Genomic DNA, 57,671 nt, shown 5'->3' on the forward strand with positions numbered 1-57,671 from the left:
CTTCAAGCACTTGACATTCTGCTGTAACATCTGCAAGTGTAGCCGCATCTGGAGTTGGCGCTATACTGTCATTGATGATAATATTCTGAGTTTGCGTATTGCTATTTCCGTTAGCATCAGTATAAGTCCAAGTAATGGTTGTTGATGCGTTAATTGGGAATACACCATCGTTGGTTACAGTTACAACACCTGAACAATTGTCTGTAGCAGTTGGTGCGATAACATCGGCTTCAAGCACTTCACATTGTGCAGTAATATCCGAAAGAACAGCTGCATCAGGAGTTGGTGCTATAGTATCATTAATAATGATATTCTGAGTTTGTGTAACACTATTTCCGTTAGCATCGGTATAAGTCCACGTAATTGTAGTTGATGCTGTGATTGGAAAAATTCCATCATTGGTTACTGTTACGATACCTAAACAATTATCGGTAGCAGTTGGTATAGCAACATCGGCTTCAAGCACTTCACAGGTTCCGGTAACATCTGCTAGTATAGCATTATCAGGCGTTGGCGCTGTCGTGTCATTGATGATTACATTCTGAGTTTGCGTGTTGCTGTTTCCGTTGGCATCGGTATAAGTCCAAGTAATTGTTGTTGATGCAGTAATTGGGAAAACGCCATCATTAGTTACGGTAACAATACCTGAACAGTTGTCGGTTGCCGTTGGAGCAATGACATCAGCTTCAAGCACTTCGCATTGCGCAGTAATATCTGAAAGAACAGCAGCATCCGGAGTTGGTGCTATCGTATCATTAATAATAATATTTTGAGTTTGTGTAACACTATTTCCATTAGCATCGGTGTAAGTCCAAGTAATTGTTGTTGATGCAGTAATTGGGAAAACGCCATCATTGTTTACTGTTACAACACCTGAACAATTGTCGGTGGCCGTTGGAGCAATAACATCAGCTTCAAGCACTTCACATTGCGCAGTGATATCTGTAAGCACAGCAGCATCCGGAGTTGGTGCCGTAGTATCATTGATAATTACATTTTGAGTTTGCGTATTACTGTTTCCGTTCCCATCGTTATAAGTCCAAGTAATTGTAGTTGATGCCGTGATTGGGAAAACGCCATCGTTAGTTACGGTAACAATACCTGAACAATTATCCGTAGCAGTTGGTGCGATAACATCGGCTTCGAGTACTTCGCATTGTGCAGTAACATCTGCAAGTATAGCATTATCAGGAGTTGGCGCTATGGTATCATTAACCACAACATTCTGAGTTTGCGTATTGCTATTCCCGTTGGCATCGGTATATGTCCAAGTGATTGTAGTTGATGCTGTGATTGGAAAAATTCCATCATTGGTTACTGTTACAACACCTGAACAATTGTCTGTAGCTGTTGGCGCGGTAACATCGGCTTGTTGCACTTCACATTGTGCAGTAATATTTGCAAGTATGGCGGCATCAGGCGTTGGCGCTGTCGTATCATTAATGATAATATTTTGACTTTGCGTTTCGCTGTTCCCGTTTGCATCTGTGTAAGTCCAAATAATGGTTGTTGATACAGTAATTGGATACACACCATCGTTGGTGATCGATGCAATTGAACAGTTGTCTGTAGCAGTTGGCACAGGAACATCAATAGCCAATACAGCACATTGCGAGGTAAAATCTGCAAGCGACGCTAGATCAGGAACCGGTTTTATAGCATCCGTGATAATGGCATTCTGCGTTTGCGTTTCAAAGTTGCCATTGGCATCGGTATATATCCATGTAATTACCGTTGAAGTTCTGATTGGAAATACAACACTAGTGGTTGCTGTTACAACACCCGAACAATTGTCGAAAGCTGTTGGTGCAGGAACATCGGCTTCAAGAATTTCACATAATGCGGAAACATCAGCAAGGCTGGCAGCATCAGGAACCGGTTTCGTGAGGTCATCGATGTAGATGTCTTGTGTTTGGTAGCTCGTGTTTCCATGTTCATCGGTATAATACCATGTAATCAGGGTTGATCTTACAATTGGAAAAACGGCATCGTTGGTTACCGTTACAACACCAGAACAATTGTCTGTGGCTGTTGGTACCGGAACATCGGCTTGTTGCACTTCACACAATCCGTGAATATTCGGAAGAATAGCTACATCAGCTACCGGCTCTGTAAAATCGAGAATATAAATATCTTGGTTTTGGAACGTAGTATTTCCGGTAGCATCGGTATAGGTCCATGTAATCAAGGTTGATACTGTAATCGGAAATACACCATTATTAGTCACCGTTACAACACCAAAACAATTGTCTGTTGCTGTTGGTACCGGAAGATCGGCTGCCTGCACTGCACATTGTGAGTGAAAATTAGGCAGTGTCGCAACATCTGGAATTGGGCGAGTAAAATCGAGGATGTTGATATTTTGCGTTTGGATTTCAGTACCGCCTAATTCGTTTAAATACGCCCAAAAAATGGTAGTCGTACCGGTTGCGGTAACAGGAAAAATACTGCCGTCTGTAGTTGGCGTTACCGTATTGCCACAACTGTCGGTGATTACTGGAATGACCAAGTCGGAGAATTCTACTGAGCATTGGGCATTAACACTGGGCAGATTGTTGGGTAAATTCAGGTCGCAAGCTACAACTTGTGCGGTGTTCCTGACATGAGTAGCAATCGACTGTCCGTGCGATCGCTGCGCCAAAACCAAAATGGCAATGACAAGAAAGTGTAACGTTTTTTTCATAATCTTAAAATTGTTTGTTTGAAGTTATCAGCGTAAAAATAGGCAAAAATCAGGGGTAGGTTTTTTGGTTTTTTAAGGGTTATGAACAAATGTATTGACAATAGGAAAGGTTGGGTTTTCAGGAGCTAATCCGGCTGTACCCTACAAAAAAACCGCGTCTTGCTCACAATGGTAAAGTCCGGCAAGAGCTTCCGTTGGTCGCTTTGCCAGACTAACCAAAGTAACTAGCAAGACGCGGTTTTGTTTTCCAGTGCCATCCGGGCTAGGCATTCGATTTTAGATTACTATCATTACCCAAACAAATCTAAAATCTAAAATCAGAAATCTAAAATCCCTATTTGTGGGGATTTTTTTTTTGTAGGGATTGAGGAGTTTTGATTTATAAAACAGTACTAACTAAAAAATAGATTACGATGTTAAATAAAAATGATATTACCAACAACGATATGTTCTCCAAACTTCAGGGAAATATTCTCAAAGGGCATGGTAGAAATTTCACCACTAACATTTTTATCAGATTTGATAAAAACAGAGACAAAAGCGCTAAAAAATGGATTGCCGAATTTTCAGAAAGTAAGTTAACCAGCTGTAAAAAACAACTAAAAGAAAATGAACTTTTTAAAAGAAATAAAATATCTGGAGGCGTTTTTTATGGGATTCTATTGACAGCTCCGGGTTATCAATACTTAGGTAAAGACATTTCAAAATTTGAAAAAACATTTCAAAACGGGATGAAAAAAGCAGATTTACAAGATCCGGACACTAAAAAATGGGAAGAAGGTTTCAGAAAGGAAATTCATGCTATGATTTTGATTGGAGATGACAATCAAGAAAAATTAGGAATTGCTTCAGATGAGATTATTGCAGCGTTAAACAAATTCTCATCCATTGTAACTATTGAATATGGAAATGCCATCCGAAATGCTAACGGTGATGGAATAGAACATTTTGGTTATGTAGATGGCATCAGTCAACCTTTATTTTTTGATGATGAATTGAAAGAATATGAGCAGCAAAATGCCGGAAAAGAAATATTTAATCCATCTGCTGAGAAAGAATTGGTTTTAGTAAAAGATCCATTTGCAGACAGTGACAATACTTACGGAAGTTATTTTGTTTTCAGAAAATTAGAACAAAATGTACAAAAGTTCAAAAAGAACGAGGAAGAACTGGCAAAAAAATTAAACCTTAAAGAAGAAGACGAAGAACGTGCCGGAGCCTCTATTGTAGGTCGGTATGAAGATGGAACTCCCGTAGAAATGAGCAAAGACGATGGCATTATTGGCAGCGGAGCATATAATAATTTTGATTATAAGATTGCTTCTAATTCTAGATGCCCTTATCATGCGCACATCCGGAAAACAAATCCAAGAACTGAAGCACATAAGGAACACATTATGGCCAGACGTGGTATTCCATACGGATACAGAAATGTACCTGCATCGATTGAGCAGGATTTTCTTCAAATGCCTGAAAGTGGTGTAGGGTTGTTGTTTATGAGCTTTCAAGCGAGTATAAAAAATCAATTTGAGCATATTCAAGGATTAGCCAATCAGGTTAATCCTGCGAATGATAAAGTAAATAATCTGGACCCAGTTATTGGTCAAGATGGATTACAAAATAAAAGTACCGGTGATTTTCCGGTCACATATAACAATGCAGGTTCGGTGCAATTCGGTGCTTTTGAATCAGCAGTAACCTTAAAAGGCGGTGAATATTTTTTCGCTCCGAGTATTCCTTTTTTAAAAAACATTTAAATATTATATTATGAAAAAACTTACGCTACTAGTGACATTATTTTTATGCACACTATCCTATTCACAAGGAGAAAAAACAATTGATTGGCAAAATCTTGACAAGATTAATGAAGTAAAACATTTACTTTCTCCTGTAAAAAATAAAACTTTTACAGTTTTCAAAATTAAAAACATCAATAAGTTTCTTTATAAAGTTGAGATTGCAGGTAAAAATTTTGACTTACAAACTCCGGTTCCAACTGAATTGCAAACCTTGTTCAGACTTTCATCAGAACAATTGGAAACTAAAGTCGAAACAAAGGCAACTTCAGACGCAATAAAGAAAACAGAAGATCAAATAACCAAAATTGAAGAAGTACAAAATACTCCAGGTAATCCGGCTGCTTTAAATGCAAAACTTGATGAAATGATTGCTACTTGCAATGATTATAAGAAAATCTTAGAAGATATAAAAGATTTTGAATTTGATTTGAAATTAAAGCAAAACAAACTAATCAATATTGCAAAATTGGATATCGATTACAGCAGCATGCAGGATAAATTGCAGGAGATTGACAGTCCTGTAGATCCTGCTGATATTTTGAAATCGTTAAGAGATAAGTATGAAGCTATTGAAGCATTATACAAAGAAGCGGTGAAATTATCCACCAATGTTGCACAGAAGCAAAACATTGAGAAAGCATCAGACAGTATTGATGATGCTTTTGAAACCATTAGAGATGAAAAAATAATCACGCTTTATGAAAGTGTTGATTATTTATATAAAGAATTGGGATTAGAACAAAACTTTACCGCTCAAGCTCCTCCGGTTCAAATGAATGGTGATTTTGTAGAGTATAAATGCAAAGTTACACCGTCAAAAGTAAATACGTTGGGTGCGTATAAAAGTCCGATACAATTTGATTTTATATTGCCTAATTATGGAGGCATAAAAGCGGATTTTAGTGTAGGCCCAACTATTTCGTTTGGTAAAAACTCCAAAGACGAGAAATTTTATCTTGAAGAAAGTACCACTACCGGAAAATCGTATCTGCGAGAAAGAAACAACAACAATGCAGGAACTCCTGGCCTTGCCGCGATGATGCATGTATATGACCGGGTAGCTACAGAAACCGCTATTGGAGGATTGTTTGGCGTTGGCGCCGGCTTTCAAACTATTGATGATGTAGATTTAAGTTTCTATTTGGGAGCCAGCGTTATTCTTGGTATGAAACAAAAAGTAATGATCAATGCTGGCTTAAGTTTTTTGCGTGTTGATCGCTTAAAAGACAAAGAGTTTGAAGTTGGAAAAGAATATACTACTCAAGATTTTGACTTAAATAATGTCGTTGAAAAAGTTTTTAAATCCTCTTTCTTTATATCATTGTCTTATAATTTAGCCAAGCGCGTAGATAATTAACCCAAATCACATAGCTGTTAGCATAAAAACCCCGAAGTATTTCGGGGTTTTTCTATTGCTAAACTTCATTCGTGATGGTATTGATTATCAATTTTAAAATACATGATGATTGACAATACGATATATTCTTAGGTTTTTTAGTTGCTATTGACAATTTGGTGAACGTATTAAAACTAAAAATAGGGTTAAGAATATTGGCTGAGTAATGCATCTACTTCTGTTGAGAAATCTTTATACTTTGTTAATTCATCTTCCAAATTCTTCTTTTTAAATTCTTTAAGACTATCATCATCAATTTCAGCCAGCCTTTCTTCTAAAAACCCAAAGCAGTGCTCATCCGGTTTATCTAATTTAAAAGGATTTCTCTTACTTTCATCCAAACACTTTTTGGCTTTTTTAATTATCCAACAAATTCGGGAATTGAGTAAAAAAAATCTTGTTTTAGAAATTAATCTTAAAATTTTATACTGCTGATTCAAATTTATTTTTTTTTATCTATCGATGAGTTTTTTAATCTTTTCAACTTTAATCCTTGCTTTTTTATAATTGGCAAGTTTTCGCGCCGCAACTTCATCCTGAAAGCCCAGCGAACGGCGGCGCAAAAGCATTAAGATTGCCCAAGTGGTCCAAACCATCATAAAACAAAAATGAAATCGAACCGGTAATTGATCTACATTTTTATAGAAAAAAAAATAAAAATTTAGCCTAATCAAAGCACATGAAATGAGCGTTCCAATAAATAGTGTTACATAATAATTAACCCATTGTTCAAAATCAGACTTCACTCTTATAAAGAAATCTATTTTAAGAAATTCAGAAATTACCAATGCGACCGACATTACAATTGCGCTGGACAATAATGCAAAAATCCTGATTTCACTACCTTTACCACTATTGAAATCTGTGATATGCAATGAGATAAAACCAAATAAAAGACATGCCACCAGAAAAAGATCGAGCAGCATATCACTAAAACCGTAATTTTCGGTTGTTGAAGCCAGATAGGAAAATAAGAAATCGATGCTAAAATAGCATACAAAAGCAAATCCCAAAAGAAAATGTTGCTCGGTTAACACCAAAATCAAAAGTTGTCTAACACCTTCCCATTGATGTGCATCATTCACTGTACTATATAGCCCTATAATAGGTGAAAATGCCGTCATCATCTGCTCTAAAAACGCTCCAAGAACTGCGGGATAAACCAACATATGCATCCATTCTTTTTTTATATTCATAGTAGAATGGTGCGCTGTATTTTTAAGGGCTAATTTTGATGAAGACTTTTTCCTGGTACGAAAACACAATACCACGAATACTACAAAAAGGCATAAAAAAACTATTTCCGGCCAATCCAATTTTAAACAAATGGCACTATCTTCTTCACCTTCAACATGCTTTGAAGTTTGACATTTTGTGTGATTCGTAGGTTTAGAATGCCTATAATTGTTCAGCGTATTTTTTACACAATCACGAACAGAAATGCTCTTTATGGTATCGGCATCATTAGTATTTTCCTTGGTCTTTATAACATTCGGCACTTTTTGGTTTTTGCCTATCGGTTGCGCCTCACTCACAACAGGATTACTCAAAATTATAAATAGAAGCAATAGTGACCTTCCGACAATTAAATTAGGCTTAATAGTCATCATAAGAAAATTGTAAATTACTAATGTAATAAAATAGTATTTAATTTAAAAACAGCCGTTTAAAGTTTTTACTCATCGGCATTTTTAGTTCTTTCTATGATTTGAAACCCTAACATCACCAATGCAATAATGGAGATAATAAAAGTAAGGAAAGTAAGCGAAAAAGCAATTCTGGTGTTTAAAGACCGAACGATGTAATCAGAAGTTGAAGTGGCTGTGATATCATCATAAATAAACACTGATGAAACAAACCCACCGACAATTGTCAAAATCAAACAAACCCATAATAAAATGATTGTTGATTTCACTTTATCATCATTCAGATTTAAACCAATTTTGTCTATAAAACTTATCGATAATGTGAGTATACCTATGCTAGATGGAATCAGTAATTTTAAAATGTCGAATAATATAGTAAGCACTTCCATAGTTATTTAGCCTTCGGTTTTTTGATATAATTGTCTTCAAAATCAAACCAATTCTTTTTTTCATTTTTTGGTTTGAGCATATAGTCTAAATAAAAACTTACTTTTTTCTTCAATTCATTTTCTGAAATACGTAAAGACTGAGGTTGCTGTTTATATTGATCATATAACTTAATAAGCTCATCTTTAATAAAATTAACTCGCTCATCATCAATCTCAATTTTTTTAAATTGATAAACTCGTTTGGAAATGATTTCTAATAGAAAGGTAAAATCACAATCCGTAATCATTTTACTATCCATCATTTTGTTGTGCAATTCGTCTTTTATTTCATCTGATATCCTTGCGTTCGACTTGACATTTGTTGCCATTATTTCCTTGTATTCCGATTTTTTCAGTACAACACAGGACGTTACGCTGAATGCGAGTAATGCAATGATTATTTTTTTCATGATGCTTGAGATTAATTGTTCATGTATCTTAAAATTTGTGTATTGGTTAACCATACTACAATTTCATTCTTATGATTAATCACAAAAATGTCTTTGTAATTTTTATTCTCCATAATGCTTTTAGCATCTTCTACTTTTTTGTTTTTATCAATGAATTATAACTTTACTTATCCACCGTTTTGTTTTCATTTAATTTTATTCCAACATAAGCTGCCGAGCTAATTCCCATCAAAGCAAGTTCAGTTGGTGTAAACGAAATAAATACCTTACCTGCACTTGAAATAAATTCAGTTATAAAAATGACCCCAAATAAGATATTAAAAATTAATGCTTGAAAACGATGCACGCTGATTCCGTTTTCATCAGAAAGAATGTTTGTCCAGAAAAGTTTCTCATCATTGCTGTCTTGATGTCTTACTTTATCAGTATTAATATCAGTATTATCAATAATTCTAGAAGCAGTAGTAGTTCCTAAACTAATTCCTAATAAAATCAATAGCGATTTATTGATTTCTGGCAATCCATTATTATAGCCATAATAAGCAGAAAATGAGCTAACAATAATTAAAGTCCACCACATAAGTTGAGCCCGTGCAAAACTATAAGGTTTATTTTCACAATTACTGATATCCTTTAATATAGGCGTCCAAAAAGATAGGTATATTCCATAAACAATTATTGCAAAAGGGATGACATTAATAAAGAGAATTTTAAAAGTTTGAGTAGATTCCATGATATTAATTTTTAAAAGTTATACATTTCAAAATTCCTCATTCTTACCCATAAAAAAATCCCTAACAATAGGGATTTTAATGTTTCATAACAGACATGCTTTTTCTAAAAATCATATTTTCGTTCTACGGCAAACCTTATTAAATCGGTTTTTCCATGAATATTCATTTTCTTTAAGATGTTTTTTCTATGTGTATCTACGGTGCTTTTCCCAATAAAAAGCTGTTCCGCAATTTCGTTCGACGTTTTGCCTTCTCCGATGAGCCGCAGAATTTCCTTTTCACGAGAACTCAGAATGATTTCTTCTTTTGAAGTGGTATCTAATGATGTAATCGAATCATCAAAAAAAGTTTCACCTTTAGCGACCATTCGAATGGCTTCAACCAGTTTTTTCAATGGCGAATTTTTCATAATATAACCTGTCGCACCGGCAAGTTTCATTTGGTTTACCGCCTCACTTTGATCGAACATGCTAAAAGCAATAACTTTAATATGTGGAAATTCTTTTTTGATGATTCTAGTAGCCGATATGCCGTCACATTTGGGCATTCGAATATCAGTAATGACTACTTGTGGTTGTTTTCTACGCACTAAATCAACCAACAATTCGCCGTCGTTGGCTTCACCCACAACCGAAATATCGTCTTCATATTCTAACGAAAGTTTAATCCCATCAATTAAAGATTGGTGGTCTTCTGCAATTACAATTGTTGTCATATCGGTAAATCAATAATGATGGTCGTTCCTTTTGAAATAATAGAATCGATTGTAAAAGTACCGTTCATTTGCTCGACTTTTTTCTCAATACTTTTAAGTCCGATTCCTGATTTTTGAACAATACTTTTCGGATCAAATCCCTTTCCGTTGTCTTCAATAATAATGTTGAGTTCATTGCTATTGTGTTGGGTTAAATAAATATTAACCTCCGTAGCTTCTGAATGTTTCATAATGTTCGTACACAATTCTTGTATGATTCTGAAAAGCATCACTTCTAAAGTGTTTTCCAAACGTTCGTTTAGCCCATGTGGAATCACATTAATCTGCAATTTTTCAAGCACGCTCATTTTCTCTGCCATCTTTTTAACAGCTACGACTAAGCCTTCACTGCCAATGACTCCGAGGTTTTTTAAGTGCGAAATGTTGCGTACTTTTTGGTAAGCTTCCTCAATAAGCGAATCTGTTTTTTCAAACAATTGGAATTCTTTTTCGCTTGAACCGGTATCGTGGCGTTTCAAATTTTCGAAATTCAATTTCAAAGTCGCCAGCATACTTCCCAGATTATCGTGCAGTTCGTTGGCAATGCGTTGGCGCTCTTTTTCCTGGCTTTCAAGCATCACATCAATTTCGTGTAATTCTTGTTCTTTAAGTTTGGTTTCGAGTTTTTGGGTTTCGAGTTGTTTTTCCTGCTCTACAATTTTTTTCTTTTTGGAGAGATTTTTATAGGCGAGAACCGAAATAATTCCTATAACAAATAGCAATCCTATTACGGAATAGATTATGGTTTTTAGGTTTTTATTTTCGAGATCTTTTTCTTTGGTTTCGTATTTAGTTTGTAATTCATTTATAGCCAGTTCTTGATCTATTTGATTTAAGTCATCATTAAGAATATTATACTTTTCTAAATATTCTAATGCCTTTGGGGTATTTTTTATTTCTTTATAATTTTTATACAGAAAATAATTGATAATGCATTTATTGTTTAAGGCATTTTCATCAACATCTAGCTCCAAAGCCTTATTTAGTAATACAATAGCTTCAGCGTATTTTTTTTTACGATTATAACTTCCAGCTTGATTAATGTAGATGTCATTTATTGATTTAATATCATTCTTTTTTAAAGCAATAGGCAAACATCTATTTAAATATTTTAAAGCAGAATCAGGTAATTTTTCTGCTTCATTGAAATAAGCAGCCAAATTTTTATTGATTTTCAACGTTAAATTTTCGTTTTTAATTTCATTATTAATTTTGATTGCATTTCTAAAATTTGTCAGCACTTCAGGATCTTTCTTGGCACAAATTTTAATAGACGCAATTTCATAATAAGCAAAAGCTATTTTAGTCTTATTATTCGTTTTTAAGGCATAGTCAAGATATTCCTGAATTAATTTTTTTTCGCTAATATTTTTTGGTTTGTTTTTCATAGTTGAAACCAAATAAGCAATATCCAAGTTGAGTTTTAATGCTTTTTCAATACTATCAATTTTTATGTATATCTCTTTTGCTTCTATTAGTTTTTTAAAATATTGGTCTTCTTTATTTTCCTGTTGATATATTTTACTATAGGCTATATAATAATTAGCTCTTTCATAATCCGTGTAATTCGCTAAATCAATTTTATCTAATTCTTTTTTTGCGGATTCAAATTTTCCTTTACTAATATTTTCATTTATAAATTTCAAATTATTTTGTGCAAAAAGAAACCCGTTCATAAGAATAATACTTACGAACAGGATTCTTTGCATTTTATTGACATATAGTAGCATACTATCTTGAAACAATACTCATTCCGACAACTCTTGGTCTTAATTGAAGAGGAATTATGTATACATACGGCTGACCATTCAAATTTAAAGCATTAATATCATCTTCCAATGTATCGAATAATGACTCAACATAAATCAAAGGATTAATGCCTTCTTGATCATCATGTATTACGGTAACAAACACGTCTTTCGCCTTATCATCAAATGCAATTACACCGGGTTTTTCTACTTTAATTAAATCATCATAAGCTATTCTATGAGGGTATAGCGTATTTCCGTTAAACAATTGAACGCCTGGTTCATCAAAAATTCTCATGTAATAACAAATCGCATAAGTCTTTTTTCCTTTTATTTTTTTCGAAATATTATAAGCAAATCCAAAATCATAAGGCTTACCTTCTTCATGTTCTGGCAATACAACATCAATATCAATAATGCTTGCTTCTAATTTTCCAATTGTTAAATAAGTTCTGTCCATGATAAATAATTTTTTAAAGTTATATACTTCAAATCTCCGTCGAAAAATTACAAAAAAAATCCCTACAAATAGGTAAAAAACCAATTTGATGTTGTATTTGAAATCAATCATAGCACCACTCACTAATAATAAAAATTGACACTAGTAAATCATGCAACACTTTCCCATAATTTCATAACCTTTTGATGGCGGAGGTTGGTATCTTTATAATGCGTCTAAAAATGATATTCTTATGATACAATTGCTTTTATTCTCAGTCGGTTTCATCCTTTTCGTCTACTTCATCACATTGACCATAAAAAAAGACAACAAAAAAATAATTTTACATCGATTGGCGGTCAACCATGCCCGAATGGTTAGGCTTTATGACAAACTCGAAGAACTTATTTTCTTAAGAGATTATTCGACTTATACCAAACGCGACAATACCATGAGTTATGATTTGTATCGCGCCGGAATTAAAAAACAAAACGATATTTTTGATAAGGAAATGCATGAATTACGCACTTCGAAATTCAATCGTGACATTGAACAATATTACCTTAAAATGCTCCATATCCATGACAACGAATTGATGCGTTTGAAATCAGAAATTAAACGTGCTGAAAATATACGGTTACTGCATTTGCATGTTGAGAAGCATTGGAGTGCTTAACGTCATTACTAATTTAACTGCTGATTATAGCCATGAACCAACATACTTCAATGCTGGTTCATGGCTAAATTATTTAATCTAAAATCTCAAATCCGAAATCAAAAATTCTCCCAAACTTTCGCTACTTTTGCGGCATGTCTAGAAAAAATACCGATAAAATTATATTCGATCACATCAAAGTTTTGGATGCCGGAGCCAAAGGCGTTTCTGTTGCCAAAGCGCCTGACGGAAAGGTAATCTTCATTCCCAATGTGGTTCCCGGCGATGTCGTTGATGTGCAAACTTTCAAAAAACGCAAAGCCTATTACGAAGGAAAAGCCATTCGTTTTCATGAATTTTCCGAACACCGCATCGAACCGATTTGCCAACATTTTGGTGTTTGTGGCGGTTGCAAATGGCAGAACATGAATTATGCGCAACAGTTGTTTTATAAACAAAATGAAGTCAAAAATCACTTGCAACGCATAGGCAAAATCGAGCTTCCTGAGTTTGAACCCATATTAGGTTCCGAAAAGCAATTCTTCTACAGAAACAAAATGGAATTCGGATTCTCCAATTCGCGTTGGTTAACTGAAAAAGAAATCGACAGCACTGAAGATTTGGGCAATCGCAATGCACTCGGTTTTCACATTCCGAAAATGTGGGATAAGATTCTCGACATCACCAAATGTCATTTGCAAGAAGATCCATCGAATGCGATTCGAAACGAAATCCGTGACTTCGCTAACGAACACAATCTCGCTTTTTTTGATCCGAGAAATCATGAAGGTTTGCTCAGAACATTAATGATCCGAACCGCATCAACAGGTGAAATTATGGTGCTCGTTCAATTCTTTAAAGAAGACAAAACAGCGCGCGAATTGCTGCTCAATCACCTGTTCGAAAAGTTTCCCAATATCACTTCATTGCAGTATGTAATCAATGGAAAACCCAACGATACGATCTACGATCAAGACATCAAATTATACCAAGGCCGCGATTATATCTTAGAAGAAATGGAAGGTTTGCAGTTTAGCATCAACGCCAAATCGTTCTACCAAACCAACTCAGAACAAGCGTACGAATTATACAAAATCACCAGAGAATTTGCAGGATTAACTGGCGATGAAATCGTTTATGATTTATATACCGGCACCGGAACCATTGCGCAATTCGTTTCCAAAAAAGCGAAAACAGTGATTGGCGTAGAAAGTGTTCCTGAAGCCATTCTCGACGCCAAAGAAAATGCCAAGCGCAACAACATTACGAATTGTGAGTTTTATGTTGGTGATATGAAAGTGGTTTTCAATGAAAGTTTCATCGCCAAACACGGTCAACCCGATGTGATTATTACCGATCCGCCTCGAGACGGCATGCACAAAGATGTAGTCGAGCAAATTTTGAAAATTGCTCCTCAAAAAATTGTTTATGTAAGTTGCAATTCCGCTACACAAGCGCGCGACTTGGCTTTGATGGACGAACAATATCAAGTGACACGCGTGCGTCCGGTGGATATGTTTCCGCAAACGCATCATGTGGAAAATGTTGTACTTTTGGAAAAGAGAAAAAAATAAGCGCCTGAGTTTCTAAGTTACTCAGCAACTCAGGCACTCAGCAACTCAGTTACTCAGCATATGAAGAAAATAGTTTTATTAATTATCGTAATAGCCGTTGCTTTTTCAAGTTGTGAAAAGGATGACATTTGCGATGAAAATACCGGAACCACACCGCGATTGATTATCGTTTTTTACGATTTTACGAATCCAACTTTAACGAAAAATGTGACGAATCTTGCTATTATTAAAAATGGTGATACGACGCCATATGCGGTTTATAATGGTGTGAGTAAAGTTCAAGTGCCTCTTGATATTGCTGCTGATTTGTCGCAATATCAATTCATATTAAATTATGCCAATGCCAATCCGGCTTTAATCAATATCGACAATTTAGAATTCGATTATACGCGCAACAACGTTTACGTTTCTCGTGCTTGTGGTTACAAAACGGTTTTTAAATTAAACGATATTAATCCCTTTACGCAAACCGACAACACCGTTCCAGATGGTTTATGGATGCGTAACATTACAGTAATTCAATCTGATATTCTGACCGAAAATGAAACACACCTTAACATTTCTCTTTAGCCTTGTCTTGGTGTTGTCTTCATGGTTCATCGAAGCACAAACCAAAAAAACCGACAGCATTCCTGTAAAAACCAATCGTTACGGAATCCGCGTCGGCTTTGATTTATTCAAACTCGCGCGTACTTTTTACGAAGAGGATTATAAAGGACTTGAAGTTGTAGGCGATTACAGACTTACTAAAAAATATTATCTCGCGGGTGAATTGGGGAATGAAAACAAAACCGTAAATGACGACCAATTGAACTTCACCACAAAAGGTACTTACTTCAAAGCCGGTGCTGATTATAATCTTTATGAAAATTGGCTCGACATGGAAAACATGGTCTATATCGGCGCGCGATATGGAGTGAGTTCGTTCAGTCAAACCTTGAATTCTTATACGATTTACAACCGTTATCCTTATTTCGGACAATCGCAAGAAATCAAATCAGGAGAAAAATTCAACGGATTATCCGCACAATGGGTGGAAGTTTTACTTGGAGTAAAAGCCAAAGTCATCAACAATTTCTATGTTGGTTTCAGCTTTCGAATGAACAAATTGGTATCGAATAAAAAGCCTGATAATTTCGACAATCTTTACATTCCGGGTTTCAACAGAACTTACGATGGTACTTTTGGTGCAGGTTTTAATTATACGGTTTCTTATTTTATTCCGATTTATAAGAAGAAAGTTCCTGTGGCGGCTGCGCCTAAGAAGAAATAAAAATTACGAATTATAAATTACGAATTACGAATTGGGTAGCTAGTTACTTTTATTTCGTAATGTCTTTTGGATGGAACCTATGATTTTTAATAGTTCTTCGATATCAAATAATAGACTTTTACTTTCTTCTTTAGTAATAAATTCTGTGTCAGTTAATAATCTTTCCCAATAATGAGTTTCTCTTGCTTCTTTGTAGGCGATTGTAAGTTTAGCAAAAAAATCTTTTTCTGATTGTCCTCCAATAGCTTCTTCTATATTGGCTCCAAGAGAAGTTCCAGCACGAAGTAGCTATTTGCTTAAAACATATTCTTTCTTATCCTCACACAAATGCTTGTAAACTTTTACAATTCTTACAGCAAAAGCATAACTCTTAATCTGAATAATATTTTCCTTCATACTCACAATTCGTAATTATTTAATCTGTTTGATTCCTTTCATAAAAATCCACTTCATAAACAACTTTTCGCCGTCTTTGGTTTTGACTGCTTGAAATTGCGGTGCTAAAATAGTGCCTACAACAAAAGCTGTAAGCGGAATATACCAACCCGATAAATTGGTGTATCTTTTTATCAAAAACTGAAATCCGATAAACAAGATTCCGAACGAAATCAATTGGTAGATGAAGGAACGCAATTGTAACTTGGTCATAATTATTAATTGTTAATTATCATTATTAATTGAATTAAACTTCGTGCGTTTACTACCTTCATACATTTCATACTTCACCAAACGCGCTTCGAGACTTCCGTTGAACAATTTTATTTTTCTCGAAGGTTTCAATCCTACAAACTTTAACGCTTCGAGATTGGCAGTGATAAACCATGCATTGGTTCCGGGATAATTCTGTTTCAACGTATCGCCGATTTCTCTATAGAAACGTTCCATTTCAATATCCAAACGTTCGCCATACGGTGGATTAAAAACCATATGCAACGGGCCTTGAGTGTCTTTTTCAGTATCGAAAAAATTCTTTTCTTGAATCGTGATGTATTCTTCTAAATTGGCATTCTTGATATTGTCTTTGGCTTTTTGCACAGCACTTGGCGCTTTGTCATAGCCTTTAATCGTATAATGAAACTCACGTACTTTCTTGAGCAGCGAATCCATAATTTGGTCGAACAAATCGTTGTCCCAATCGTTCCATTTTTCAAAAGCAAATTCTTTTCTGTTGATGTTCGCCGGAATGTTGCACGCAATCATCGCCGCTTCGGCCAAAATGGTTCCGCTACCACACATCGGATCTAAGAAATCACCCTGGCCTTCCCAGCCTGAAAGTAAAATCATCCCGGCCGCTAAAACCTCATTAATCGGAGCAATATTCGTAGCCGTTTTATAACCACGCTGATGCAATGAATTTCCTGAAGTATCAAGCGCTACGGAAACCTGATCTTTATCGATGTGAATGTTGATGCGCAAATCGGGATAATCTTTATCAACACTTGGGCGTTGTCCGGTTTTATTTCTAAATTGATCGACAATCGCATCTTTACTTTTCTGCGACACAAATTGCGAATGTTTAAAATACTCCGAATGCACCGTCGTATCAATCACAAACGTCTGATTCGAATTCATATACTGCGCCCAATTGATGCCCGAAATGCCTTTATACAAAGCCAAATCGGTATTCGCTCGGAAATAATAAATGGGTTTTAAAATTTTCAAAGCCGTACGCAAAGACAAATTCGCCTTATACATAAAACCTTTATCGCCTTTAAAACTCACCATGCGGATGCCTTCCTCAACGTCTTGTGCACCCAACATTCTAAGTTCTTTAGCGAGTATTTCTTCAAAACCAAAAAAGGTTTTGGCAATCATTTTAAAATTATTTTCCATGGCAAAATCAAGTATTCGGTGCAAAAATACACTAAATTTGCACGTTCATAATTCAATGTGAAAGATTAAATGCCAAATTCTCAAAATCAAAATTCGAATCCCGAAGATTCCACTTGCAACAACTGGTTCGCCTCTTGGTTCGATTCTCCCTATTACCACGTTTTATACAAAGAACGAAACTATCGGGAAGCCCAGGTTTTTATGGACAATCTGACGCATTATCTCAACTTACCCGAACACGCAAAAGTATTGGATTTGGCTTGTGGAAAAGGCCGACATTCAATTTATCTAAACCAACTCGGATTCGATGTTCTCGGTGTTGATTTATCCGAAAACAGCATTGCCATTGCCAATAAAAATGCGAATAACACTTTGCATTTTCAAGTGCATGATATGCGCCAACCGTTCGAAGAAAAATACGATGCGATTTTCAATCTGTTTACAAGTTTTGGTTATTTTGCCTGCGATACAGATCATCTAAAAACCCTAATCGCCATCAAAGAAAGCCTTTCGGAATATGGTTTCGGCGTGATTGATTTTATGAATGCGACCAACGTCATAGCCAACTTGGTTCCAGAAGAGACCAAAACCGTAGACAACATCGATTTTCACATCAAACGTTTCCACATCGATGGCTATATTTACAAAGAAATTGATTTTGAAGATCAAGACATAAAACACCATTTTACCGAAAAAGTACGCGCCTTTACACTGCATGATTTTCAAGAATTGATGACCGAAGCCGGGATTTATTTACTCGATATTTTCGGTGATTATAAACTCAAAAAATTCCACAAAACCGATAGCGAACGTCTCATCATGATATTCAAATAATGAACTACCTATTGCCTCTTTTATCGGTACTTCTGGGTTACGGCATTGCGTTGTTTTTGCAACCCGATAATAAAAAAAATCTGAAGTTATTGCTCGCATTCAGCGGTTCCTTTTTATTGTCACTAACCGTCGTTCATTTATTACCGGACGTTTACGAAAGCCACTCGCATTCCGTTGGTATTTTCATCATGGTCGGGATTTTATTCCAAATTGTATTGGAGTTTTTCTCACAAGGCGCCGAACACGGACACGTTCACGGACACGATACCATGACCCAAATTCCTTGGTTGCTGTTTATAAGCTTGTGTATTCACGCATTTCTCGAAGGTTTGCCGGTAAGCCACCACCACAATCTCGCACTTGGAATCGGAATTCACCATTTGCCGATTGCTGTAATCTTAACGATGTTTTTCCTCAAAAGTCAACTCAACAAAAAAGCCATTTTCGCCTTCATGCTGACCTTTGCATTGATGACGCCATTGGGTACGTTATGCGCCGGAATGTTGCCTTTTGTCAACGATTACTACACCGAAATCACTGCGATTGTGATTGGGATATTATTCCACATTTCCTCAACGATTATTTTCGAAAGCAGTGAAGGGCACAAATTCAACATCGCCAAAATCTCGATGATTATACTCGGAATTGCATTGGCTTATTTTTTATAATCTGGGCGTGACCACAAGGGTCGGGCTATCCACTCCCAATCTTTTGCGCTGAACGCCAGCGCAAAAGGATTTCCGATACTATCCCTCACGCAACCCAGTTTAAAAATTCAAAAATTATTTGTTCAAGAACTTAATTAAAAATACCTGATTGCCACTGGCAGTCATCCTCTTAATATCACCCGAGCGTTAGCGAACTGGCGAAGCAAATCTCACGCAGCTCCAACTTCAAAACAACTTCCTATCTCAACCTGCAACTATTGAGTTTTTAAAAAACTTTCAATTGGTAAAAAACATCACTTATCAGTCAATTCCGGGCAGTTACTAATTTTTTTAGTGCGATTATGTATATTTTCTTAATTTTACTTCTTGTCAAGACAAAAACTTTTCCTCAACCGAAAACCAGTCGTGGCAACTGATTTGAAAAAACGCCTACATTAATATTTAAATACAACCGAATGAAAAAAGCATTCCTCACTTTAAGCCTATTATTCATAATCTCCATAGGGCATTCTCAAGGTTTTGATGCTACTCCAATAAACTTCGGATTACCTACCGCTGGCAATATTACAGCTACTGCTAACAACAGTTATTTTGCCATCAACAGTTATTTTTCAGATGTCGCGGATATCAACGGATCGCAATTGTGGTATCTCATGGATATGAATGGTGACGGCAAATCCGATTTGCTGGTCTATCAGGAAAAAGAAGCAGGCAATTATCGTGTTCCGGGAACAACTGGAAATCGCTATTGGAAAGTCTATTTGAACAATGGTACAGGTTTCAATACCACTCCTGTGAATTGGACTTTACCTGCTGGCGGTAATATTACCGCTTCAAGCAACAACAGTTATTATGGCATCAGTAATTACTTTAATGATGCTGCTGACGTCAACGGTTCTCAGTTGTGGTATGTCATGGATATGAATGGAGATGCCAAACCAGATATACTGGTCTACCAAGAAAAAGAAGCCGGTAATTATCGCGTTCCAGGTACAACAGGAAACCGCTATTGGAAAGTATACCTTAACAATGGTTCCGGTTTCGATACAACACCAGTGAATTGGTCATTGCCAGCCGGAGGAAACATTAACGCTACTAGCAATAACAGTTATTATAATATTATTAATAATTATTCTGATAACACCGAGGTTACAGGATCACAGTTGTGGTATCTCATGGATATGAATGGCGATGGCAAATCCGATTTACTAGTGTATCGGGAAAAAGGAGCAGGCAATTATAGTGTACCCGGAACAACAGGAAACCGCTATTGGAAAGTTTATCTTAATAATGGTTCAGGTTTCGATACTACACCTCTCAGTTGGGCATTGCCCGCAGGAGGAAATATCACAACTACTACCAACAATAGCTATTATGATATCAATAATGTTTCAGGAAATGCCGATGATAGTAATGGGTCACAATTATGGTATATCATGGATTTTAATGGTGACCATAAGCTTGACTTACTAGTGTATCGAGAAAAAAATGCCGGTGCCTATAGTGTTCCTGGAACTATAGGAAATCGTTATTGGAAAGTATATCTTAACAATGACTCCGGCTTCGATTCTGCTCCTATCAATTGGTCGCTACCTGCAGGAGGGAATATTACTTCAACTATCAATAATAGCTATTACGCCATTAATAATAATTCAGGAAATGCAACCGACATCAACGGATCTCAACTATGGTATGTTATGGATATGGATGGAGATGGCAAATCTGATTTGCTGGTCTATGAGGAAAAAGAAGCCGGTAACTATCGTGTTCCCGGAACCACCGGAAGCCGCTTTTGGAAAGTATACGCTAACAATGGTGCTGGTTTCGATATATCCCCCGTCAATTGGACATTGCCCGCTGGAGGAAACATTACAACTACTACCAATAATAGCTATTATGCCATCAATAATAATTCAGCAAACGCTACTGACATTAACGGTTCCCAGTTTTGGTATGTGTTCGACATGAATGGTGACTACAAATCCGATCTTTTAGTATACGAAGAAAAACAATCTGGGGCCTATAGCGTTCCCGGCACCACGAATCGCTATTGGAAAGTCTACCTTAACAATAGTGCTCCTTTAGACATTCATGAAACTGTAGCGAATGACAATAACATCAACCTCTATCCAAATCCATTAACGGATTATTCGACGATTGCTTTCAAGGAAATACAAGAAAACACTTCAATCAAAATCTTTGATATTAGCGGTAAAGTGATAGCAACAGACATCTTTTCGGGTAAAGAATACACCATCAAAAAAGGCGGAATGAAACCTGGTGTTTATTTTTTACAGATTATTGATAAACTTAAAAACACCACTACCAAAAAATTAATAGTACAATAAGGAGATATAAATCCTCTAATACTATCGCAGTAACAACTCCGAAATAACTTTCTGTCTTAACAATTTTACAACCCAAAAACTTTGCAACTTCGAGTTTTTGCAGGCAAATATTACTTTTTTTGAAAGTCTAAAATCGAATATCCAATTTAAATTTAACAGAAAAAAAGTATGTTGTAAAAATGTTTATCGTAATATTGCAATGTAATAATTAAAACATGGGTGCCACCAAAACCGAACACTTCACCGAAAAGCAAAACGAAATTGCAACGCTAGCCAAAGCACTCGGACATCCCGCGAGAGTGGCCATCATTGAATATCTTATGAAAGTTGACACTTGCATTTGCGGCGACATCGTAAACGAATTACCACTCGCCCAACCCACCGTTTCCCAACATCTGAAAGAACTTAAAAATTCCGGATTGATCAAAGGAAGCATCGAAGGAAACGCAATCTGCTACTGCATTGATGAAAAAAAACTCGAAATATTGCAAGCCTATTTTGCCATCGTTTCCAATACATTAGAAACTAAGAAAAATAATTGTTGTTAACCTAAATGAATACAATATGAAACTATCTGAAATCAAAAACCTCCTAAATACTGTCAAAACTGTAAACTTCCAATTGCCAAACGGAACAATGGTTCCCGAACATTTTCACGTGACCGAAATTGGCGTCATCACAAAACATTTCATCGATTGCGGCGGCACAGTGAGATCTGAAAAAGTGGCTAACTTTCAACTTTGGAATGCCAACGATTTTGAACACCAACTCAAACCCGAAAAATTGATTAACATTATTGCGCTTTCCGAAAAAGTGTTATGCATGGAAGATTTAGAAATTGAAGTAGAATACCAATCTGAAACTATTGGAAAATACGACTTAGCTTTTGATGGCGAAAATTTCATGCTCACCGCTAAAAAAACAGCTTGCCTTGCACAAGATAATTGTGGGATAAAACAAGAAAGCAAATCAGAAGAAAAAGCCTGTTGTTCCACTGAAAGTAATTGCTGCTAAACATGAAAGATTTCTTTATAAAATATAAAAAACCAATTGTCATTACCACTTCAATCGTGATACTGCAGTTGGTTTTTGGCTGGGATCCCAAATTCTGTATCATCAATATTATCTGGTTATTGCTATGAAAAAAATACTTGTGCTCTGCACCGGAAACAGCTGCAGAAGTCAAATAGCCGAAGGTTATCTAAGGCATTTTGCCAATGGAAAAGCCATAGTTTTTAGCGCCGGAATCGAAACCCATGGCGTAAATCCAAAAGCCATTGCCGTGATGCAAGAAGACGGAATTGATATTTCAAACCACACCTCAAATCATATCGATGAATACAGCCAAATCGATTTCGATTTTGTAATCACAGTTTGCGATAACGCCAAAGAACATTGCCCTTTCTTCCCAACAAAAGCGAAAAAATTTCATTATAACTTTCCCGATCCCGCCAAAGCAACAGGAACAGAGGAAGAAATTCTAAATCAATTCAGAATCGTCAGACAAATGATCGAAGAGTATTCGCAGCAATTCATAACTGAAAATCTTTAAAATAAAGGCGACTTTACGTTTTTTATAATCTGGGCGTGTCCGCAAGGGCCGGGCTATCCACTCCCAATTTTTTGCGCCACCCGAGCCTTGGCGAACTGACGAAGTAAACACCGGCACAAAAAGATTTCCGCTACTATCCCTCACGCAAATTTGTCGTAAATTGAGGACCTAAAACAAATCCAACATGTTCATTCATCAAGGTAAAAAAAGAACAGCCAAACACAATTTGCAAATCGCATCATTACTGTCTTTTGTAGCCGGAATTGTCAATGTTGCTGGCTTTCTGGCAGTAGCCAAACTCACGACCAATGTAACGGGACACTTTGCCTTTTTCGTCGATGAGATTTTCAAACTCAATTTCTGGCAAGGATTTGTTTACTTTCTGTATATCTTCTTCTTTTTTCTCGGATCGTTCTCGTCTAATTTCCTTGTCGAAATCATCTCACGCAGAAACGACAACTTCGTTTACATCATTCCAACGTCTATTGAAAGTCTGATTTTATTGCTGGTTGCCGTTTTTGGAAAAAACATGATTGTCGAAAACCCAAACCTCATTGCCTGCAGTTTGCTCTTCGCGATGGGATTGCAAAATTCTTTAGTAACAAGAATTTCAAACGCCACTGTTAGAACCACTCATCTCACCGGACTTTTTACCGATTTGGGTATCGAACTGTCGCAGTTGTTTTTCTACCATGAAGCGGAAACTAGAGCAAAACTTTTTTCCTCAATAAGATTGCGGCTCACCATCATCACTTTCTTTTTTATCGGCGGAATCATCGGCGGAATTTTCTATTCAAAAATGGGTTTACAGGTGTTGCTCATCGGTGCTTTCACCTTAGTATTAGGTATGATATTCGACAACATCAAACTTAAAATAAAACTGCTCCACAAGAAATACAAGCACTAAAAATCCAATCAAAAACTATGCGTCTCCTCGGCTTTGCGAGCAAAAATGACTATTTTTGAACATTCAGAAAATCCAAAAGCGTAGCGCATCCAAAAATCGAACAATCCAACAATCCAAATGTCTTTCACCAAAACCACCGAACAATCTTCTAAATACGAGCATCTCGAAAAAATGTCCGTACACGAATTGCTGACCAACATCAACCGCGAAGACCAAACTGTTCCACTTGCCGTTCAAAAAGCATTACCACAAATAGAAAATTTAGTAGCCGCGATTGTCACAAAAATGAAACTCGGCGGGCGATTGTTCTATATTGGAGCCGGAACTTCAGGCCGATTGGGCATTGTTGACGCCTCGGAATGTCCACCCACATTTGGTGTGCCTTTCGATTTGGTTAATGGTATCATCGCCGGTGGTGACCAAGCCATTCGACGCGCCGTAGAAAATGCCGAAGACAACACTACACAAGCCTGGCTCGATTTGCAAGAACACCACATTACCGAAAATGATGTCGTCATTGGAATTGCCGCTTCAGGAACCACGCCTTACGTCATTGGCGGATTGGAAATGTGCAACCAAAATAACATCATCACCGGTGGCATTACTTGCAATGTCGGCAGTCCATTAGCACTCATAGCGAAATTCCCGATTGAAGTGGTTGTCGGCCCAGAATTCGTTACCGGAAGCTCCCGTATGAAAGCCGGAACCGCGCAAAAATTAGTACTCAATATGATTTCCACCGCAACGATGATTCAACTCGGAAAAGTCAAAGGCAACAAAATGGTCGACATGCAATTGAGTAACAACAAGCTCGTAGATCGTGGCGTGAAGATGATTATGGGCGAAATTCCTGTTTCCTATGAAGAAGCATCCGTATTACTGCAACAACACGGCAGCGTCAGAAAAGCGGTTGATGCTTATACCAAAAATCAGTAATGTATTTTTTCTATAGTCTCGTTGCATTGATTCCAATCATGATGATTTGGAGTTTATACCTGCTGCGAAAGTGGAAAAGCATCTATCGTTATAGCACCATCAGTGCGCTGGTTTGCATCATTTATTCGTATGTGATTTTATTTTCGCCTTTGCATTTCTTTGCGCAAGATCAACTCGGGTTAAAAAAAATATTTTTATTCCTCTATATAATATTCATTCATGCGGCAGGAAGTTTTATTTTTGCAATATACTACCACTATAAGTTATCAAAAAAATGGGAACCGATCGAGAAGTCTTAAGTAAAGGGATTCAATATTTAGCTTGGGCTTTACCCCTACTATTTATTGGGCCATCTGTGATATACAATGCGTTTATCAACAAGAATAACGGCTGGCATTATTTGGTTTTAGTCATCGGAATTGCCATCAGTTTCGGCGGTGTTTTTTTGTTGTTTAAGGGTGTACAAACCATCGTAAAAAGCATGTTCGACAGCAACCAAGACTAATGGAAGATCTGATTCACATCCACAAAACTTTTGATAAAGTCATCGCCATTGCGACCAAAATTCAAAATCGAGAATTTGAAGGTTGTGTGTTTAAAAACTGTGATTTTTCGAACAGCGATTTTTCGAACAATACATTTATGGAATGTCAGTTTATCGATTGCAATTTATCGATGATGCAAGTGGGCAATACGAGTTTGCAAGATGTTTCGTTTAAGAATTGTAAGTTGCTCGGCATTCAATTTCAAAGTTGCAACGACTTTTTGTTTCAAGTTGATTTTGATGAATGTACGTTAGATTACGCTTCGTTCGCCAACAAGAAAATGCCCAAAACGAAATTTGTTTCATGCTCGTTAAAGGAAGTTACTTTTATCAATGCGAATTTGACACAGTCAGTTTTTGATCATTGCAATCTCGAAAACGCGATTTTCAATGACACGCAATTGGCCGCTGTTGATTTTACAACCGCTTTTAATTATAAAATAGATCCGCAATTCAATCCTATGAAGAAAGCCAAGTTTTCTACCATCGGCATTTTAGGATTGCTTGAACAATACGATATCAAAATTGAATAAGATTAACCGCAAAGCTCACAAAGATTAACGCAATGAACGCAAAAATTAAATAAAGCTTAGCGAACTTTGCGACCCGAGCGTAGCGAACTGACGAAGTAAAAACTTAGCGATCCTTGCGGTAAAAAAATTTAAATTATGAATGCAGCATATCTCGACAGTGTCAAAAAGCAGTTTCTCTATTACAAAATGTTAGGAGAAAAAGCCATCAACCAACTCGAACCGGAACAACTTTTTGTGATGGTCAATGAAGATAGGAACAGCATTGCCACGATTGTAAAACACCTTTCAGGCAATATGCTCTCACGCTGGACAGACTTTCTGACGACCGACGGCGAAAAAGAATGGCGCGAGCGTGATGGTGAATTTGAAAATGATTTAACTTCGAAAGAAGCAGTCATGCAAGTTTGGGACAATGGTTGGGATTGTTTTTTAAACGCTTTGAATGGTTTACAACCGAACCAGCTTTCTGAAATCATCTACATTCGCAATGAAGGGCACACGGTCGTGGAAGCAATCAACCGACAATTGGCGCATTATCCGTATCATGTTGGGCAGATTGTTTTTTATGCGAAACAATTGAAACACGGGGCTTGGGATAGTTTGTCGATTCCGAGAAATGCATCTAGCAGTTATAATGCGGATAAGTTTTCGAAGGACAAAAGCATTAAGAATTTTACGGATGATGAATTGAATCGATTGAAACAATAGCATTTCTTGCGGCTCTGCGGATTTGCGAGAAAAAATTAATGGCTCGCAAAGACGCAGAGTCGCAAAGTTTAACCAATTGCCTAGCCCGGATAGCAGTGGTTATCCTTTTTGTTTTTTCTTTAAAAACAAAAAGATAGTAGCAGATAGCCGGAAACAGCTCCTAAAGAATATGAAGAAAATAACACTTTTGCCTGTATTATTGCTTTTGATTTCGTGCTACAACACCGAACGCAATTGCCAAGATTTTAAAACCGGAACGTTCCGATCGGAGATTACGATTAATGGCGTGAAGCACTCGACAACCTCGATTCGCACCGATTCGCTCGTAATTGAAACTTATAAAGGCAAGACCGACACGGCGTCGATTCGTTGGGTGAATGATTGCGAGTATGTGCTGCAGCAGTTGCATCCGAAATCGATGGCCGAAGAAAAGGCAATTACGATAAAAATTTTGACTACTTCGAAAAATTCGTATACTTTTGAATTTGGAGCGGTGGGAAATGATGCGAAACAGCGCGGAACCGCAAGAAAGATTTGAAATTATTAGATTGTTAGACTATAAGATTTTAGGACTGTAAGAATTAAACTGATTAACTTTTATACTATGTTTGAAATATTTTCAACCCCAGATGCTTGGGTGGCGCTTTTAACTTTGACTTTTTTGGAGATTATTCTTGGGATTGACAATATTGTTTTCCTGTCGATTGTATCTGGGAAATTGGTAGCGAAAGACCAACCGAAAGCGCGACGAATCGGATTGCTTTTGGCGATGGCTTTTCGGATTATACTATTGTTTGGCATCACTTGGGTGCTCAGTTTGCAGGATACTTTGATTGCTTTGGATTGGGGTTGGTTTTCGGCGCATATCACTGGGCAGAGCATTATCATTTTCGGTGGTGGTTTGTTTTTGTTGTATAAAAGTGTGACTGAAATTCACCATAAACTCGAAGGTGAAGAAGATGGCGACAACGCCAAAGCGGGCAATTCGTTGATGAATGCGATTATTCAGATTGCGGTGTTGAATTTGGTTTTTTCATTCGACAGTATATTGACGGCAGTAGGATTGATCAGTATGAAACCCATTAACGAAGGCGGATTTGGTTATGCCGGCGCATTGGAAATTATGATTCTGGCGGTGGTGATTTCGATATTGATTATGATGATTTTTGCAGGGCCGGTGAGTAAATTTGTCAATGAACATCCGACGATTCAGATTTTGGGATTGTCGTTTTTGATTTTGATTGGCGTGATGTTGATTGCTGAAGGTTCACATTTGGCGCACTTTAAATTCTTTGGTGATAGCGAAGTGACGAGTATTCCGAAAGGCTATTTATACTTTACGATTTTCTTCTCGTTGTTTGTTGAGTTCTTGAATTTGAAAATCAAGAAATCTAAGAATCCGGTGAAGTTGCACAATAATAAAATTAAGGATAAGAAATTGGAGGATCAGGATTTGTTGGATTAAATATTAACCGCAAAGAGCACAATAATATATAATTTTACCGCAGATTCACAGATTAAAATTGACATTAAAATCAATAATCTGTAAATCTGCGGTTTATTTTTTTGCGCCTTTGCGGCTTTGCGAGAAATTAAAATGATATGCTCGCAAAGACGCGAAGACGCAAAGTGTTTTGGTTATTGGAAAACCATTGAAACTTTATAACAAATAGAAGGAAATATATAAATCTTTAGCATGAATTTAGTGTATCTTCACCGTTAATTCAAAACACTAAATCATGAAAAAAGTAGTCCTAATGTTATCGCTGGCCATGAGTCTGTTTTCTTGTAAACAAACTGCCGATCAAGCCAAAGTCGTAGAAGAAGATAAACAAGCGGTTATCGATTCGATGAATGTCGTGTTGACCAAACAAAAAATGGAAATCGCCAAACAAAAATCAATCGATTCTATGCAAGCGATTGTGCAACAACAGAAACACTCGTCGAGTCAAGTGACGCATACCACTACAACCGTCACTGAAAAAAGAAAAGGTTGGAGCGGTGCTGCAAAAGGTGCTGTTATTGGTGCCGGAGTTGGTGCTGTGGCTGGCGCAGTCATTGACAAAAAACGCCCTGCTGAAGGTGCGATAATCGGCGGATTAGCTGGAGCTGGTGTAGGTGCTGGAACAGGTGCAATCATCGATTCTAAGAAGAAAAAATAATTTAACCGCAAGGAACACAAAGTTTAACGCAAAGGGCGCAAAGATTAATTTCTTTGCGCCCTTTGCGATTTTTTTCTTAGCGAACTCTGCGGTTAAAACAACGTAATCTGCCCATCGTCATCCAATTGAATATCTTCATCATTAACTTCCATTTCGGTTTCTTCTGTCACTTCAATTTCTTCAGGAACCACTTCTTCGGGAGCTTCGTATGGCAACGGTTCCAACAAATTCACTTGTTTGAGTTTGTCTGTTGTCAACTGATTGCCTAATGCTTTAAAACCTTTAACGGCAATAAATGCTTCGAGATCTACGGTTTGATTTTCTTTTTGAACGCCTTTGACTTTATTAAACACCAATTCCGCCACCGGACGATAATCGGTAGCTACAATTTCCAATTGTGAATTTGGATGTTCTGTGATAAAAATTTCTTCTTTACCTTCGGTTTCCACGAGAAAACGTTTCACATAATAACGCTCTTTTTCTCCATCATAATAAATCGCAGAAATCGGTTTGTTTGGAATCCATTTTTCTAACACGACCATGTCTTCATCGAAATGCGTAGTGAGTTCGGGGATGATCACTTTGAGTTTCCCGGTTTGTGAAATGACTAGGATTTTATCGTTTGGACGGAATTCACCAAGCAATTCACCTCGTGCATCGGTATTGAGTTTTTGAACCGTATCGTCGAACCAAATTTTTCTCGGCAATAATGTCGATATTCCTTTTTCTTTAATTTCGATTTTCTTAATCGGATATTTCGTCACGAGATTACCCTTCGAAGCGCGGCCTTTAATCGCAATACTCGCAAAATCTAAATCCCATTTGAGTTTTTTGATGCTGCCCACTTGACGCAATAAAATCGTAACCACTTCAGCTTCTCCGTTCGGATTTACGGTAAAATATAAGGTTTGAGAACCTTTCGTTTCATTCGTCAAATCATATAATTTGTCTCTGGTAACGCCCGAAACATTAAATCGTTTGATATACGCCGGACCCGATTTTCCATCGCGGTAAATCATGTTGTAAATCGTGCGTTTATCGCTTTTATCGAAAATCGCCACGTGAATAATATCCTTTCCAACAAACTTCTTATCATCGACTTTACAAATCATCATATTGCCATCGCGCAGGAATACAATCACATCATCAATATCAGAGCAATCGGTCACATATTCGTCTTTCTTGAGTCCAGTTCCGATGAAACCTTCTTCGCGATTCACATACAATTTGGTATTTCTCAAAACCACTTTCGTCGCTTCAATATCGTCGAAAATTCTGAGTTCAGTTTGGCGTTCTCTGCCTTTGCCGTATTTGTCTTTAAGCTTTGTAAAATACGCAATCGCGAAATCAGTCAAGTGTTCTAAATCATGTTTCACTTGCTCAATGTCGCCTTCCAAAGCATCGATTTTGTCTTGCGCTTTATTGCTGTCGAATTTAGAAATACGCATGATTTTGATTTCCGTCAAGCGCAAAATATCTTCTTCGGTAATCGCTCTTTTTAAAGGTTTGATGAAAGGTTTCAATCCTTCGTCAATCGCAGCAATCACACCTTCTTTGGTGGTTTCTTCTTCAATCAAACGGTAGATTCTGTTCTCAATGAAAATGCGTTCGAGCGAAAGGAAATGCCATTGTTCTTCGAGTTCACTTAATTGAATTTCAAGTTCACTTTGAAGCAAATGCACCGTGCGTTCCGTAGAAATTCTGAGCATATGAGAGACACCAACGAACAACGGTTTGTTGTCTTCAATCACACAACCCAAAGGCGCTACTGAAGTTTCACAAGCCGTGAAAGCAAACAGTGCATCAATGGTTTTGTCTGGAGAAACGCCGGGATATAAGTGAATTAAAATCTCCACTTCCGCAGCCGTATTGTCTTCTATTTTTTTGATTTTGATTTTGCCTTTTTCATTGGCTTTCAAAATACTGTCAATCAAAGTTGTCGTGTTGGTCGAAAACGGGATTTGCGTAATCACCAAAGTATTCTTATCGAGTTGTCCAATCTTCGCACGAACGCGAACACGACCGCCACGCAACCCATCATTATAATTCGAAACATCCGCAATACCGGCTGTTTGAAAATCAGGAAAAATCTGAAACGGTTTTCCTTTTAATATTTTAATCGACGCATCAATCAATTCATTAAAATTATGCGGCAACACTTTCGTCGATAAACCCACCGCAATTCCTTCAGCACCTTGCGCTAAAAGCAGCGGAAATTTTACAGGAAGATTGTTCGGCTCGGCACGTCTTCCATCATAAGAAACACCCCAATCGGTAATCTTTGGAGAATACAAAACCTCCAAAGCAAATTTCGACAAACGTGCTTCAATATAACGCGAAGCCGCAGCACCATCGCCCGTGAGTATGTTCCCCCAGTTTCCTTGACAATCAATGAGTAATTCTTTCTGACCGATTTGCACCATCGCATCGCCAATACTTTGATCACCATGCGGATGGTATTGCATCGTGTGCCCAACCACATTCGCCACTTTGTTGTAACGACCATCATCGAGTTCTTTGAGCGAATGCATGATACGACGTTGCACAGGTTTGAAACCATCTTCAATCGCAGGAACCGCGCGCTCGAGGATTACATACGACGCATAATCCAAAAACCAGTCTTTATACATGCCGGTCACTTTGGTAATCGTATCGTTGGCGTCTTCGTCGTTTTCGTAGAAATGATGTTCTCCCGAAGGTGCTACTTCTTCAGAAACTTCCTCATTGGAATTTTCTTCTGGCGCATCATTCTCTGAATCATCATTGATGTTTTCGTCTTCTTCGTCTTTCATTTAAGCTGATTATTGATCAGTATTTTTTTTAGGAGCTAATCCTGCTATCATTCCAATCTTGTCATTGCGAGCTTGCGCGGCAATCTCCCAACGTCAAGGATTTTCCCTTCTATCAGGGCTAGGACATTCCGTTATCATTAATTTAATTCGCTTCCACTACATCCAATTCCACTTTGAGGTTATTAATAATAAACTCTTGTCTGTCGGGTGTGTTTTTACCCATATAAAACGACAGCAATTGCTCCACCGAAGTGTTTTTATCCATCATAATCGGGTCGAGTCGGATGGTTTCTCCAATAAAGTTTTTGAACTCATCAGGCGAAATTTCTCCAAGTCCTTTGAATCGCGTAATCTCAGGTTTAGGTTTGAGTTTTTCAATCGCATCACGGCGTTCTTCTTCCGAATAACAATAGATCGTTTCTTTTTTATTTCTAACGCGAAACAGCGGTGTTTGCAAAATATACAAATGTCCTTCTTTGATTAATTCAGGAAAGAATTGCAAGAAAAACGTAATCAACAACAAACGAATGTGCATTCCGTCGACATCGGCATCGGTAGCGATTACAATGTTGTTGTAACGCAAGTTTTCCATGTCGTCTTCAATATCTAAAGCGGCTTGCAATAAATTGAATTCTTCGTTCTCATACACAATTTTCTTCGACATGCCATAAGAGTTCAACGGCTTACCACGCAAACTAAAAACCGCTTGGGTATTCACATCACGCGATTTCGTAATCGAACCCGAAGCCGAATCTCCTTCAGTAATAAACAACGTACTTTCGAGATATCTTGGGTTTTTTATATCGGACAAATGCACACGGCAATCCCTTAATTTCTTGTTGTGCAAACTCGATTTTTTCGCGCGGTCTTTGGCGAGTTTTCGAATGCCTGACAATTCTTTACGCTCACGCTCGGCTTGCAAAATTTTACGCAATAACAAATCGGCGGTTTCCGGATTTTTATGCAGGAAATTATCCAATTTGTTTTTAATGAAATCATTGACAAACGTTCGAACCGAAGGCATTCCTGCTTCTGAACCCATATCAGCCGAGCCCAATTTGGTTTTAGTTTGCGATTCGAAAACCGGTTCCATCACTTTCAAACTGATCGCACTGACGATTGATTTTCTAATATCAGAAGGCTCAAAACCTTTGTTGTAAAATTCGCGAATCGTTTTGACAATCGCTTCGCGGAAAGCCACCAAATGCGTTCCACCTTGTGTTGTATTTTGACCATTCACAAACGAATGGTATTCTTCGCTGTATTGCGATTTGCTGTGCGTAATGGCAATTTCGATATCGTCGCCGAGCAAGTGAATAATAGGATACACCATATCTTCAACCGCGATATTTTCGTCGAGCAAGTCTTTTAACCCGTTATCGGAATAGAATTTTTCGCCGTTGTAAATAATCGTTAAACCTGTATTCAGGTAACAATAATTCTTGAGCATTTTGATTACATATTCGTTTCGGAATTTGTAATTTTTGAAGATGGCTTCGTCAGGAATAAAAGTAACTTTAGTTCCTTTTCGCTTGGTGGTTTCAATAATATCTTCCTCTAACGTCAAATTTCCACCGTTGAATTCAGCGGCTTTTTGTTTGTCGTCGCGAACCGATTCTACACGGAAATAATTCGATAGCGCATTGACGGCTTTCGTTCCTACACCATTCAAACCAACGGATTTCTTAAACGCGAGTGAATCGTATTTTCCACCAGTATTCATTTTCGAAACCACATCGATGACTTTTCCTAACGGAATGCCTCGACCGTAATCGCGAACGGAAACGGTTTTGTCTTTAATGGTGACTTCGATGGTTTTTCCGGAACCCATCACAAACTCATCGATACAGTTGTCGATGACTTCTTTGAGCAGGATATAAATACCGTCATCTGGCGATGAACCATCACCGAGTTTTCCGATATACATTCCAGGTCGCATGCGGATGTGTTCTTTCCAATCGAGCGAGCGAATATTGTCTTCGGTATATTGATTTTGTTCGGACATAGCAGGTTTTAACGAATGTTGCTAATGTAAGCTATATCAGCAAAAATCGAAAGCAGTCCGACGTAAAGTTATTAAGATGATATTGACAGAAAAATGGTTGTCGGTTGTCGGTTGACAGTTGTTGGTTGACTATCAAAATGGTTTGACGAAATCGTATTCAGGTTGTCGTTTGGATGTTGATTTCCTGAACACTAAAAAACTGACCACTGATCACTTTTACGGAATGATTTTATACGCCACAACAGATTCGTTATTGACATAAATCGTAAGATAACCACGATTTCTTCTAGTTACCGGAATGTTGAATGTTGACACATTGCCTTCACGTTTCAAGGTCACCAAATTGGGTTTATTATCGTTACTAAAAACATAAGCCACTTGATCTTTTTCAGGCAAATCAGCAATACTCAAAGGAATGTTTTCAGTTTCTTTTATAGAAAATATGCCTTTTTCAGGAGTTAGAAATTCATAGCCCGATTTTAAATACCTGCCATAATACAAAGGAAGTGCGGCAAAGTCTTCGGCGGTTTTGTCTGTCATTAAATACCGCTTATCATCGGGAAAATGATTTAGGAAGAAAATTCCGGGTGGTGTAAAAAAATAAGCATCGTTAAATTGTTGCATCATTTTTCCGGTTTCTAGGTTCATCATTCCTGAGCCCCAAGTCACATCAATAAAACGCCATGTTTCGCCCACTTTGACGGCATTCCAAGCATGATCACTCGTGGTTGGCAATTTACCAATGTGCGGTAAAGCCGTTTTGGAAGTTCCGACAATCGTCATGCATTTGAGTCCGCAGAGTTCACAAAGTGTATGAAACAATGCGGTATAATCCTGACAAACGCCTTTTTTGGTTCGAAGTAATGTAGCCGCTCCATCGCGACGAAATTTTTGTTCTTTGTTGATGCGTTCTTCCTCACTTGAAAATGTGTATGCCATTTTTGGCTTGCTAGATAGTGACTCAAAAGCCTTTAAATCGTAGTGAATATTCAAAGCCATCCAAGTGAAAATGGCTCGGGCTTTTTCTTCTTCGGAAGCAAAATCGGTTTTGATTTTCTCAGCTAGTTTTTCTGGTGATGCGAAAGATTTTGGGTAATTGGCTATGGCATTATCGACAGCTGTGTAGGATTGCGAATAGCTCGTTCCCGTAATGAATGTTATCAAAAGACAGCACGCCGTGATCAAGTTCTGGATATTTTTTTTCATTGGTTTGGATTGGAATTGGTCATGAAAACCATGCTGATGATAACGGCAAAGCTATTTTTATATTGCGAATGTTGTCTGAGGGAATTACAGATCAAACGCCCAGCCTAAAACTAGATTGAATGAATTGGATTTTACGCTATTTCCATCATAAGTACCATTTTTATTAGTTTTAGCGAAGCCAATATTGTCGCGAATTTCAACAACGATACTGCTGCCGTCGTTGAGTTCAAATGCTTTACCGAAGCCTAAAGTGAGTCCAAAATCCAACTTATTATTATAATCTGTCGTAGATCCCGAATCGTTTGGAAAGTCATAGCTGGAATTAACTTTAGAGGTATACCCCGAATTCAACAAATAGCCAATGAATGGCCCGCCATTGACAAAAAAACCGGCACCATCCACAAAATCATACTTGATTAAATAGGCAGTGTCAGATAATTATAGTGATACGTAATGGTCTGGTGCGCAATTTCACTCATACCACTTTCACCATCGATTAATTCTATATCAGAAGTTGCCTTACTGCTTTTGTTGTCGTACGACAAATTGGTTTTAAGCGATAAATTATCATTAAAATAATATTCATAAGAAACACCTGCCATGTATCCAAATCCGTGCTTATATTTAATGGTAAACATATCCATGCCACTAAATTCGGAATAGGTTACACCAGCGTTGATGCCGAATCGCTGACGTTGTTGTGAAAAGGTTTGGGTTGCAATAAACAGTATAAGAAATAGAAACAGAAGTGATTTTTTCATTTTGTTTTGGATTGATTTTAATATGGTGCAAGATATTATTTCTTTTGGATTGTAAGATTTTAGGACGCTAAGATTTTAAGATTGATGATAGGCGGAATTGGAGAATAGGTGCCTGCCCCGGATAGCAGCGGAAAGCATTTTTGCTGAAACGCTATTTTTTGTTGGCTTGAAAACGCGACCAAAGGAAGCGCTTTTCGGGGCTTTCAAAAAAAGTGTTTTGGTGAAAATCTTGGGAGTGGATAGCCGGAAATGGCCAAAAAAAATTTACCGCAAAGAGCGCAAAGATTTGCGCAAGGGACACAAAGAAAATTAAAAGCATAAAAACTTGGCGGACTTAGCGACCCGAGCGTAGCGAACAGACGAAGTAAATCCTTGCGAATGTTGCGGTAAAATTACGGATTATAATACTTCCGCAACTTCATGTTGAGTTCTTTGGGATTGAACGGTTTGATGATGTATTCGTTGATTCCGATTTGGAGTGCGCGGTCGAGATAACCGAACGAAGCCGAAGCTGTGAGCGCAATAATCGGGATGAGTTTGTCGGTTTTTCGGATATGGATTGTAGCGTCGTAACCGTCCATGATGGGCATGGAAAGATCCATGAGAATGACGTCGTAGGTGTTATCGTTGAATTTTTCGATGCCTATGAGTCCGTTTTCCGCCAAGTCGACCTCAACATCCCATTGCCCCATAATTTTTTGGGCGATTTTGATGTTGATTAAGTTGTCTTCGACGAGCAATACTTTAAGTCCTTTGAGGTTTTCTTCTTTGTAATCTTCTTGCAAATCGTGGGTATTCACACCAATTTGTTTCATGTCAATCGGCAAATGCAAGGTGAAAAAGAAATTGGAACCTACGCCTACTTCGCTTTCGAATTTGATCTCGGAGCCTAGTAGACTTAGGAGTTTTTTGGTGATTACGAGTCCAAGGCCGGTGCCACCGTAGAGTCGCGATGTTTTGGTTTCGGCTTGTGAAAATTTCTGAAAAATGGATTGGAATTTATCTTTATCGATACCGATACCGTTGTCCATGACTTCGATCTTAAACGTCGAGAAATTGCTTTGAACGGCGATTTGTTTGAGCTTGATTCGGATGTTGCCTTCGTAAGTGAATTTGACGGCGTTCGACACCAAATTGGTAATCACTTGGTTGATGCGCAACGGATCGCTTATTAGGTTGGGTACGAAATCGGGATCGACGATGACTTCAATCGTATTGAGGTTTTCGGAGGCTCGGGCTTCCATCGATTTGGCGATTTGCTGCACGAGTTGTACGATGTTGAATGGAATTTTTTCGATATCGACTCTACCGGCTTCGATTTTACTGAAGTCGAGTATGTCGTTGATTAATAAAAATAAATTCTGGGCGGAATGCTTGAGTACTTCGATGTTTTCATGGAAACTTTGAAGGGAATTTTCCTTTTCCATGATGTAAATGAGTCCAATGATCGCGTTGAGTGGCGTTCGAATCTCGTGGCTCATCGTCGATAAAAATTCTGATTTGGCTTCATTGGCTTCTTCGGCTATGGCTTTGGAAGTAAACAATTGCTTTTGGAATTTCTTTTTAAGTTTGATTTCTTTATGCAGAATATCGAGTAGATCTTCGAGATTATCTTCTTGATTGATACTTTTTCCGTCGCCGTTGAGCTGTTGGATGGCATTGACCAATTTGCTTTGAAAAACGCCTTTTTTGTCTAATTCATCTTTTAATTTGGCGTTGCTTTCAATCAGTTCTTTCTTGGTGAGTTGCGATGTTTTCTTCGACGATTTTGCAACTTTCTCATGATTGAGGTAGGTTTGATTGACTTCTTGAATAAAATTTGAAACTTCGGGAAGGCTATCAAGAACTTTTTCCGACAAGTAGGTATCGATTTGTATTTTGAGCTTGTTATGTAAGGGAGCATTACTCATTCTATGGGATATTTCGCCACCTCAATTGGTATATCAATTGAAATTATGGCGGAGGGTTTTGGGTTGTATAAAGTAAAGGAAACGAAAGTTAAAAAACAATAAAACCCGCAAAATATTTTACGGGTTTTGATTTTATAAAAAAACGTTGATTGTTGCTTGTTAAACGTTGAATCGGAAATGCATTACATCGCCATCTTTAACGATATATTCTTTTCCTTCGACGCGCAGTTTTCCGGCTTCTTTTACTTTGGCTTCTGAACCGAATGACACGAAATCATCGTAGGCAATTACTTCGGCACGGATGAATCCTTTTTCGAAATCGGTATGAATCACTCCGGCAGCTTGTGGTGCGGTGGCTCCGATGTTGATTGTCCAAGCGCGAACTTCTTTTACACCAGCGGTGAAGTAAGTTTGTTGCTTTAATAATTTGTAAGCAGCACGAATCAATACGGATGAACCTGGTTCGTGCAATCCTAAATCTTCGAGGAACATTTTGCGTTCTTCGTAAGTTTCCAGTTCGGTGATATCGGCTTCTGTTCCGACTGCCAATACAATCACTTCTGCATTTTCGTCTTTAACCAATTCGCGGATTTGATCAACGTAAGCGTTTCCGTTTACAGCAGAACCTTCATCAACATTACAAACGTATAATACCGGTTTTGAAGTGATCAGTTGGAAATTTTCCATCAATTCTTCTTCGTCATTGTTTTGTGGCAAAACAGTTCTGGCGGATTTGGCTTGCAATAAAGCTTCGCGAATTCTGTCTAGAAAAGCTTTTTCTACTTGTGCTTCTTTGTTACCGGTTTTGGCGGCTCGGTTGACTTTCTCAAGGCGTTTTTCAACGTTTTCCAAATCTTTCAATTGCAATTCGATATCGATAGTCTCTTTGTCGCGAATCGGATTGACGTTGCCATCAACGTGCACAATATTGTCGTTATCGAAACAACGCAACACGTGAATGATTGCATTACATTCTCTGATATTGCCTAAGAATTGATTTCCCAAACCTTCGCCTTTGCTCGCACCTTTTACGAGTCCGGCAATATCAACGATATCGACAGTAGCCATTTGAACGCGTTCGGGTTTGACCAATTCTTCTAATTTTTCGATTCTCGGATCAGGAACATTGACCACGCCAATATTGGGTTCGATGGTACAAAAAGGGAAGTTGGCACTTTGCGCTTTGGCATTCGACAAACAATTAAATAACGTTGATTTTCCTACGTTGGGCAATCCTACAATTCCTGCTTTCATATGCTTGAGTTAACGGAAAACTTGGCGTTGACCGTGATTATTTTATTTGAAAAAGTGTGCAAATATAAGCTTTAAAATTGTTTTTGAAAGCATTGAAAAGGATGATTTTTATTTAACACGGATTGCACGGATTTACGTGGATTAATCTGTGCAAATCCGTGCAATCCGTGTAGAAACTTTATTAATTTTGTTCTTCTTCAATAGTGCTGAGGATTTTCTGTTCCTCATCGGTTGCAGTGAGTCCGGATTCGTTCCAGTAATCGGTTAGAATGACATCTTTTTTGTTGTAGAGGGTTTTGTCTTTATAGACTTCGCTGTCTTTATAGACATAATTCTGTGTACTGAAATTGGTCGTTAAAAAGTAATTCCGTACTTGAATTTCTTTGTTGTTATCTTTTTCAATTTTCTCAAAACCTATTTCCTCTTTCGAACACAATAAAAAGTAATTGTTGTTTTGAAGTTTGTAGATGGTTTTAAAAGAAGATTGGTTGATATTTCTAGAACCTTTACCGGTTTTATCTTTCATTTTCGACAATACCATCGGCGAAACCACCGAACTGACCTCGATGATTATTTTTTTGTGTGGATCGTATATAATCGAGAAATCGTCGAGCAAACCTGTAGCATCTTCATTAGGAATTGCCGTAATCATATTGAGTTCTTTGTTTTTAGAATAGACTTTAATGACGAACTCATATTCCTTCCTCGCTTGGGCTTCCATCAATGGATTCAAGTATTTGAAATTATAATAATTCTCCATAATATCATTCAAATTATAACCCAATAGATCGGAGGAAATATTCTCATTGATTAAGCTTTTCGAGCGATTTTGTTCGACTAATAATACCGCGTTTATTTTCTTGGATTTATCAAGCAACTGGAAATTCATCAACCCATCATTATAGTATGAGTAATTGCCGTTGAGCTTAAAAAATTCTCTAGAATACACTTTCAATCGCCCCGGAATGGTAAGTCGTTTCTTCGAATTTTCTATTAAAGAAGCCAGTATTTTTTGAGGATGGCTTTTGAAAACAAGAATTTCATCCAAATCATTGACATTGCTCTTCAGATAAATAATGGTTGATTTTTCTTTAAGTGTAATCGACCGAATCGTAATTCCTAAGTACGATGGATGTTTGATTTGAATGCTCGAAGCGCCGTTGAGTTCGAAAGTAACAACACCATCGACGTTGCTGAGTAAATTTTGTTTTGTTTTGAGTATCGAAACCGTAGCGTCTTCAATAGCAACATCGGTATCTTGGTCTTTAATAATGATTGTTTTCTCAACACTTTGTGAGAACACATGAAAGCCCGAAATCAAAACAAACAGCAACAATACGTTTCGCAACATACAATTTAGAATTTTAACAAACCTAATGAAAAATTCATCGAATATATCGACAAACTGCATTATTATTTAAGCTAAAAATATAAATCTCTTCGTAATTGTCAAAAAAAATCCTGAAATAAATTCAGGATATGGTATTATTCGTTATGCAAGAAAGACTGTCGATTCAGTAAGGTCTCCTCACTTTCTACGTGATTGTCATCGGGCACGCAACAATCAACAGGGCAAACAGCAGCACACTGTGGTTCGTCGTGAAAGCCTTTACATTCGGTGCATTTGCTCGGAACGATATAGTAAATATCATCAGAAATTGGCGTTTGAGCCGCATCAGAATCAACTTCGGTTCCATCTGCTAAAACAACTTTCCCTTTTAGTTTTGTACCATCTTTATAACGCCAATCATCAGCACCTTCATAAATAGCGGTATTCGGGCATTCGGGTTCGCAAGCGCCACAATTGATACATTCGTCTGTGATTATAATAGCCATGATTTGAGATTTTTAGATTTCTGGATTTTTAGATTCTTGGATTAAGTGTAAAATACTAATTCAAAAATCAGGTATCCTAAATCTATTGCTTATTTTTGCGCAAAATTACAATCAAATCTATTCATATACAAGTAAACAAATGTTACAAATTGATAAAAAGAAAGCTTTTGTCGCGTTGGGGAAATTTTTAAGTCAATTTTCTGAACAAGCTAATGTTAAAAAAGCAGGCGTTTTACACAACGATTTGTTTTTTGATTCGTTTATCGATTTGATTCAATTGTCGCAATCGCACAACGGTTGGTATACGCAGGAGCAAGTTTATTTTGCGATTCAATCTTGGGCGGAAGCTTTGACCGAAAACAATTTAAACACTTGGTTGGATGCTTATAATTTAGCGGAAGTGAAACCCAAAACCATTGGTTTAATTCTCGCGGGAAATATTCCGCTTGTAGGTTTTCATGACTTTCTTTCAGTGTTGATTTCAGGGCATTCGGTCGCTGTAAAAACCTCTTCGAACGACCAACATTTGTTGCCTTTTTTAGCGAAATATTTGATTGCCGTTGATGCTGAATTGAAAAACAACATCACTTTCGCCGAAGGAAAACTCGAAAATTTCGATGCGGTCATCGCCACCGGAAGCAACAATACGGCGCGTTATTTTGAATATTATTTTAAAGACAAACCGAGTATCATTCGCAAATCTAGAAATTCGATTGCGGTTTTGAATGGTCAAGAAACCAAACAACAATTGGTGGCTTTGGGTGACGATATTTTCCGTTATTTTGGTTTGGGTTGTCGCAATGTTTCGAAATTGTTGGTGCCGAAAGGTTATGATTTTACGCCATTTTTTGAAGCAATTTTTGAATATCAAGACGTTATTCATTATGAGAAATATGCGAACAATTACGATTATAACAAAGCGGTTTTTTTGATGAGTAATTTCAAATTGCTCGACAATGGATTTCTGACAATTAAAGAAGATAAAAGCCATGCTTCACCGATTTCGAGTGTTTTTTATGAATTTTATGAAAACCTGGAAGCCGTTGAAAATCGTTTGAAAATTGATGAAGATATCATTCAATGTATCGTTTCGAATAACTTGGTACAAAACAGTATTCCGTTTGGTACGACGCAAAAACCTAAGCTTTGGGATTATGCGGATGATGTTGATACTATTGACTTTCTTATCAAGCTGTGATTTTTTAATTACATTTGAGAAAACTACTTTCTCATGAAAAAAATTACATTCCTTTTTATCTTCTTTTTTTACCATGGTTTTTCACAAACTCCAATTCCATTTTATCCAAATAGTGATGCTAGCGGAACTGATTTCGGGACGAAAGTAGATGTTTTCAATAGTGAAATTTTAGTTTCAAGTAATTCCGAAATGCTTTCAGAATCTGCCAGCGTCGGGAAAGTATATCTTTTTAATACCATCGATAACGCATTACAGCAAACCACTAGTTTTTATCCCGACGACGCTTTGATTTCTGATAAATTCGGAGCATCAATATCGATACACAATGATTTTATTGCGATTGGTGCGCCGTTCCACGATGCCAATTTTGAAAATTCCGGTGCTGTATATTTATACCACAAAGTGGATGGTGTTTATCAATTGATGCAAAAAATAACCGCAACTGATGCTAATACTAATGACAATTTTGGAAGTTTTGTGAAGGTTTACAACAACCAATTATTCATTTCCGCTGCTGGTGACGAACCTGATGGGCAAGACATCAATGCAGACAATGGTTCTGTATATGTGTACGCTTTAGTCGGAACAGAGTGGACTTTTTCTGAAAAGATAGCGGTTGCTATTTCGAAACATTTCGGGCAAAAAGTGGAAGCTGAAAATAACACCATTGTGATTGCTTTTGATAACCCAAACGGAACAACCTCAGATTACAGTTTGTATACTTATGTTTGGAATAATACGCATTGGACATATGAAAACCAACTTTATTGGTCGAATACACAGCAAGGCGATAATGATTTTAGCTTATCTAATAATGAACTCTTCATCGTTACTACTGGTTCAAATAATGTTGTTAATTCCATCAAGTTTTACTCTAAAGTCGGGGCTGCTTGGGTTGGTGTATCAACATTAGATATGGGCCCTGACAACGCTATGACAAAAATAAAAGTCAACAACAACACCATGTTTCTTGGCTCGACGAAATATACTTTGCAAGCCGAAAGAAATTTTCCTTTACGTATTTTCAAAAGAAACGGCAATTATTGGAATCCACAATTTACAATTCACGGCACCGGACCAACCGGTCTGGATGATTATTTCGGAAGTGCTATAGCCAGTCAAGGTAATGCCATTGTCATTGGTGCGCCAAAAGAAGGGCCGTCAACACTTTTGGGAAAAGCTTATTATTTAGACATGGCCACTTTAGAAACGAATGATTTTGAAAAAAAATCAAGCAGCGTATATCCGAATCCAACGCCTGATATTGTTTATGTTTGGAATAATACTTTGGTTGATATTGTCAAAACTGAAGTTTATAATGTTGCGGGAAGTTTGTTGTTAACAGACCAAAATTCAAATCAAATTTCTTTGGAGAAATACGCCCAAGGCATTTACTTTTTGAAAGTATATTATCAGAATCATACCGAAGAAACTTTCAAAATAATTAAAAACTAGTCACTTTAAGTTTTTAACTACATCGTTTTTGTTGATAAATCTCATGAATAAAATCGAAATAAACTCGGTTATTACAACCCTATTCCCGAAATTTGCGACTTAATTTTTTCGACTATGATAACAGATACCATGAAAAAGCATAACTATAGTGCCGGTCCGTGCATTTTACCTCAAGAAGTTTTTGAGAAATCGGCAGCTGCAATTTTAGATTTTAATCACTCGGGTTTATCGATTTTAGAGATTTCACACCGAAGCAAAGATTTTATTGCCGTGATGGACGAGGCCAGAGCTTTAGCTTTAGACTTATTGGGATTGACCGGAAAAGGGTACCAAGCTTTGTTTTTAAGCAGTGGCGCGAGTTTAGAATTTTTGATGGTGCCTTACAATTTGATGAAAGTTGATGGTAAAGCCGCTTATTTAGACACCGGAACTTGGGCAAACAATGCCATTACAGAAGCCAAAGCTTTTGGAGAAACGGTTATTGTAGCTTCATCAAAAAATGACAATTATACACACATTCCAAAAGATTATGTGATTCCGACTGATGCGGATTATTTTCACTGCACGAGCAACAATACCATTTTTGGAACGCAAATGAAAAGTTTTCCAAAAACCGATATTCCTTTGGTTTGTGATATGAGTTCGGATATTTTTTCAAGGGTAATTGACTTTACACAATTCGATTTAATTTATGCGGGTGCTCAGAAAAATATGGGTCCAGCGGGAACTACTTTGGTGGTTGTCAAAGAGTCAATTCTTGGAAAAACAGGCCGTTCCCTTCCTTCGATCTTAGATTATCAAAAACACATTAAAGCCGAAAGTATGTATAATACGCCGCCGGTTTTCCCGATTTATGTTTCGTTATTAACCATGCAATGGCTTAAAGAAAAAGGCGGTGTTGCTGCTATTGAAATAGAAAACAACGCCAAAGCGGCATTGTTATATACTGAAATTGACCGCAATCCGTATTTTATAGGAACTGTAAACCAAGAAGATCGCAGCAATATGAACGCAACTTTTCTTTTGGAAGATGAAGCACATACGCCTGTTTTTGATGCTTTGTGGAAAGAAGCTGGAATCTCAGGTATTACCGGACATCGTTCGGTGGGCGGTTATAGAGCTTCGATGTATAATGCTTTACCAATTGAAAGTGTGCAGGTTTTAGTGGATGTAATGCAGGATTTTGAGAAAAAAGTTTCTGGAACAAAATTTTAATTGATAATTAATCGGATGCCCTAGCCCCGATAGAAGGGAAAATCCTTGGCATTGGGAGATTCCCGCGCAAGCTCGCAATGACAAGATTGGAATGATAGCGGGAAACAGCTCCTAAAAAAAATACGATAATTGAGCGAAAAGTTGCAAAGTACCTGCGAAAAAACTCAGAACCTCAGCAACTAAGAACCTCAGCAACTCAAAAAAAAATGAAGATATTAGCCAACGATGGAATTTCTGAAAGCGGCATTAAAGCTTTAGAACAAGGTGGATTTGAAGTGATTACCGCGAAAGTGGCACAAGAACAGATTGCCAATTATGTGAATGCGAACAACATTCGTGTGGTTTTGGTGCGCAGTGCTACGAAAGTGCGAAAAGATATTATTGATGCGTGTCCGGGACTTAAAATTATAGGTCGTGGCGGTGTTGGTATGGATAATATTGATGTGGAGTATGCGCGTTCGAAAGGGATTCATGTAATCAATACGCCGGCTTCTTCTTCGGAAAGTGTGGCGGAATTGGTGTTTGCACATTTGTTTACAGGCGTTCGTTTCTTGCAAGATTCGAATAGAAACATGCCGTTGGAAGGTGATTCGAATTTCGATGGTTTGAAAAAAGCGTATGCGAACGGCATTGAATTGCGCGGTAAAACTTTAGGCATTATCGGTTTCGGACGCATCGGTCAAGCGACGGCTAAAATGGCTTTAGGGTTGGGCATGAAAGTAATTGCCGCTGATAAATATGTAGACAATGCTGAGATTCGAGTGGATTTTTACAACAATCAATTTATCAATGTGGATATTGTAACGGAACCGATGGAAGATTTGTTGCGACACTCCGATTTTATTACGTTGCACGTTCCTGCTCAGGACGGTTATGTGATTGGTGCTGCGGAAATTGCTGCTATGAAAGATGGTGTTGGAATTATTAATTGTTCGCGTGGTGGTGTGATTGATGAAGTGGCTTTGATTGAAGCTTTGGATGCGAATAAAGTGTTGTTTGCCGGTTTGGATGTTTTTGAAAACGAGCCAACACCCGAAATTAAAATATTAATGCATCCTAAAATTTCGTTGACGCCACATATTGGTGCTGCTACCTTGGAAGCTCAGGATAGAATCGGAACCGAATTGGCGGAGCAGATTATTGGTTTGCTGAAATCGGAGAAAGTGTAGTTTTTTGCACACGAATAAGGCGGATTTCACAGATTTACGCTGATGTCTTTTTATAATATTGAAAGCTGAGCTTTATTGCTTGGCTTTTTTTTTGCTCGCAAAGACGCAGAGTCGCAAAGTTGAACCTATATTTTCTTTGCGCCTTTGCGTCTTTGCGAGATAAAAAATTAAATATCAAACACTTCAAAATCGCTGTTGTTTTTTATTAACTTTGATTATCAACCTTAAAACGCAAAACAATGTTTGAACAACTAACGCAATTAGTACAACAGTTTGGTCAGGATGCTGTCGTAAAAAATGACGCTGTGCCCAACGAGCATAATGAAGCTGTGATGAATGAAGCCAGCAACTCTATTCTTGATGGTTTAAAAAACATGGTGGCTCAAGGCAATGTTTCGGATTTAGCCGGATTGTTTGAAGGCAATAATGCGAGCGATGCTTCGAATCCTGTGGTTCAAAAACTAACCGAACAATTGTCGGGAAACTTAGGTCAAAAATTCGGTATGAGCAGCGATGATGCTTCAGGTGTTGCCGGCAGTCTGATTCCGAAAGTATTGGGTTCGTTGGTAGGAAACGCAAAAGATCCGAATCACAAAGGTTTTGAAGTTTCTGATTTGGTCAATGCGATTTCAGGAGGCAATGGCAATTCGGGATTGATGGATGCGGTTTCTAAATATGGTGGTCAATTGGGTTTAGACCAGAATGCCGATGGCAAAGTGGACATGAGCGATGCGATGGCTGCTGTAACTAAAAAAGGTGGACTGGGCGGTTTGTTTGGAAAACTTTTCGGGAAGTAGTATACATAAAGAAGTATGGAAAGACATAGGAATCGCTTGGCTTTGATTTGTTAAATAATACAACTCTCGTCTGTATAAAAATTGCTTTCCATAACTTTATGCAAAGTATTTGAAATGAAAAATTTGCTATTGGCACTCGCCGTAATATTGGTCATCTGTTGTTGTTCGCAGACCAAACCGCTTGTCGCCAAAAGAATTTCAGAAGCGGCAATCGAGAAAGATACAGTGCGCATTGCCAATGATTCGCTAGAATATGAAATCATCATTATTGAGCCCGGTTTTAATGCTTGGCTTGCCACTCAAAAACCCCGTTCGTATTATTCGCTTCAATACTTAGAAAATCACAATCAGAGATTTGCAACCCAATGGAACAATCGTGTAGCACAGCCGTATAGTTACGATCCAAGCTTATATGAAATGCGTATCGATTATTTTAGTTCCATCCATTATGGCTATGAAGTAAACTATTTATTGTATCATTATTTTATGTATTTCCAAAGTCGATACAAACAGCGATTATGATACATTTCTCACTTATATTTGCAGTCAATTTTTAACCTATGGCCAATTTCAAACAACGATGGGGAATTCAATCCAATTTCCAATTGACCATCATCATCATTGTCTTTGCTGTTACCGGTTCTGCGTCGGCTTGGTTGTCGAAGCCTTTTTGTGTTTGGCTTGGCATTACTAAAGCTGATTTAGGTTTTTGGTTTACGCCGATTCGATTGCTGATGATTTTTCCCATTTATCAAATTCTTTTGGTGGGCATTGGTTTTTTGTTTGGTCAATTTAAATTCTTCTGGGCTTTTGAAAAGAAAATGTTGCGCAGTATGAAGTTGGGCTTTTTGCTTCCGAAAGAAACCGACAACCCATAAAAAAACCTTCCATTTAGAAAGGTTTTTTTGAGAAATCTATTTGTCGCTTTTCAATAAATTAAAAAAATCATTTCGATTTTCTTTTTCATTAAAAATACCACCATACTGAATCGTAGAAGTATAACTCGACGCATCTTTTATACCACGGCTCGACACACACAAATGCGTTGCTTCAATAGCTATTATGACATTCTCGGTGTTTAGCGCCGATTTCAATTCGTTGAAAATTTGCATTACCAGACGTTCTTGCACTTGAGGTCGTCGCGCATAATAATCAACAATTCGATTCAATTTTGACAATCCGATTACTTTACCACTCGAAACATAACCTATGTGCGCTTTACCGATTATGGGTAGAAAATGATGCTCGCAAGTAGAGTTGAAAGTAATATTGGCTTCAACCAACATTTTATCATAATGATAACTGTTCTCAAAAACTGATAGTTTAGGTTTGTTCTTGGGATTTAATCCTCCAAAAATTTCTTCCACGAACATTTTTGCCACACGATGCGGCGTTCCTTTCAAACTATCATCAGTCATATCTAGACCTAATGCTTCCATAATGAATTGAAAGTGCTTTTCTATGACTTGTTTTTTTTCTTCATCAGATTTTAGAAAAGCATCCGATCTCAATGGTGTTTCAGCAGAATTCGTCTGATGTTCATCACCCAAAATTTCAAATAATTCTTTTTCGCTTAATGTGCTCATGGTATTTTTATATTTTATTTACTGCAATACTTCTAAAGTTGTTTCGTAAACCTCAATTGATATTCGAGTTATTGCGATGTGTTAATTTTGTTCAACAAAAATAATTAAATGTTAGACAAAAGTAATTTTAATTAATATTTATTACTTACGACAGCATCACTGAAAACTATAGTCCGTTAAAACTTTTATTAATGAGTAAACTTGAAGTATAATTCTGAAAAATTTGTTTCTTTGCGTAAACCAATTCCGAAATGATTTCAGCGAAAAATATATTCAAATCCTACGACCAACTTCAAGTTTTGAAAGGCGTTGATTTGCATATTGAGGAAAGTCAAATCGTATCCATAGTCGGAGCATCCGGTGCTGGGAAAACAACGTTACTTCAAATTTTAGGCACTTTAGATCGCCCGTCAATCAATTCTGAGACAGAACTTGTGATTCATGGAGAAGATGTTCTCAAGATGAATGACAAAAATTTATCGAAGTTTAGAAATTTACATTTGGGTTTTATTTTTCAATTTCACCAATTGTTACCCGAATTCACAGCGTTGGAAAATGTTTGCATTCCAGCTTTAATTGCCAAAAAAAATAAAGCAGCCACTGAAATCGAAGCTAAAGAACTATTGGAATATCTTGGTTTGTCAGATCGAATCCACCACAAACCCAATGCACTTTCGGGTGGTGAACAACAGCGTGTTGCCGTGGCCAGAGCTTTAATCAATAAGCCTGCAATTATTTTTGCAGATGAACCTTCAGGAAATTTAGATACCGCTGCGGCCGAAAACCTACACCAGTTGTTTTTTGATTTGCGTGATAAATTCAAACAGACTTTTGTGATTGTCACGCACAACGAAACCTTAGCCAATATGGCCGACCGAAAATTGACCATGGTCGATGGACAAATCTCCGTATAATCATCATGTTACTGCTACTATTGTATTGGAGCTATCTTGGATTTACTTTTTTAAATATAGGTTTTGGTTTCCAAAAAATGGCGCGAATAAAACCGAAGGACCACATTTTTCTAATGGTTTTTGGAATGTTTGCCACAACAATATTAGCCAGCATTTGGGCCATTTTTGGAAGAATTAATGTTGAGTTTCAACTTTTTTTGACAGCATTACAATGCTTCATTATTGTGGTGTTTAAAAAAGAATGGTATGCTGTTTACGAATCGTTTTGGAATCAAATCAAAAGTTTAGCAGGCAAGTTAAAAATCATATTTGGTGTCATTTTACTTTTTACGCTAATTCATTCCGTATCGAATTCGAACTTCATCGATAACGAAACCTACTACATCCAAACGATCCAATGGCTCAACGAATATGGCTTTGTGAAAGGTTTGGCGAACTTGCATCTTTTCTTAGCACAAACGAGTGGTTGGCATATTTTGCAAAGTGCTTTTTCGTTTTCTTATGTATCGAATCATTGGAATCATCTGAATGGATTTTGTTTGTTGCTCGGTAATTTGTTTGCGATTTTCCAATTGAATGACTATTTCAAAACCCGAAATCGATGGCATTTATGGATTGGATTATTGCCCATTATGAATGTGGTTTTGTTTCCTTTTTGCAGTGTTCCTTCGCCGGATTTAGCGGTTATAATGCTATCGTTGTTGCTCTTTTATTACTTCATAAAACAGCGAGATGAAAACGAGATGGAAACTATTAATGTACTGTTTATAATAGCTGTTTTTATAATCTACATTAAAATTACGGCATTGCCATTGATGCTTTTACCGTTACTTTATTTAGGCATGCATTTCAAAAAAATGAATGCTAAAATAACGTTGAGTTTGGTCGTTGGGCTTTTGGTCTTCATTGTATTCATCATTAAAAACACCATTTTAACCGGTTATCCTTTGTTCCCTTCGCTCCTATTCAAAAATTACTCCCATGTTGATTATAGCATTCCAATATCGTTTTATGATTTTTCATTCAATCAAATGAAATGCTATGATTTTTTTATTTCGAGTAAAGATTATGCGCAATCGAATGCGTTTCAAATCTTTTTAAAATGGATGAATAGTAGCGTTTATAATGGTTTTATTGTGACTTTAATGGTGCTCATTCCCTACTTTTTAAAACGCTTTTTCAATCAAAAAAACTATTGGATATTGTATGGTACTATGGTTTTACAATTTCTTTTTTTATGGTGTACTTCGCCACAATATCGATTCATGATTCCGTCTGTATTGCTGTTTGGTTTGATGTTGCTTTCTGTTTTTATGAATGACGAGAAAACCTTTTATATTGCATTATTCAGTTCGTTTATATTGGTATTTTTCTTTTTAATATTGCCTCCAAAATTCGGGCAACACCAACAAAAATTAACCTTCAACAAGCAGTCTTTTTCTTTGAATCGATTGATTTACCCAAATGAAAATTCAAATTTAAAAACCAAGTATCAACAAAATACGATTGGGAATTTGCACTATTTTTCACCTGATTCAACCGTTTATATTTGGGCCACAGGCGATGGACGATTGCCTTGTGTGAATACGAAACAAATAGAATATTTCAAGAAAAAACTACATTACATTCCACAACCAAGAACCTCTGAAATTCAAGACGGATTTTACGCCCAGAAAACACCATGACAAAATCTGAATTGCATTTATTTTTAGAGGAGAAAGTCGAACAGTACAACAATCCGCAATTTATCGAAAGTGATCCGATACAAATTCCACATTTGTTTACTTCAAAAGAAGATATCGAAATCGCTGGGTTTTTAACAGCAACCATTGCTTGGGGCAATCGAAAAATGATCATTCAAAATGCGCATAAAATGATGGCATTGATGGGAAATACGCCATTCGATTTTGTGATGTCGCATACAGAAAACGACATAGAACGGTTGGAAAACTTTGTGCATCGCACATTCAACAGTGTTGATTTCACTTCATTCATCAAAGGATTGCAGCACATTTATAAAAATCATCATGGCTTAGAAAATGTCTTTACTTTGCATCAGGAGGATCATAGTCTACAGCAAAGCATTCATCAATTTAAAAAACTATTTTTCGAAATCGACCACCCGAGTCGAACCCAAAAACACATTTCAGATCCGCTCAATAATTCCGCAGCAAAACGCATCAACATGTATTTGCGCTGGATGATTCGCCAAGACAACAAAGGCGTTGATTTGGGCATTTGGAAAAATATTGCACCCGCAAAGTTATCTTGTCCATTGGATGTTCATTCCGGAAATGTAGCTCGAAAATTAGGATTGCTAACCCGAACACAAAACGATGCTAAAGCGCTATCAGAACTCGATGCCAACCTCAGAATCTTCGACGCAACTGATCCCGTAAAATACGATTTTGCCTTATTTGGCTTGGGTGTTTTTGAAGGATTTTAATTTTTTTCATAGCAGTCTAATTATCAAAAAATTAAAAAAAAGCATATTAGATTAGGGTAAAGTAAATGTTAATTGTCTAATAAAGTGGTGTGATTTAGTAAAATATCTATTAAATTCGCAACGCCATTTCTAAATTTTATTAAATACTTAACTTACCATGAATATCCTTAAAAGCAAAAAATCAATAGGAATCCTTATCGTTTCTATGATTGCAACCAATACACTAACCTATTTTTATAGCACTAAAAAAAGTGTTTCTGTTGCAGATGAGGCCGATCAATCAGTGCATACCGATAATAGTTCGGGTTGTACCTATAAAGTACAACGATTGAACGGATATGATTTCATCAAACCGATTCTTTTTGTTGACACACAATGCGAGTCCGAAAAACTTAGTCCGGTAAAGCAAAGTGTTACTACTTTAATCAATAATTATAAAAATATTGGCGTGATTAATTCGGCTTCGGTGTATTTGAAAGAATATCAAGCTAATGATTGGACTGGCATCAACATGGATGAGAAGTTTTTACCGGGTTCTTTGATGAAAGTACCGGAATTAATCGCTTATTTGAAAATGAATGAACTCAAACCCGGAACTTTAGACAAAGTTCTTTTGTTCGATAAAACAACGTTTACTGATCGACATGTTAATTTTGGTTCGAAATCCATTCAATTAGGAAAAAAATATACCATTCGAGAATTGCTTAAGTATATGATTACCTATTCTGATAATAATGCTACTGATTTACTCAATAGAAATATCGATTTGAATGTTTTCAAAAAAGTATTTACGGATCTTGGTATGGATGCACCGGATTGGAGTGCCAAAAATTATCCGATTACAGCCAAACAATTTTCAGTTTTTATGAGAACGTTATACAATGGTACTTACCTTAATGATGAAAATTCAGAAATTGCCACACAGCTATTGAGCAAATGTGATTTTAAAGAAGGTTTGGTTGCCGGATTACCAACCAATACCAAAGTAGCACACAAATTCGGAGAAGCTGGTACGACTCAAGAACAACAACTCAGCGAATCTGCTATTATTTACCTCGACAATAATCCCTACGTAATTACGATTATGACTAGAGGAAAGGATTACAAACAATTACCGCTTGTCATCAAAGAAATTTCGAATGTTGTCTACCAATTTATGCAACAAAACGACATAGCAAGCAATTAGTTTTTTCGATTGTAAGAACTTAATTTGATTGTTCACTAATACTTTAAAAGCGTACCTTTGCCCAAAATTCTAGCAAATGAGTACTTTCGAGCAATTCAATCTTCCTAAATCCGTTCAAAAAGCAATTGATGAATTAGGGTTTACCACGCCAACGCCTATTCAGGAAAAGTCATTTGCTGTGATCATGTCCGGTCGCGATATGATGGGAATTGCTCAAACAGGAACAGGTAAAACGTTTGCTTACTTATTACCGTTATTAAAACTCTATAAGTTTACACCCACGCATACACCTAAAATTGTCATCCTAGTTCCGACAAGGGAATTGGTGGTTCAGGTTGTAGAAGAAGTTGAAAAACTGACTCAATATATGTCGGTTCGAACATTGGGAATTTATGGTGGCGTTAACATCAACACTCAAAAAACATCCGTGTATCACGGCATCGATATCTTAGTCGGTACTCCGGGAAGAACCATGGATTTGGCGTTAGACAACGTCATCCGTTTTGATGAAACTTCCAAATTGGTCATTGACGAATTTGACGAAATGCTCAATTTGGGTTTTCGCACGCAATTGACAGCGATACTCGCGATGATGAAACCCAAACGACAAAACATACTATTCTCAGCAACAATGACCGATGAAGTCGATGCGGTTTTGAATGATTTTTTCGATTTTCCGGAAGAAGTCAGTTTGGCCGCTTCGGGAACACCTTTGGAAAACATTACGCAATTGTCGTATGCAGTTCCGAATTTCAACACCAAAATCAATTTATTAAAACAATTGTTGACCGATGATGAAAGCATGAGTCGTGTATTGATTTTCGTTAATAACAAGAAGATATCTGATATGCTTCACGAGAATATTGATGAAGCTTTTGAAGGTCAATTTGGAGTCATCCATTCCAATAAATCTCAAAATTATCGATTGAATACGATGGCTTCTTTTCAGGAAGGCAACCTGCGAGGCATTATCACAACAGATATCATGGCGCGTGGTTTGGATATTTCTGATATCACACACGTCATCAATTTTGAAATGCCAGAAATGCCAGAATTGTATATGCACCGTATCGGAAGAACCGGTCGTGCCGATGCTACAGGCACCGCGATTAGTTTTTATACGCCACGTGAAGTCGAATTCAAACTCGAAGCCGAAGTGCTCATGAATATGGAAATGCAAAACATTTCGTTTCCTGAAAATGTTGAGATTTCATTGAAATTAATCGGACCAGAAAAAGACAAGCAACCAATCAAATTTCTGTTGAAGAACAAGAAACTTGATGGTGAAGGCGCGTTTCATGACAAAGCCAAAAAGAATAAGAAAGTCAATTTGGGTGGACCTTCTAAAACGAAAAAGAAAACTTCGGGTTCTGTCAATCGAAATATGTTGAAAACACGCGATAAAAAAAGAAAAGACAAGAAATAATTGATAATTGATAATTCGTTGTTATTTTTGACAAATGCGGAGCATTCACTGAACTCCGCTGAAAAATAACATCAGTGAAGTAAACCTTAATTAGCATGCAATTTAAACATCCGGAAATTCTTTACTTCCTATTTTTACTGATAATCCCGATATTGGTTCATTTGTTTCAGTTGCGTCGTTTTAAAAAGGAATATTTTACGAATGTTCGTTTTTTAAAAGAAATTTCCATTCAAACCAGAAAAAGTTCTAAGATTAAAAAATGGTTGTTGCTGGCCACACGTTTGTTGTTGTTGGCTTTCTTGATTTTTGCTTTTGCCCAACCTTTTTTCAAAGCCAAAGACAGCAAAAACAGTCGCAATGACATGTATCTCGTACTCGACAATTCGTTTAGCATGCAAGCCAAAGGACAAAAAGGTCCGTTGTTACAAAGAGCGATTGAAGATTTGTTGGAACACATTCCTGAAAACCAAAACTTCTCTTTGATTACGAATTCCGAAACTTTTTGGAATACCGATATCAAATCGATTCGCAAGGAATTGCAGCATTTAAAATTTAGTCCGTTGCCATTTCAACTCGAAAGTGCTATGGCGAAAATCAAGTCGCACCAAGCGCCAACCAACAAAGACATTGTAATTATTACTGATGCGATTGGATTGCAACCCAAACAACTCAAAAGCATCGATGCCAGTTGGAATACCGCTTTCATCACACCCAAAGCACAACAAAAAAATAATGTAGCCATCGACAGTGTTTTCATTGCGCAAACCTTGGATAATTTTTATGAAATCGGTGTCAAATTATCGGCTTATGGCGATGATGTGAAAAACATTCCGATTGCCTTATACAACCACGACAAACTCATTGCCAAAACCATTATCGCGATGGAAGGCAAAGAAAAAACGATGAATTTCACGATTCCAAAAGAAGATTTTCACGGTTATTTTTCGATTACGGATAATAGTTTGGCGTATGATAATACGTTTTATTTCAGCATTTCCAAACCTCAAAAAATCAATGTTTTGAGTATTGGTGATGCGGATAAAAGTACTTTCTTATCGCGGATTTATACTGCGGATGAATTCAATTTCAGCAATTTCAATTTGACAAGTCTTGATTATAACAGCATTGAAAAACAGGACGCGATTGTATTGAATGAACTAACCGATATTCCGCAGGCGTTGCAAACAACCTTAAAAACTTTCGCTGAAAAAGGAGGCAACGTGATTTTTATTCCATCGAGTGAAAGCAGCGTTTCCAATAGCAATAGTTTTTTAGGGAATTTTGGTCGCATTCTATTTCAAAATCTGCAAAACACTGAAAAGCTGATTACCAAAATCGCGTTCAACAATCCTGTTTTTAAAACCGTTTTTGAAAAGCAAGTTGCCAATTTTCAATATCCGAAAACGCAATCAAACTTTGGCATCAGCACAAGCAATCCTGCGATTTTAAGTTATGAAGATCAAAGTATTTTCCTGACTTCTATTCAGAATCCGCTTTCGTCGGTGTATGTTTTTGCAGCCGAATTGAATAAGAAAAATTCGAATTTTCAAAATTCGCCTTTGATTGTTCCGACGTTTTACAACATGGCGCAAAGCATTCAAAAAACCGGAATTTCTGCTTATACGATTGGTGAAAACAATCCGATTTTGATTGATGCTTTGCTCGGGAAAGATGAAATTTTAAGCATTCAAAACAAAGACGAAAAATTCATTCCGGTTCAACAGATTTTAAATAGTAAAGTCAAATTGACTTGCACCGATTATCCACAGCAAGCCGGGAATTTTGCGATAGTCAAACAAGAGGAACTGCTCAAAAATGTGAGTTTCAACTACAACCGAACAGAAAGCAATGTCAATACCGATTCTGAAAATCTATTGTCCGATTTCACGGTGAAAGAATCCATTGAAAATTATTTCGATACTTTACAAACTGACAGAAGCGATAACAATCTTTGGAAATGGTTTGTTATTTTTACACTATTATTTTTGTTGCTGGAAGTACTCATTCAAAAATTAGTCAAATGAATCTAATCGTCAGAGCTGCTAAAATTATCGATGCGAAAAGTCCGTTTCACAATCAAATCGTTGATTTGCACATTGACCTTGGAAGCATCAAAAAAATCGGTATAAAACTTTCGAATACTGAAAATCTGACCGAAGTTAGTTTAGACAATCTCCATATTTCACAAGGCTGGTTCGATTCGAGTGTATCTTTGGGCGAACCCGGATTTGAAGACCGCGAAACCATCACCAACGGATTGCAAGTAGCAGCGAAAAGTGGTTTTACGGGCATTGCTTTACAGCCCAATGCCTATCCTATTATCGACAACCAATCGCAGATTCAATTTGTGAAATCGAAAGCTGATAATATGACTACTGAGCTTTTTCCAATCGGAGCTTTAACCAAAGAAAGTCTCGGAAAAGATTTGGCTGAATTATACGACATGAAAAACGCCGAAGCGGTTGCTTTTGGTGATTATAATAAAAATACCGACAACCCGAATTTGCTCAAAATTGCTTTGCAATACGCACAAGATTTTGACGGATTGGTGGTTGCTTTTTCACAAGACAATGACATCAAAGGGCAAGGCGTTGTCAATGAAGGTGTTGTTTCGACTCGACTTGGACTCAAAGGAATTCCTGCTTTGGCGGAAGAAATTCAGATTGCACGCAATTTATTTTTATTGGAATATACCGGTGGCAAATTGCACATTCCAACCATTTCAACCTCGAAATCTGTTGATTTGATTCAAGCTGCAAAAAACAAAGGATTGCAAGTTACGTGCAGTGTTGCCGTGCATCATTTGGTTTTAACCGATGCCACTTTGGATGGATTTGACACGCGTTATAAAGTGACGCCACCATTGCGAACGGAAACCGACAGACAGGCTTTGATTGCCGGTATTTTGAATGGCACGATTGATATGATTACTTCTGACCACAACCCAATCGATATCGAACATAAAAAAATGGAATTCGATTTGGCGAAATACGGAACCATTGGACTCGAAAGCGCTTTTGGAGCTTTGCTTACGGTATTGCCTTTGGAAGTAGTTGTCGAAAAATTAACTGCTGGAAAAGCAGTTTTTCAAATAGAAAATCAAGCGATTCAAGAAGGCAATAAGGCCAATATCACGCTTTTTAATCCTGAAGCCAATTGGACTTTTGGTAAAGAAAATATCCTTTCAAAATCTAAAAATTCGGTTTTCTTAGGAACAGCCATGAAAGGAAAAGTCTACGGAATTTATAATCAAGGAAAATTAGTTTTATAATACTATAAACTTTCCGGCTCTGCGGCTTTGCGAGACAATAATAACCGCTCGCAAAGTCGCAGAGCCGCAAAGTAAAAACCCAATACTCTAAAAATATTTACGCTTATATGAACAACAAGATTGAAGAAGGAAAAACCGCTGCCATTACGAGTTATATTTTAATCGTCGGTGTGATGATTGCGATTTCGATGAATGCGGAAACTAAAAACCCGTTCGCTTCGTTTCACATCAGACAAGCCTTGGGTTTGACGATTACTTTTCTTTCGTTGGGATTGATTGTGAGTAATTTCGACAGCATGATGATTTCAGCAACCATGTGGATTTTCGTTTCTGTTTTATGGACCTATGGTATTTTTACAGCGATTAGAGGAGAAATGAAACCGTTGCCGTTGTTGGGGAATTTATTTCAAAAAGCGTTTCATTTTATTTAAAAACCCAATGAAATTATCACTACACCATCTCGTTCGTGAACCAAAAATCAAGTTAGAAAAGAATCCGTTGTTGTTGTTGCTTCACGGTTATGGCAGCAATGAAGAAGATTTATTTTCGTTTGCAAGTGAACTTCCCGAAGCATATTACGTGATTTCCGTTCGTGCACCTTACGATTTGATGTATGGCAGTTATGCTTGGTATGCGATTAATTTTGATGCTGATGAAAACAAATTCTCGGATCTGAATCA

General features: G+C 37.2%; 54 protein-coding genes and 3 pseudogenes (1 of these 57 running past the window's edge). 36 read left to right on the forward strand and 21 right to left on the reverse strand.

Annotated features, from left to right (window positions below; translation table 11 throughout):
• Positions 1 to 2,683: pseudogene (locus RMO03_RS10365) on the reverse strand (hypothetical protein); the annotation flags it as partial.
• Between the two features lie 413 nt (positions 2,684 to 3,096).
• Here RMO03_RS10365 and RMO03_RS10370 point away from each other — a divergent pair.
• Both RMO03_RS10370 and RMO03_RS10375 read left to right on the forward strand, forming a co-directional pair.
• Entirely contained in the window at positions 3,097 to 4,440 is a 1,344-nt protein-coding gene (locus RMO03_RS10370) for a Dyp-type peroxidase domain-containing protein (protein WP_309642032.1), read from the forward strand.
• A gap of 10 nt (positions 4,441 to 4,450) precedes the next feature.
• Entirely contained in the window at positions 4,451 to 5,839 is a 1,389-nt protein-coding gene (locus tag RMO03_RS10375; protein ID WP_309642033.1) for a hypothetical protein, read from the forward strand.
• 185 nt (positions 5,840 to 6,024) lie between these two features.
• Here the strand turns inward: RMO03_RS10375 and RMO03_RS10380 are convergent, their stop codons facing one another.
• From RMO03_RS10380 to RMO03_RS10415, 8 genes are all read right to left on the reverse strand, one after another.
• On the reverse strand, positions 6,025 to 6,318 hold the full coding sequence (locus RMO03_RS10380; protein ID WP_309642034.1) for a hypothetical protein: 294 nt from the start codon (positions 6,316 to 6,318) through the stop codon (positions 6,025 to 6,027).
• 12 nt (positions 6,319 to 6,330) lie between these two features.
• On the reverse strand, positions 6,331 to 7,488 hold the full coding sequence (locus RMO03_RS10385; RefSeq protein ID WP_309642035.1) for a hypothetical protein: 1,158 nt from the start codon (positions 7,486 to 7,488) through the stop codon (positions 6,331 to 6,333).
• A gap of 65 nt (positions 7,489 to 7,553) precedes the next feature.
• Positions 7,554 to 7,913, reverse strand: coding sequence for a hypothetical protein (locus RMO03_RS10390; protein ID WP_309642036.1), 360 nt, complete (start codon positions 7,911 to 7,913; stop codon positions 7,554 to 7,556).
• Positions 7,914 to 7,915: 2 nt separating this feature from the next.
• Positions 7,916 to 8,362, reverse strand: a complete 447-nt coding sequence (locus RMO03_RS10395; protein ID WP_309642037.1) for a hypothetical protein — start codon at positions 8,360 to 8,362, stop codon at positions 7,916 to 7,918.
• A 163-nt stretch (positions 8,363 to 8,525) separates the two neighbouring features.
• On the reverse strand, positions 8,526 to 9,095 hold the full coding sequence (locus tag RMO03_RS10400; RefSeq protein WP_309642038.1) for a hypothetical protein: 570 nt from the start codon (positions 9,093 to 9,095) through the stop codon (positions 8,526 to 8,528).
• Positions 9,096 to 9,199: 104 nt separating this feature from the next.
• Positions 9,200 to 9,811 (reverse strand): response regulator transcription factor, encoded by a 612-nt coding sequence (locus RMO03_RS10405; protein ID WP_309642039.1) that lies wholly within the window; start codon positions 9,809 to 9,811, stop codon positions 9,200 to 9,202.
• Positions 9,808 to 11,559: a sensor histidine kinase gene (locus RMO03_RS10410; protein WP_309642040.1), complete on the reverse strand. Its 1,752-nt coding sequence runs from the start codon at positions 11,557 to 11,559 to the stop codon at positions 9,808 to 9,810. The genes RMO03_RS10405 and RMO03_RS10410 overlap by 4 nt, the downstream gene beginning before the upstream one ends.
• A gap of 22 nt (positions 11,560 to 11,581) precedes the next feature.
• A complete protein-coding gene (locus tag RMO03_RS10415; RefSeq protein ID WP_309642041.1) occupies positions 11,582 to 12,058 on the reverse strand; it encodes a hypothetical protein in 477 nt (158 codons plus the stop codon).
• Positions 12,059 to 12,290: 232 nt separating this feature from the next.
• Here RMO03_RS10415 and RMO03_RS10420 point away from each other — a divergent pair, with 232 nt between their 5' ends.
• From RMO03_RS10420 to RMO03_RS10435, 4 genes are all read left to right on the forward strand, one after another.
• On the forward strand, positions 12,291 to 12,713 hold the full coding sequence (locus RMO03_RS10420) for a hypothetical protein (RefSeq protein ID WP_309642042.1): 423 nt from the start codon (positions 12,291 to 12,293) through the stop codon (positions 12,711 to 12,713).
• Positions 12,714 to 12,847: 134 nt separating this feature from the next.
• Positions 12,848 to 14,266, forward strand: a complete 1,419-nt coding sequence (gene rlmD, locus RMO03_RS10425) for a 23S rRNA (uracil(1939)-C(5))-methyltransferase RlmD (RefSeq protein WP_309642043.1) — start codon at positions 12,848 to 12,850, stop codon at positions 14,264 to 14,266.
• Positions 14,267 to 14,326: 60 nt separating this feature from the next.
• Entirely contained in the window at positions 14,327 to 14,836 is a 510-nt protein-coding gene (locus RMO03_RS10430) for a DUF6452 family protein (protein WP_309642044.1), read from the forward strand.
• The gene (locus RMO03_RS10435) at positions 14,808 to 15,539 is read left to right on the forward strand and encodes a DUF6048 family protein (RefSeq protein ID WP_309642045.1); all 732 of its coding nucleotides are present in this window, start codon (positions 14,808 to 14,810) and stop codon (positions 15,537 to 15,539) included. The genes RMO03_RS10430 and RMO03_RS10435 overlap by 29 nt, the downstream gene beginning before the upstream one ends.
• Before the next feature lie 39 nt (positions 15,540 to 15,578).
• On the opposite strand, the pseudogene RMO03_RS10440 reads toward RMO03_RS10435, so the two are convergent.
• The 3 genes and pseudogenes from RMO03_RS10440 to RMO03_RS10450 all read right to left on the reverse strand — a co-directional run bounded on the left by RMO03_RS10440 (position 15,579) and on the right by RMO03_RS10450 (position 17,372).
• A pseudogene (locus RMO03_RS10440) lies at positions 15,579 to 15,935 on the reverse strand (four helix bundle protein).
• A 15-nt stretch (positions 15,936 to 15,950) separates the two neighbouring features.
• On the reverse strand, positions 15,951 to 16,187 hold the full coding sequence (locus RMO03_RS10445) for a hypothetical protein (RefSeq protein WP_309642046.1): 237 nt from the start codon (positions 16,185 to 16,187) through the stop codon (positions 15,951 to 15,953).
• A 12-nt stretch (positions 16,188 to 16,199) separates the two neighbouring features.
• Positions 16,200 to 17,372 (reverse strand): THUMP domain-containing protein, encoded by a 1,173-nt coding sequence (locus RMO03_RS10450; protein WP_309642047.1) that lies wholly within the window; start codon positions 17,370 to 17,372, stop codon positions 16,200 to 16,202.
• Positions 17,373 to 17,441: 69 nt separating this feature from the next.
• Here RMO03_RS10450 and RMO03_RS10455 point away from each other — a divergent pair, with 69 nt between their 5' ends.
• The 14 genes from RMO03_RS10455 (at position 17,442) to RMO03_RS10520 (ending at position 28,564) form a co-directional block, all read left to right on the forward strand.
• Positions 17,442 to 18,206 (forward strand): class I SAM-dependent methyltransferase, encoded by a 765-nt coding sequence (locus RMO03_RS10455; protein ID WP_309642048.1) that lies wholly within the window; start codon positions 17,442 to 17,444, stop codon positions 18,204 to 18,206.
• Positions 18,206 to 18,874: a ZIP family metal transporter gene (locus RMO03_RS10460; protein ID WP_309642049.1), complete on the forward strand. Its 669-nt coding sequence runs from the start codon at positions 18,206 to 18,208 to the stop codon at positions 18,872 to 18,874. The genes RMO03_RS10455 and RMO03_RS10460 overlap by 1 nt, the downstream gene beginning before the upstream one ends.
• A gap of 455 nt (positions 18,875 to 19,329) precedes the next feature.
• Positions 19,330 to 21,222, forward strand: a complete 1,893-nt coding sequence (locus RMO03_RS10465) for a T9SS type A sorting domain-containing protein (protein ID WP_309642050.1) — start codon at positions 19,330 to 19,332, stop codon at positions 21,220 to 21,222.
• A 215-nt stretch (positions 21,223 to 21,437) separates the two neighbouring features.
• The gene (locus RMO03_RS10470) at positions 21,438 to 21,770 is read left to right on the forward strand and encodes a metalloregulator ArsR/SmtB family transcription factor (protein WP_309642051.1); all 333 of its coding nucleotides are present in this window, start codon (positions 21,438 to 21,440) and stop codon (positions 21,768 to 21,770) included.
• A 16-nt stretch (positions 21,771 to 21,786) separates the two neighbouring features.
• On the forward strand, positions 21,787 to 22,236 hold the full coding sequence (locus RMO03_RS10475; RefSeq protein ID WP_309642052.1) for a DUF6428 family protein: 450 nt from the start codon (positions 21,787 to 21,789) through the stop codon (positions 22,234 to 22,236).
• Positions 22,237 to 22,360: 124 nt separating this feature from the next.
• Positions 22,361 to 22,774: an arsenate reductase ArsC gene (locus RMO03_RS10480; RefSeq protein WP_309642053.1), complete on the forward strand. Its 414-nt coding sequence runs from the start codon at positions 22,361 to 22,363 to the stop codon at positions 22,772 to 22,774.
• Positions 22,775 to 22,958: 184 nt separating this feature from the next.
• Complete coding sequence (locus RMO03_RS10485) at positions 22,959 to 23,681, forward strand: YoaK family protein (RefSeq protein WP_309642054.1); 723 nt, start codon at positions 22,959 to 22,961, stop codon at positions 23,679 to 23,681.
• A gap of 117 nt (positions 23,682 to 23,798) precedes the next feature.
• A complete protein-coding gene (gene murQ, locus RMO03_RS10490; protein WP_309642055.1) occupies positions 23,799 to 24,617 on the forward strand; it encodes an N-acetylmuramic acid 6-phosphate etherase in 819 nt (272 codons plus the stop codon).
• Positions 24,618 to 24,891: 274 nt separating this feature from the next.
• Complete coding sequence (locus RMO03_RS10495) at positions 24,892 to 25,122, forward strand: DUF6095 family protein (protein ID WP_309642056.1); 231 nt, start codon at positions 24,892 to 24,894, stop codon at positions 25,120 to 25,122.
• Complete coding sequence (locus RMO03_RS10500) at positions 25,122 to 25,694, forward strand: pentapeptide repeat-containing protein (protein WP_309642057.1); 573 nt, start codon at positions 25,122 to 25,124, stop codon at positions 25,692 to 25,694. Before RMO03_RS10495 ends, RMO03_RS10500 begins: the two co-directional genes overlap by 1 nt.
• A gap of 135 nt (positions 25,695 to 25,829) precedes the next feature.
• On the forward strand, positions 25,830 to 26,402 hold the full coding sequence (locus RMO03_RS10505; protein WP_309642058.1) for a DUF1572 family protein: 573 nt from the start codon (positions 25,830 to 25,832) through the stop codon (positions 26,400 to 26,402).
• Between the two features lie 169 nt (positions 26,403 to 26,571).
• Positions 26,572 to 26,940, forward strand: a complete 369-nt coding sequence (locus RMO03_RS10510; protein WP_309642059.1) for a DNA topoisomerase IV — start codon at positions 26,572 to 26,574, stop codon at positions 26,938 to 26,940.
• Between the two features lie 66 nt (positions 26,941 to 27,006).
• The gene (locus RMO03_RS10515; RefSeq protein ID WP_309642060.1) at positions 27,007 to 27,867 is read left to right on the forward strand and encodes a TerC family protein; all 861 of its coding nucleotides are present in this window, start codon (positions 27,007 to 27,009) and stop codon (positions 27,865 to 27,867) included.
• A gap of 274 nt (positions 27,868 to 28,141) precedes the next feature.
• Positions 28,142 to 28,564, forward strand: a complete 423-nt coding sequence (locus RMO03_RS10520; RefSeq protein ID WP_309642061.1) for a YMGG-like glycine zipper-containing protein — start codon at positions 28,142 to 28,144, stop codon at positions 28,562 to 28,564.
• A 92-nt stretch (positions 28,565 to 28,656) separates the two neighbouring features.
• Here RMO03_RS10520 and RMO03_RS10525 read toward each other — a convergent pair whose 3' ends face one another.
• From RMO03_RS10525 to RMO03_RS10560, 8 genes and pseudogenes are all read right to left on the reverse strand, one after another.
• Positions 28,657 to 31,356: a DNA gyrase/topoisomerase IV subunit A gene (locus tag RMO03_RS10525; protein ID WP_309642062.1), complete on the reverse strand. Its 2,700-nt coding sequence runs from the start codon at positions 31,354 to 31,356 to the stop codon at positions 28,657 to 28,659.
• A gap of 142 nt (positions 31,357 to 31,498) precedes the next feature.
• Entirely contained in the window at positions 31,499 to 33,361 is a 1,863-nt protein-coding gene (locus RMO03_RS10530; RefSeq protein ID WP_309642063.1) for a DNA topoisomerase IV subunit B, read from the reverse strand.
• Between the two features lie 216 nt (positions 33,362 to 33,577).
• Complete coding sequence (locus RMO03_RS10535; RefSeq protein ID WP_309642064.1) at positions 33,578 to 34,567, reverse strand: transglutaminase domain-containing protein; 990 nt, start codon at positions 34,565 to 34,567, stop codon at positions 33,578 to 33,580.
• Positions 34,568 to 34,651: 84 nt separating this feature from the next.
• Positions 34,652 to 35,328 (reverse strand): annotated as a pseudogene (locus RMO03_RS10540) (porin family protein).
• A gap of 392 nt (positions 35,329 to 35,720) precedes the next feature.
• A complete protein-coding gene (locus RMO03_RS10545; protein WP_309642065.1) occupies positions 35,721 to 37,238 on the reverse strand; it encodes an ATP-binding protein in 1,518 nt (505 codons plus the stop codon).
• A gap of 159 nt (positions 37,239 to 37,397) precedes the next feature.
• Entirely contained in the window at positions 37,398 to 38,492 is a 1,095-nt protein-coding gene (gene ychF / locus RMO03_RS10550; protein WP_309642066.1) for a redox-regulated ATPase YchF, read from the reverse strand.
• 181 nt (positions 38,493 to 38,673) lie between these two features.
• Positions 38,674 to 39,843 carry a hypothetical protein gene (locus RMO03_RS10555; protein ID WP_309642067.1) on the reverse strand — a complete coding sequence of 390 codons (1,170 nt, stop codon included), beginning with the start codon at positions 39,841 to 39,843 and terminating at the stop codon, positions 38,674 to 38,676.
• Between the two features lie 134 nt (positions 39,844 to 39,977).
• A complete protein-coding gene (locus RMO03_RS10560) occupies positions 39,978 to 40,328 on the reverse strand; it encodes a 4Fe-4S dicluster domain-containing protein (RefSeq protein ID WP_309642068.1) in 351 nt (116 codons plus the stop codon).
• Between the two features lie 139 nt (positions 40,329 to 40,467).
• On the opposite strand from RMO03_RS10560, the gene RMO03_RS10565 reads away from it, so the two are divergent.
• The 7 genes from RMO03_RS10565 (at position 40,468) to RMO03_RS10595 (ending at position 47,040) form a co-directional block, all read left to right on the forward strand.
• Complete coding sequence (locus RMO03_RS10565) at positions 40,468 to 41,526, forward strand: acyl-CoA reductase (protein WP_309642069.1); 1,059 nt, start codon at positions 40,468 to 40,470, stop codon at positions 41,524 to 41,526.
• Positions 41,527 to 41,559: 33 nt separating this feature from the next.
• Complete coding sequence (locus RMO03_RS10570) at positions 41,560 to 42,981, forward strand: T9SS type A sorting domain-containing protein (RefSeq protein ID WP_309642070.1); 1,422 nt, start codon at positions 41,560 to 41,562, stop codon at positions 42,979 to 42,981.
• A 129-nt stretch (positions 42,982 to 43,110) separates the two neighbouring features.
• Complete coding sequence (gene serC / locus RMO03_RS10575; protein ID WP_309642110.1) at positions 43,111 to 44,196, forward strand: 3-phosphoserine/phosphohydroxythreonine transaminase; 1,086 nt, start codon at positions 43,111 to 43,113, stop codon at positions 44,194 to 44,196.
• A gap of 206 nt (positions 44,197 to 44,402) precedes the next feature.
• Entirely contained in the window at positions 44,403 to 45,365 is a 963-nt protein-coding gene (locus RMO03_RS10580; RefSeq protein ID WP_309642071.1) for a D-2-hydroxyacid dehydrogenase, read from the forward strand.
• Between the two features lie 239 nt (positions 45,366 to 45,604).
• Positions 45,605 to 46,162, forward strand: coding sequence for a hypothetical protein (locus tag RMO03_RS10585; protein WP_309642072.1), 558 nt, complete (start codon positions 45,605 to 45,607; stop codon positions 46,160 to 46,162).
• A gap of 114 nt (positions 46,163 to 46,276) precedes the next feature.
• The gene (locus tag RMO03_RS10590; RefSeq protein WP_309642073.1) at positions 46,277 to 46,684 is read left to right on the forward strand and encodes a DUF6146 family protein; all 408 of its coding nucleotides are present in this window, start codon (positions 46,277 to 46,279) and stop codon (positions 46,682 to 46,684) included.
• Between the two features lie 38 nt (positions 46,685 to 46,722).
• On the forward strand, positions 46,723 to 47,040 hold the full coding sequence (locus RMO03_RS10595; protein WP_309642074.1) for a DUF6787 family protein: 318 nt from the start codon (positions 46,723 to 46,725) through the stop codon (positions 47,038 to 47,040).
• Positions 47,041 to 47,076: 36 nt separating this feature from the next.
• Here RMO03_RS10595 and folE read toward each other — a convergent pair whose 3' ends face one another.
• Positions 47,077 to 47,748: a GTP cyclohydrolase I FolE gene (gene folE, locus RMO03_RS10600; RefSeq protein ID WP_309642075.1), complete on the reverse strand. Its 672-nt coding sequence runs from the start codon at positions 47,746 to 47,748 to the stop codon at positions 47,077 to 47,079.
• 251 nt (positions 47,749 to 47,999) lie between these two features.
• Between folE and RMO03_RS10605 the strand changes: the two genes are divergently transcribed.
• The 9 genes from RMO03_RS10605 to RMO03_RS10645 form a co-directional block, all read left to right on the forward strand.
• A complete protein-coding gene (locus RMO03_RS10605) occupies positions 48,000 to 48,662 on the forward strand; it encodes an ABC transporter ATP-binding protein (RefSeq protein ID WP_309642076.1) in 663 nt (220 codons plus the stop codon).
• A 5-nt stretch (positions 48,663 to 48,667) separates the two neighbouring features.
• On the forward strand, positions 48,668 to 50,347 hold the full coding sequence (locus RMO03_RS10610; protein WP_409024917.1) for an LIC_10190 family membrane protein: 1,680 nt from the start codon (positions 48,668 to 48,670) through the stop codon (positions 50,345 to 50,347).
• The gene (locus tag RMO03_RS10615; protein ID WP_309642078.1) at positions 50,344 to 51,108 is read left to right on the forward strand and encodes a TIGR02757 family protein; all 765 of its coding nucleotides are present in this window, start codon (positions 50,344 to 50,346) and stop codon (positions 51,106 to 51,108) included. Before RMO03_RS10610 ends, RMO03_RS10615 begins: the two co-directional genes overlap by 4 nt.
• Before the next feature lie 157 nt (positions 51,109 to 51,265).
• Positions 51,266 to 52,294, forward strand: a complete 1,029-nt coding sequence (locus tag RMO03_RS10620; protein ID WP_309642079.1) for a serine hydrolase — start codon at positions 51,266 to 51,268, stop codon at positions 52,292 to 52,294.
• A 76-nt stretch (positions 52,295 to 52,370) separates the two neighbouring features.
• Entirely contained in the window at positions 52,371 to 53,720 is a 1,350-nt protein-coding gene (locus RMO03_RS10625; protein WP_309642080.1) for a DEAD/DEAH box helicase, read from the forward strand.
• 95 nt (positions 53,721 to 53,815) lie between these two features.
• Positions 53,816 to 55,744 carry a BatA and WFA domain-containing protein gene (locus RMO03_RS10630; RefSeq protein WP_309642081.1) on the forward strand — a complete coding sequence of 643 codons (1,929 nt, stop codon included), beginning with the start codon at positions 53,816 to 53,818 and terminating at the stop codon, positions 55,742 to 55,744.
• Positions 55,741 to 56,991: a dihydroorotase gene (locus RMO03_RS10635; RefSeq protein ID WP_309642082.1), complete on the forward strand. Its 1,251-nt coding sequence runs from the start codon at positions 55,741 to 55,743 to the stop codon at positions 56,989 to 56,991. Before RMO03_RS10630 ends, RMO03_RS10635 begins: the two co-directional genes overlap by 4 nt.
• A 107-nt stretch (positions 56,992 to 57,098) precedes the next feature.
• Entirely contained in the window at positions 57,099 to 57,422 is a 324-nt protein-coding gene (locus tag RMO03_RS10640) for a hypothetical protein (RefSeq protein WP_309642083.1), read from the forward strand.
• Between the two features lie 7 nt (positions 57,423 to 57,429).
• On the forward strand, positions 57,430 to 57,671 hold the beginning of the coding sequence (locus RMO03_RS10645; protein ID WP_309642084.1) for an alpha/beta fold hydrolase. Its footprint extends 406 nt past the window's final position; only the first 242 of its 648 coding nucleotides appear in the window; the start codon lies at positions 57,430 to 57,432; its stop codon lies off the right edge, out of view.

The organism is Flavobacterium sp., from assembly GCF_031411595.1.
Classification (GTDB): domain Bacteria; phylum Bacteroidota; class Bacteroidia; order Flavobacteriales; family Flavobacteriaceae; genus Flavobacterium.

Bases quoted from the DNA above. Each gene is read 5' to 3' on its own strand.
- RMO03_RS10370 (WP_309642032.1), top strand. From the start codon at position 3,097: ATGTTAAATAAAAATGATATTACCAACAACGATATGTTCTCCAAACTT.
- RMO03_RS10375 (WP_309642033.1), top strand. From the start codon at position 4,451: ATGAAAAAACTTACGCTACTAGTGACATTATTTTTATGCACACTATCC.
- RMO03_RS10385 (WP_309642035.1), bottom strand. From the start codon at position 7,488: ATGATGACTATTAAGCCTAATTTAATTGTCGGAAGGTCACTATTGCTT.
- RMO03_RS10390 (WP_309642036.1), bottom strand. From the start codon at position 7,913: ATGGAAGTGCTTACTATATTATTCGACATTTTAAAATTACTGATTCCA.
- RMO03_RS10395 (WP_309642037.1), bottom strand. From the start codon at position 8,362: ATGAAAAAAATAATCATTGCATTACTCGCATTCAGCGTAACGTCCTGT.
- RMO03_RS10400 (WP_309642038.1), bottom strand. From the start codon at position 9,095: ATGGAATCTACTCAAACTTTTAAAATTCTCTTTATTAATGTCATCCCT.
- RMO03_RS10405 (WP_309642039.1), bottom strand. From the start codon at position 9,811: ATGACAACAATTGTAATTGCAGAAGACCACCAATCTTTAATTGATGGG.
- RMO03_RS10410 (WP_309642040.1), bottom strand. From the start codon at position 11,559: ATGCAAAGAATCCTGTTCGTAAGTATTATTCTTATGAACGGGTTTCTT.
- RMO03_RS10415 (WP_309642041.1), bottom strand. From the start codon at position 12,058: ATGGACAGAACTTATTTAACAATTGGAAAATTAGAAGCAAGCATTATT.
- RMO03_RS10420 (WP_309642042.1), top strand. From the start codon at position 12,291: ATGATACAATTGCTTTTATTCTCAGTCGGTTTCATCCTTTTCGTCTAC.
- rlmD (WP_309642043.1), top strand. From the start codon at position 12,848: ATGTCTAGAAAAAATACCGATAAAATTATATTCGATCACATCAAAGTT.
- RMO03_RS10430 (WP_309642044.1), top strand. From the start codon at position 14,327: ATGAAGAAAATAGTTTTATTAATTATCGTAATAGCCGTTGCTTTTTCA.
- RMO03_RS10435 (WP_309642045.1), top strand. From the start codon at position 14,808: ATGAAACACACCTTAACATTTCTCTTTAGCCTTGTCTTGGTGTTGTCT.
- RMO03_RS10445 (WP_309642046.1), bottom strand. From the start codon at position 16,187: ATGACCAAGTTACAATTGCGTTCCTTCATCTACCAATTGATTTCGTTC.
- RMO03_RS10450 (WP_309642047.1), bottom strand. From the start codon at position 17,372: ATGGAAAATAATTTTAAAATGATTGCCAAAACCTTTTTTGGTTTTGAA.
- RMO03_RS10455 (WP_309642048.1), top strand. From the start codon at position 17,442: ATGCCAAATTCTCAAAATCAAAATTCGAATCCCGAAGATTCCACTTGC.
- RMO03_RS10460 (WP_309642049.1), top strand. From the start codon at position 18,206: ATGAACTACCTATTGCCTCTTTTATCGGTACTTCTGGGTTACGGCATT.
- RMO03_RS10465 (WP_309642050.1), top strand. From the start codon at position 19,330: ATGAAAAAAGCATTCCTCACTTTAAGCCTATTATTCATAATCTCCATA.
- RMO03_RS10470 (WP_309642051.1), top strand. From the start codon at position 21,438: ATGGGTGCCACCAAAACCGAACACTTCACCGAAAAGCAAAACGAAATT.
- RMO03_RS10475 (WP_309642052.1), top strand. From the start codon at position 21,787: ATGAAACTATCTGAAATCAAAAACCTCCTAAATACTGTCAAAACTGTA.
- RMO03_RS10480 (WP_309642053.1), top strand. From the start codon at position 22,361: ATGAAAAAAATACTTGTGCTCTGCACCGGAAACAGCTGCAGAAGTCAA.
- RMO03_RS10485 (WP_309642054.1), top strand. From the start codon at position 22,959: ATGTTCATTCATCAAGGTAAAAAAAGAACAGCCAAACACAATTTGCAA.
- murQ (WP_309642055.1), top strand. From the start codon at position 23,799: ATGTCTTTCACCAAAACCACCGAACAATCTTCTAAATACGAGCATCTC.
- RMO03_RS10495 (WP_309642056.1), top strand. From the start codon at position 24,892: ATGGGAACCGATCGAGAAGTCTTAAGTAAAGGGATTCAATATTTAGCT.
- RMO03_RS10500 (WP_309642057.1), top strand. From the start codon at position 25,122: ATGGAAGATCTGATTCACATCCACAAAACTTTTGATAAAGTCATCGCC.
- RMO03_RS10505 (WP_309642058.1), top strand. From the start codon at position 25,830: ATGAATGCAGCATATCTCGACAGTGTCAAAAAGCAGTTTCTCTATTAC.
- RMO03_RS10510 (WP_309642059.1), top strand. From the start codon at position 26,572: ATGAAGAAAATAACACTTTTGCCTGTATTATTGCTTTTGATTTCGTGC.
- RMO03_RS10515 (WP_309642060.1), top strand. From the start codon at position 27,007: ATGTTTGAAATATTTTCAACCCCAGATGCTTGGGTGGCGCTTTTAACT.
- RMO03_RS10520 (WP_309642061.1), top strand. From the start codon at position 28,142: ATGAAAAAAGTAGTCCTAATGTTATCGCTGGCCATGAGTCTGTTTTCT.
- RMO03_RS10525 (WP_309642062.1), bottom strand. From the start codon at position 31,356: ATGAAAGACGAAGAAGACGAAAACATCAATGATGATTCAGAGAATGAT.
- RMO03_RS10530 (WP_309642063.1), bottom strand. From the start codon at position 33,361: ATGTCCGAACAAAATCAATATACCGAAGACAATATTCGCTCGCTCGAT.
- RMO03_RS10535 (WP_309642064.1), bottom strand. From the start codon at position 34,567: ATGAAAAAAAATATCCAGAACTTGATCACGGCGTGCTGTCTTTTGATA.
- RMO03_RS10545 (WP_309642065.1), bottom strand. From the start codon at position 37,238: ATGAGTAATGCTCCCTTACATAACAAGCTCAAAATACAAATCGATACC.
- ychF (WP_309642066.1), bottom strand. From the start codon at position 38,492: ATGAAAGCAGGAATTGTAGGATTGCCCAACGTAGGAAAATCAACGTTA.
- RMO03_RS10555 (WP_309642067.1), bottom strand. From the start codon at position 39,843: ATGTTGCGAAACGTATTGTTGCTGTTTGTTTTGATTTCGGGCTTTCAT.
- RMO03_RS10560 (WP_309642068.1), bottom strand. From the start codon at position 40,328: ATGGCTATTATAATCACAGACGAATGTATCAATTGTGGCGCTTGCGAA.
- RMO03_RS10565 (WP_309642069.1), top strand. From the start codon at position 40,468: ATGTTACAAATTGATAAAAAGAAAGCTTTTGTCGCGTTGGGGAAATTT.
- RMO03_RS10570 (WP_309642070.1), top strand. From the start codon at position 41,560: ATGAAAAAAATTACATTCCTTTTTATCTTCTTTTTTTACCATGGTTTT.
- serC (WP_309642110.1), top strand. From the start codon at position 43,111: ATGAAAAAGCATAACTATAGTGCCGGTCCGTGCATTTTACCTCAAGAA.
- RMO03_RS10580 (WP_309642071.1), top strand. From the start codon at position 44,403: ATGAAGATATTAGCCAACGATGGAATTTCTGAAAGCGGCATTAAAGCT.
- RMO03_RS10585 (WP_309642072.1), top strand. From the start codon at position 45,605: ATGTTTGAACAACTAACGCAATTAGTACAACAGTTTGGTCAGGATGCT.
- RMO03_RS10590 (WP_309642073.1), top strand. From the start codon at position 46,277: ATGAAAAATTTGCTATTGGCACTCGCCGTAATATTGGTCATCTGTTGT.
- RMO03_RS10595 (WP_309642074.1), top strand. From the start codon at position 46,723: ATGGCCAATTTCAAACAACGATGGGGAATTCAATCCAATTTCCAATTG.
- folE (WP_309642075.1), bottom strand. From the start codon at position 47,748: ATGAGCACATTAAGCGAAAAAGAATTATTTGAAATTTTGGGTGATGAA.
- RMO03_RS10605 (WP_309642076.1), top strand. From the start codon at position 48,000: ATGATTTCAGCGAAAAATATATTCAAATCCTACGACCAACTTCAAGTT.
- RMO03_RS10610 (WP_409024917.1), top strand. From the start codon at position 48,668: ATGTTACTGCTACTATTGTATTGGAGCTATCTTGGATTTACTTTTTTA.
- RMO03_RS10615 (WP_309642078.1), top strand. From the start codon at position 50,344: ATGACAAAATCTGAATTGCATTTATTTTTAGAGGAGAAAGTCGAACAG.
- RMO03_RS10620 (WP_309642079.1), top strand. From the start codon at position 51,266: ATGAATATCCTTAAAAGCAAAAAATCAATAGGAATCCTTATCGTTTCT.
- RMO03_RS10625 (WP_309642080.1), top strand. From the start codon at position 52,371: ATGAGTACTTTCGAGCAATTCAATCTTCCTAAATCCGTTCAAAAAGCA.
- RMO03_RS10630 (WP_309642081.1), top strand. From the start codon at position 53,816: ATGCAATTTAAACATCCGGAAATTCTTTACTTCCTATTTTTACTGATA.
- RMO03_RS10635 (WP_309642082.1), top strand. From the start codon at position 55,741: ATGAATCTAATCGTCAGAGCTGCTAAAATTATCGATGCGAAAAGTCCG.
- RMO03_RS10640 (WP_309642083.1), top strand. From the start codon at position 57,099: ATGAACAACAAGATTGAAGAAGGAAAAACCGCTGCCATTACGAGTTAT.